The organism is Methyloversatilis sp. (assembly GCF_051861465.1).
In the GTDB taxonomy this organism is placed as follows: domain Bacteria; phylum Pseudomonadota; class Gammaproteobacteria; order Burkholderiales; family Rhodocyclaceae; genus Methyloversatilis.
In genome coordinates this window covers 338,798-394,965 of sequence record NZ_JBHYCQ010000002.1, presented here as the reverse complement: position 1 = coordinate 394,965, position 56,168 = coordinate 338,798, and the positions used below count along the sequence as shown (strand labels likewise).

Annotated in this window: 49 protein-coding genes and 1 tRNA gene (2 of these 50 running past the window's edge); 17 read left to right on the top strand and 33 right to left on the bottom strand. The window is 68.7% G+C overall.

Annotated elements, in window-relative coordinates; all coding sequences use genetic code 11:
- The 4 genes from ACTIFF_RS04145 to ACTIFF_RS04130 form a co-directional block, all read right to left on the bottom strand.
- Window positions 1–890, bottom strand: the 5' portion of a protein-coding gene (locus tag ACTIFF_RS04145) for an FAD-dependent oxidoreductase (RefSeq protein WP_439535689.1). 484 nt of this gene lie to the left of the window's left edge; only the first 890 of its 1,374 coding nucleotides appear in the window; it begins with the start codon at window positions 888–890; the stop codon falls past the left edge of the window.
- 5 nt (window positions 891–895) lie between these two features.
- Window positions 896–1,201, bottom strand: a complete 306-nt coding sequence (locus ACTIFF_RS04140) for a ferredoxin family protein (protein ID WP_257092618.1) — start codon at window positions 1,199–1,201, stop codon at window positions 896–898.
- A 7-nt stretch (window positions 1,202–1,208) separates the two neighbouring features.
- Window positions 1,209–3,341, bottom strand: coding sequence for a molybdopterin-containing oxidoreductase family protein (locus ACTIFF_RS04135; RefSeq protein ID WP_439535688.1), 2,133 nt, complete (start codon window positions 3,339–3,341; stop codon window positions 1,209–1,211).
- 153 nt (window positions 3,342–3,494) lie between these two features.
- Complete coding sequence (locus tag ACTIFF_RS04130; protein WP_439535687.1) at window positions 3,495–4,973, bottom strand: PLP-dependent aminotransferase family protein; 1,479 nt, start codon at window positions 4,971–4,973, stop codon at window positions 3,495–3,497.
- A gap of 331 nt (window positions 4,974–5,304) precedes the next feature.
- Here ACTIFF_RS04130 and ACTIFF_RS04125 point away from each other — a divergent pair, with 331 nt between their 5' ends.
- Window positions 5,305–5,577: a DUF2789 domain-containing protein gene (locus ACTIFF_RS04125; protein WP_439535686.1), complete on the top strand. Its 273-nt coding sequence runs from the start codon at window positions 5,305–5,307 to the stop codon at window positions 5,575–5,577.
- Here the strand turns inward: ACTIFF_RS04125 and alkB are convergent.
- Both alkB and ada read right to left on the bottom strand, forming a co-directional pair.
- Window positions 5,555–6,202 carry a DNA oxidative demethylase AlkB gene (gene alkB / locus ACTIFF_RS04120; RefSeq protein ID WP_439535685.1) on the bottom strand — a complete coding sequence of 216 codons (648 nt, stop codon included), beginning with the start codon at window positions 6,200–6,202 and terminating at the stop codon, window positions 5,555–5,557. The genes ACTIFF_RS04125 and alkB overlap by 23 nt on opposite strands.
- Window positions 6,199–7,290 carry a bifunctional DNA-binding transcriptional regulator/O6-methylguanine-DNA methyltransferase Ada gene (gene ada / locus ACTIFF_RS04115; RefSeq protein WP_439535684.1) on the bottom strand — a complete coding sequence of 364 codons (1,092 nt, stop codon included), beginning with the start codon at window positions 7,288–7,290 and terminating at the stop codon, window positions 6,199–6,201. Before ada ends, alkB begins: the two co-directional genes overlap by 4 nt.
- Window positions 7,291–7,416: 126 nt before the next feature.
- Between ada and ACTIFF_RS04110 the strand changes: the two genes are divergently transcribed.
- The gene (locus tag ACTIFF_RS04110; protein WP_439535683.1) at window positions 7,417–8,037 is read left to right on the top strand and encodes a DNA-3-methyladenine glycosylase family protein; all 621 of its coding nucleotides are present in this window, start codon (window positions 7,417–7,419) and stop codon (window positions 8,035–8,037) included.
- Between the two features lie 9 nt (window positions 8,038–8,046).
- On the opposite strand, the gene ACTIFF_RS04105 is transcribed toward ACTIFF_RS04110, so the two are convergent.
- Window positions 8,047–8,814 (bottom strand): ferredoxin--NADP reductase, encoded by a 768-nt coding sequence (locus tag ACTIFF_RS04105; protein ID WP_439535682.1) that lies wholly within the window; start codon window positions 8,812–8,814, stop codon window positions 8,047–8,049.
- Window positions 8,815–9,016: 202 nt separating this feature from the next.
- Here ACTIFF_RS04105 and ACTIFF_RS04100 point away from each other — a divergent pair, with 202 nt between their 5' ends.
- From ACTIFF_RS04100 to ACTIFF_RS04090, 3 genes are all read left to right on the top strand, one after another.
- A complete protein-coding gene (locus ACTIFF_RS04100) occupies window positions 9,017–10,069 on the top strand; it encodes an alpha/beta fold hydrolase (RefSeq protein ID WP_439535681.1) in 1,053 nt (350 codons plus the stop codon).
- Window positions 10,070–10,151: 82 nt separating this feature from the next.
- Window positions 10,152–11,792 carry a 3-(methylthio)propionyl-CoA ligase gene (locus tag ACTIFF_RS04095; RefSeq protein ID WP_439535680.1) on the top strand — a complete coding sequence of 547 codons (1,641 nt, stop codon included), beginning with the start codon at window positions 10,152–10,154 and terminating at the stop codon, window positions 11,790–11,792.
- A complete protein-coding gene (locus tag ACTIFF_RS04090; RefSeq protein ID WP_439535679.1) occupies window positions 11,789–12,034 on the top strand; it encodes a S4 domain-containing protein in 246 nt (81 codons plus the stop codon). Before ACTIFF_RS04095 ends, ACTIFF_RS04090 begins: the two co-directional genes overlap by 4 nt.
- A 233-nt stretch (window positions 12,035–12,267) precedes the next feature.
- On the opposite strand, the gene ACTIFF_RS04085 is transcribed toward ACTIFF_RS04090, so the two are convergent.
- Genes ACTIFF_RS04085 through ACTIFF_RS04070 form a run of 4 tightly spaced genes read right to left on the bottom strand, consistent with a single transcriptional unit; the run spans window position 12,268 to window position 15,622 of the window.
- On the bottom strand, window positions 12,268–12,690 hold the full coding sequence (locus ACTIFF_RS04085; protein WP_439535678.1) for a DUF2177 family protein: 423 nt from the start codon (window positions 12,688–12,690) through the stop codon (window positions 12,268–12,270).
- Entirely contained in the window at window positions 12,687–14,102 is a 1,416-nt protein-coding gene (gene cls, locus ACTIFF_RS04080) for a cardiolipin synthase (RefSeq protein WP_439535677.1), read from the bottom strand. The genes ACTIFF_RS04085 and cls overlap by 4 nt, the downstream gene beginning before the upstream one ends.
- 24 nt (window positions 14,103–14,126) lie before the next feature.
- The gene (locus tag ACTIFF_RS04075) at window positions 14,127–15,467 is read right to left on the bottom strand and encodes a PQQ-dependent sugar dehydrogenase (protein ID WP_439535676.1); all 1,341 of its coding nucleotides are present in this window, start codon (window positions 15,465–15,467) and stop codon (window positions 14,127–14,129) included.
- Complete coding sequence (locus ACTIFF_RS04070) at window positions 15,464–15,622, bottom strand: DUF3309 family protein (RefSeq protein ID WP_439535675.1); 159 nt, start codon at window positions 15,620–15,622, stop codon at window positions 15,464–15,466. Before ACTIFF_RS04070 ends, ACTIFF_RS04075 begins: the two co-directional genes overlap by 4 nt.
- A gap of 228 nt (window positions 15,623–15,850) precedes the next feature.
- On the opposite strand from ACTIFF_RS04070, the gene ACTIFF_RS04065 reads away from it, so the two are divergent.
- The 3 genes from ACTIFF_RS04065 (at window position 15,851) to ACTIFF_RS04055 (ending at window position 19,454) form a co-directional block, all read left to right on the top strand.
- Window positions 15,851–16,396: a hypothetical protein gene (locus tag ACTIFF_RS04065; protein ID WP_439535674.1), complete on the top strand. Its 546-nt coding sequence runs from the start codon at window positions 15,851–15,853 to the stop codon at window positions 16,394–16,396.
- 81 nt (window positions 16,397–16,477) lie between these two features.
- On the top strand, window positions 16,478–17,299 hold the full coding sequence (locus ACTIFF_RS04060) for an alpha/beta fold hydrolase (protein WP_439535673.1): 822 nt from the start codon (window positions 16,478–16,480) through the stop codon (window positions 17,297–17,299).
- A 61-nt stretch (window positions 17,300–17,360) separates the two neighbouring features.
- Complete coding sequence (locus ACTIFF_RS04055) at window positions 17,361–19,454, top strand: catalase (protein WP_439535672.1); 2,094 nt, start codon at window positions 17,361–17,363, stop codon at window positions 19,452–19,454.
- Between the two features lie 373 nt (window positions 19,455–19,827).
- On the opposite strand, the gene ACTIFF_RS04050 is transcribed toward ACTIFF_RS04055, so the two are convergent.
- The 3 genes from ACTIFF_RS04050 to ACTIFF_RS04040 are packed head-to-tail and all read right to left on the bottom strand — an operon-like array spanning window position 19,828 to window position 21,888.
- Window positions 19,828–20,403, bottom strand: coding sequence for a YceI family protein (locus ACTIFF_RS04050; protein WP_439535671.1), 576 nt, complete (start codon window positions 20,401–20,403; stop codon window positions 19,828–19,830).
- A gap of 52 nt (window positions 20,404–20,455) precedes the next feature.
- Window positions 20,456–21,043, bottom strand: coding sequence for a cytochrome b (locus ACTIFF_RS04045; protein WP_439535670.1), 588 nt, complete (start codon window positions 21,041–21,043; stop codon window positions 20,456–20,458).
- Window positions 21,040–21,888: a DODA-type extradiol aromatic ring-opening family dioxygenase gene (locus ACTIFF_RS04040; protein ID WP_439535669.1), complete on the bottom strand. Its 849-nt coding sequence runs from the start codon at window positions 21,886–21,888 to the stop codon at window positions 21,040–21,042. Before ACTIFF_RS04040 ends, ACTIFF_RS04045 begins: the two co-directional genes overlap by 4 nt.
- Window positions 21,889–21,962: 74 nt before the next feature.
- On the opposite strand from ACTIFF_RS04040, the gene ACTIFF_RS04035 reads away from it, so the two are divergent.
- Both ACTIFF_RS04035 and ACTIFF_RS04030 read left to right on the top strand, forming a co-directional pair.
- Entirely contained in the window at window positions 21,963–22,844 is an 882-nt protein-coding gene (locus ACTIFF_RS04035; protein ID WP_439535668.1) for a LysR family transcriptional regulator, read from the top strand.
- Window positions 22,845–23,163: 319 nt separating this feature from the next.
- On the top strand, window positions 23,164–24,087 hold the full coding sequence (locus tag ACTIFF_RS04030; RefSeq protein ID WP_439535667.1) for a PEPxxWA-CTERM sorting domain-containing protein: 924 nt from the start codon (window positions 23,164–23,166) through the stop codon (window positions 24,085–24,087).
- 108 nt (window positions 24,088–24,195) lie between these two features.
- On the opposite strand, the gene ACTIFF_RS04025 is transcribed toward ACTIFF_RS04030, so the two are convergent.
- Window positions 24,196–25,278, bottom strand: a complete 1,083-nt coding sequence (locus tag ACTIFF_RS04025) for a glycosyltransferase family 8 protein (protein WP_439535666.1) — start codon at window positions 25,276–25,278, stop codon at window positions 24,196–24,198.
- Window positions 25,279–25,581: 303 nt separating this feature from the next.
- Between ACTIFF_RS04025 and ACTIFF_RS04020 the strand changes: the two genes are divergently transcribed.
- Entirely contained in the window at window positions 25,582–26,148 is a 567-nt protein-coding gene (locus ACTIFF_RS04020) for a hypothetical protein (RefSeq protein ID WP_439535665.1), read from the top strand.
- Between the two features lie 330 nt (window positions 26,149–26,478).
- Here ACTIFF_RS04020 and msrA read toward each other — a convergent pair whose 3' ends face one another.
- The 7 genes from msrA to ACTIFF_RS03985 form a co-directional block, all read right to left on the bottom strand.
- On the bottom strand, window positions 26,479–27,096 hold the full coding sequence (gene msrA / locus ACTIFF_RS04015; protein ID WP_439535664.1) for a peptide-methionine (S)-S-oxide reductase MsrA: 618 nt from the start codon (window positions 27,094–27,096) through the stop codon (window positions 26,479–26,481).
- A gap of 5 nt (window positions 27,097–27,101) precedes the next feature.
- Window positions 27,102–27,602 (bottom strand): peptide-methionine (R)-S-oxide reductase MsrB, encoded by a 501-nt coding sequence (gene msrB, locus ACTIFF_RS04010; protein WP_439535773.1) that lies wholly within the window; start codon window positions 27,600–27,602, stop codon window positions 27,102–27,104.
- 353 nt (window positions 27,603–27,955) lie between these two features.
- Window positions 27,956–29,245, bottom strand: a complete 1,290-nt coding sequence (locus tag ACTIFF_RS04005; protein WP_439535663.1) for an RNA polymerase sigma factor — start codon at window positions 29,243–29,245, stop codon at window positions 27,956–27,958.
- 16 nt (window positions 29,246–29,261) lie between these two features.
- On the bottom strand, window positions 29,262–29,675 hold the full coding sequence (locus ACTIFF_RS04000; protein WP_439535662.1) for a YciI family protein: 414 nt from the start codon (window positions 29,673–29,675) through the stop codon (window positions 29,262–29,264).
- 122 nt (window positions 29,676–29,797) lie between these two features.
- Window positions 29,798–30,157, bottom strand: coding sequence for a YciI family protein (locus ACTIFF_RS03995; RefSeq protein ID WP_439535661.1), 360 nt, complete (start codon window positions 30,155–30,157; stop codon window positions 29,798–29,800).
- A 71-nt stretch (window positions 30,158–30,228) separates the two neighbouring features.
- Entirely contained in the window at window positions 30,229–30,717 is a 489-nt protein-coding gene (locus ACTIFF_RS03990; RefSeq protein WP_439535660.1) for a VOC family protein, read from the bottom strand.
- A 136-nt stretch (window positions 30,718–30,853) separates the two neighbouring features.
- The gene (locus ACTIFF_RS03985; RefSeq protein WP_439535659.1) at window positions 30,854–32,902 is read right to left on the bottom strand and encodes a diguanylate cyclase domain-containing protein; all 2,049 of its coding nucleotides are present in this window, start codon (window positions 32,900–32,902) and stop codon (window positions 30,854–30,856) included.
- 642 nt (window positions 32,903–33,544) lie between these two features.
- On the opposite strand from ACTIFF_RS03985, the gene groES reads away from it, so the two are divergent.
- The 6 genes from groES (at window position 33,545) to ACTIFF_RS03955 (ending at window position 38,534) form a co-directional block, all read left to right on the top strand.
- Window positions 33,545–33,835 (top strand): co-chaperone GroES, encoded by a 291-nt coding sequence (groES, locus tag ACTIFF_RS03980; RefSeq protein WP_069038271.1) that lies wholly within the window; start codon window positions 33,545–33,547, stop codon window positions 33,833–33,835.
- 45 nt (window positions 33,836–33,880) lie between these two features.
- On the top strand, window positions 33,881–35,527 hold the full coding sequence (groL, locus tag ACTIFF_RS03975; RefSeq protein ID WP_439535658.1) for a chaperonin GroEL: 1,647 nt from the start codon (window positions 33,881–33,883) through the stop codon (window positions 35,525–35,527).
- Between the two features lie 376 nt (window positions 35,528–35,903).
- Window positions 35,904–36,578, top strand: coding sequence for a response regulator transcription factor (locus ACTIFF_RS03970; RefSeq protein ID WP_257092676.1), 675 nt, complete (start codon window positions 35,904–35,906; stop codon window positions 36,576–36,578).
- Complete coding sequence (locus ACTIFF_RS03965) at window positions 36,565–38,079, top strand: sensor histidine kinase N-terminal domain-containing protein (RefSeq protein WP_439535657.1); 1,515 nt, start codon at window positions 36,565–36,567, stop codon at window positions 38,077–38,079. Before ACTIFF_RS03970 ends, ACTIFF_RS03965 begins: the two co-directional genes overlap by 14 nt.
- Window positions 38,076–38,402 (top strand): hypothetical protein, encoded by a 327-nt coding sequence (locus ACTIFF_RS03960; protein WP_439535656.1) that lies wholly within the window; start codon window positions 38,076–38,078, stop codon window positions 38,400–38,402. The genes ACTIFF_RS03965 and ACTIFF_RS03960 overlap by 4 nt, the downstream gene beginning before the upstream one ends.
- 56 nt (window positions 38,403–38,458) lie before the next feature.
- Window positions 38,459–38,534: transfer RNA gene (locus ACTIFF_RS03955), tRNA-Phe, on the top strand.
- A 223-nt stretch (window positions 38,535–38,757) separates the two neighbouring features.
- On the opposite strand, the gene ACTIFF_RS03950 is transcribed toward ACTIFF_RS03955, so the two are convergent.
- The 11 genes in view from ACTIFF_RS03950 to ACTIFF_RS03900 are tightly spaced (at most 34 nt apart) and all read right to left on the bottom strand, a layout consistent with a single transcriptional unit that may run on beyond the window.
- On the bottom strand, window positions 38,758–42,189 hold the full coding sequence (locus ACTIFF_RS03950) for a response regulator (RefSeq protein ID WP_439535655.1): 3,432 nt from the start codon (window positions 42,187–42,189) through the stop codon (window positions 38,758–38,760).
- Window positions 42,190–42,193: 4 nt separating this feature from the next.
- On the bottom strand, window positions 42,194–43,189 hold the full coding sequence (locus ACTIFF_RS03945) for an ABC transporter substrate-binding protein (protein ID WP_439535654.1): 996 nt from the start codon (window positions 43,187–43,189) through the stop codon (window positions 42,194–42,196).
- Between the two features lie 10 nt (window positions 43,190–43,199).
- Window positions 43,200–44,222 (bottom strand): ABC transporter substrate-binding protein, encoded by a 1,023-nt coding sequence (locus ACTIFF_RS03940; protein WP_439535653.1) that lies wholly within the window; start codon window positions 44,220–44,222, stop codon window positions 43,200–43,202.
- Window positions 44,219–45,232, bottom strand: coding sequence for an ABC transporter substrate-binding protein (locus ACTIFF_RS03935; protein WP_439535652.1), 1,014 nt, complete (start codon window positions 45,230–45,232; stop codon window positions 44,219–44,221). Before ACTIFF_RS03935 ends, ACTIFF_RS03940 begins: the two co-directional genes overlap by 4 nt.
- Window positions 45,229–46,065 (bottom strand): response regulator, encoded by an 837-nt coding sequence (locus tag ACTIFF_RS03930; protein ID WP_439535651.1) that lies wholly within the window; start codon window positions 46,063–46,065, stop codon window positions 45,229–45,231. The genes ACTIFF_RS03935 and ACTIFF_RS03930 overlap by 4 nt, the downstream gene beginning before the upstream one ends.
- A complete protein-coding gene (locus ACTIFF_RS03925; protein ID WP_439535650.1) occupies window positions 46,062–46,379 on the bottom strand; it encodes a circadian clock KaiB family protein in 318 nt (105 codons plus the stop codon). Before ACTIFF_RS03925 ends, ACTIFF_RS03930 begins: the two co-directional genes overlap by 4 nt.
- Window positions 46,376–48,175, bottom strand: coding sequence for a circadian clock protein KaiC (gene kaiC / locus ACTIFF_RS03920; RefSeq protein ID WP_439535649.1), 1,800 nt, complete (start codon window positions 48,173–48,175; stop codon window positions 46,376–46,378). Before kaiC ends, ACTIFF_RS03925 begins: the two co-directional genes overlap by 4 nt.
- Window positions 48,172–52,644, bottom strand: coding sequence for a CHASE domain-containing protein (locus ACTIFF_RS03915; protein WP_439535648.1), 4,473 nt, complete (start codon window positions 52,642–52,644; stop codon window positions 48,172–48,174). The genes kaiC and ACTIFF_RS03915 overlap by 4 nt, the downstream gene beginning before the upstream one ends.
- 12 nt (window positions 52,645–52,656) lie before the next feature.
- Window positions 52,657–53,700 carry a GGDEF domain-containing protein gene (locus tag ACTIFF_RS03910; RefSeq protein ID WP_439535647.1) on the bottom strand — a complete coding sequence of 348 codons (1,044 nt, stop codon included), beginning with the start codon at window positions 53,698–53,700 and terminating at the stop codon, window positions 52,657–52,659.
- Between the two features lie 20 nt (window positions 53,701–53,720).
- A complete protein-coding gene (locus tag ACTIFF_RS03905; RefSeq protein WP_439535646.1) occupies window positions 53,721–54,668 on the bottom strand; it encodes a diguanylate cyclase domain-containing protein in 948 nt (315 codons plus the stop codon).
- Between the two features lie 34 nt (window positions 54,669–54,702).
- A protein-coding gene (locus tag ACTIFF_RS03900) for a response regulator (RefSeq protein WP_439535645.1) crosses the window boundary here: on the bottom strand, window positions 54,703–56,168 show its 3' portion. 463 nt of this gene lie beyond the right edge of the window; only the last 1,466 of its 1,929 coding nucleotides appear in the window; its start codon lies beyond the right edge, outside the window; it ends in the stop codon at window positions 54,703–54,705.

The window sequence follows — 56,168 nt, the reverse complement described above, 5'->3', positions numbered from 1 at the left end:
CCGGACAGTTGCTGCCCGGCCAGCGCGATCCTGCGCACGCGTTCGTCACCGTGCAGGGCGGCCGGCGCGCGCAGGAAGTGCAGGTGGATACGTCGCCCGGCTTCCATCGGCCGGGCGACGAAGCCGCGCAGGATGTCCAGATTCTTCGCTGCATGCACGACGCCGGGCAGCGCCAGTTCGCGCCGGCAGGCCTCGCCGGGTTCGAGCGCCGCCGGATCGACCACCGGCTGCCAGCCGGGCAGGGTGCCCAGTTCGCGCAGCTCCTTCGGTGTGAATTTCGCCTGCACCGGACCGCGCCGCCCCACGAGGTGGATGTCGCGGATGCGCGAGCCTGCCAGTGCGTCGAGCGCGTGCTGCGCAATGTCCGTGCGGCGCAGTTCGTCGACCGGCCGGGCGAGGATGCGGCACACGTCGATCGCCACATTGCCCTGGCCGATGACCACCGCCACCTCCTGCGACAGGTCGAACGACAAATGTGCGTGATCCGGGCTCCCGTTGTACCAGCCGACGAAATCGCCCGCCGCATGCACACCCGGCAGGTCTTCGCCGGGAATGCCCAGCGTGCGGTCCGCCCCGGCGCCGCAGGCCACGATGACCGCGTGGTACATCGCCGCCAGCTCGTCGGCGGTCACGTCGCGGCCGAGCGCCACATTGCCGAAGAAGCGCAGCTTGGGGTCGGCGGCGATCTGTGCGAACACTGCGCTGACCGACTTCAGCTTCGCGTGATCCGGCGCCACGCCGAAGCGCACCAGCCCGTAAGGCACCGGCAGGCGCTCCAGCAGGTCGATCTCGACGTCGAGCCCGCTCGCCAGCAGCGCCTCCGCGGCGTAGAAGCCGCTCGGTCCGCTGCCGACGATGGCGACGCGCAGCGGTTTTCCGTCATCGGACATCGCGATCAGAAGCCGAGCTGGCGGCGCTTTTCGTCGGCCCCGTCCAGCGGCGGCAGTTTGCTGCGGATCACCGGGTAGCGCTCCGCTGCCTTCGCATTGATGTCCATCCAGTGCAACTGGTCTTCCGGCAGGTCGAATTCCTCGACGATGGCGCGCACCGGGCAGGCCGGTATGCACGCGCCGCAGTCGATGCACACCTGCGGGTTGATGTAGACGCGCACCTCATTGACATGGAAGCAGGCCACCGGGCAGGACGTCACGCAGTCGGTGAAACGGCAGCCGCGGCAGCTTTCGGTCACGACATGGGTCATGGCGCCCTCATACCTTCCGCACTTCGACCAGGTTGTCGCAGTAGGTGCCGGCCTGACCCAGATTGCAGTGGCGCGCCGACGTGGTCGAATTGACCGCGGTGCCGCTGCGGTTCAGACCCGGCCAGTGGCCGACATTGGTCATCATCAGGCCGGGCGACACGTCCTCGCTCAGTTCGGCGCGCGCCTCGAAGGCGCCGCGCTCGTTGAACACGCGCACATAGCTGCCGTGCTCGATCGCCCGCTTTCCCGCATCGACCGGGTGGATCACGATGAGCTGTTCGCCCTGCCGGCGCTGCTGTGTCGGCTCGTTGGCGTACTGCGTGTTCAGGAAGGCGTGCGGCTTCGGCGACACGAGGTTCAGCGGATAGCGGCTGGCCGCTTCGGAGGCCGCGTTTTCGTGCGACGGGATGTAATTGGGCACCGCATCGACCGGCGTGCCCGGCTGCATGCCTTCATAGCCCGAGCGCCACACCGGCACGACGAAATTGCCGCCGGCCGCCGCGCTGGCCGCGAATTCGCACTTGCCCGACGGCGTCTTGAAATTGCCCTCGGCATGCGGCGCGCGCTCGCCCGGCAGACCGACGTTGAGCCGCATCCAGCCCTTGTCCTTGAGCTTTTCCAGCGTGATGCCCTGCATCGCCGGCGCGTCCCAGTCGTACGAGCGGCGGATCATTTCCTCGTCGCTCAGCGACCAGTGCTCGTCGGTGAAGCCCATGGCGCCCGCCAGCCGGCGGAACAGTTCGACATTGGGCACGCATTCGCCCGGCGGCTTGATCGCCGGCGTATTGAGCATCACGTACAGATGACCCCAGGTCACCATCAGGTCGAGCTGTTCCGCCTGCATGGTGGCCGGCAGCAGGATGTCGGCGTACTTCGCGGTGTCGGTGATGAACAGTTCGCTGGCCACCGTGAACAGGTCTTCGCGCATCAGCCCGGCCACGATCTGGCCGGCGTTCGGCGCCTGCGATACCGGGTTCGAGTTGTAGACGAACAGCGACTTGATCGGCGGGTCGAGCGGCATGGCACCGGTCAGCGCCGCGCCCAGATCGAGTTCGTTGATGACGCGCGTGCCCGGCTTGATCCAGTCCGGCCGGCACATGAAGTCGAAGCGGAACGGAAACTCCCAGATCGGCATTTCCACCGTGCCGCCACCGACATGGCGCCAGGCGCCGGTCAGCGCCGGCAGACAGGTGATGGCGCGGATCGCGTCGCCGCCGCCCGGGCTGCGCTCCACCGCCACGCCCTGGCGGATCGCCGACGGCTGCGTGGTGGCGTATTCGCGCGCCAGCGTCAGGATGTCCTGCACCGGAATGCCGGTGATCTCGGACACCCGCTCGGGCGGAAACTCGGCCGCGCGCGCCGCCAGCTGGTCGTAGCCCACGGTGTACTTTTCGACGTAATCGGCATCGACCAGGCCTTCGGCGATGATCACGTTCATCATGCCCAGTGCCAGCGCGCCGTCGGTGCCCGGCTTGATGCGGATGTGCCAGTCGGCCTGCTTCGCGGTGCGCGTGCGCACCGGGTCGATCACCACCACCTTGGCGCCCTTGGCCTTCGCCTCGACGATGAAGGGCCAGGCGTGCAGATTGGTGTTGAGCATGTTCATGCCCCACACGATGATGTACTTCGAATGGGCCAGGCTTTCCACGTCGAGCCCGCCGGTCGGGCCCACGGTCATGATCCACGCGGTCGACGAGCCGGATTCGCAATAGGTCTTTTCCGCCACCGACGAACCGAGCCGGTTGAAGAAGGCGTCGCCGGCGGTCAGGCCATTCAGCGTGCCCTGATGGCCGAGGTAGCCGTGCGGCATGATGGCCTGCGAGCCGTACTGGTCGATGATGTCGGTCCAGCGTGTCTTGATTTCCGCCAGCGCCGCGTCCCACGAAATGCGCTCGAACATGCCCGAACCCTTCGGCCCGACGCGCTTCATCGGGTACAGCAGGCGGTCCGGGTTGTAGTGGTGCTCGGCGAAATTCTTCAGCTTCACGCACAGCCCGCCACGCGTCATCGGGTGATCCGGGTCGCCCGTCACCTCGACCAGCTTGTCGTCCTCGACGTGGTACAGGAAGGCACAGGTGTCCGGACAATCCTGCGGACAGGCGCCGCGCACGACGCGCGTTTCACTCAGATGCACTGACATGGAAGTCTCCCGGGGGGCGTTGAAGGCTGGGTCGCCGGTCGCGTCGATGACGCACCGGCGGCGCTACTGCACCGACAGAAGATAGGAGACGAAGCACCTGAGGCGACAGGGCCAGTCAGCGAAAAAAGAGGGGTGCCAGGGGGTGGGGCGGTCTCAGACGGTGTGAAGCGCCTGCCCGAGCCGGGCGATCCCCTGTTCGATCTGCGCCTCGGTCAGATGCGTGTAGCCCAGCAGCAGGCAGCGGTCGGCATTCTCCAGATGCTCAAAGAACCACGCCGGGCTGTCGGCCAGTGGCTGCACACCCACGCCGAGTTCGAGCGCGGCCTGTTGTGCGGCGGCGGCAGTCGGTGCTTCGGGCGGCAGCGTGAGCAGTACGTGCGAGCCGGCGTCGGCGCCGCTGATGCGCCCGCCCGGCAGGTGGCTGCGCAGGGCGCTGACCAGGGCGTCGCGGCGCGCTTCGTTGGCGTGCAGCAGGCGACGCAGATGGGTGTCGAAGCTGCCGTCGCGCACGAACTGGGCGAGCGCGGCCTGTTCCAGCCAGGCGAGGCCGTTGTCCATCAGCGACTTGATGGTGACGGCGGTGCGCATCAGGTCGCGCGGCACGACCATGTAGCCGATGCGCAGGCCGGGGCCGATCGAGCGCGAGAAGGAATTCAGGTAGATGACGCAGCCGTTGCGGTCGAGTGACTGCAGCGACGGCAGCGGCGCGCCGTCGTAGCGGTAGTCGCCGTCGTAGTCCACTTCGAGGATGTACGCGCCGGCCTTGGCCGCCCATTCCAGCAGGGCTAGGCGGCGGTGCAGCGGCATCGTGACGCCGGTCGGAAACTGGTGCGACGGCGTGACGTACACCAGTTTCACCCGGCTTTCCGGCAACCGGCTGACGTCGATCCCGTGCGGGTCGACCGGCACCGGAATGATGTGCGCGCCATAGCTTTCGAACAGGAAGGCCGCGCCGCGATAGCTGGGCGCTTCCATCACCACCGGCGTGTGCGTGCCGACGAAAAGATGCGCCACCAGATCGATGCCCTGCTGGAAGCCGGCCACCAGCAGCACCTGTTCGACCAACGCCACCATGCCGCGCGTCGGGCCGAGCCGGCTGGTGATGAGCTGCCGCAGTTCGGGCAGGCCGGCTGGGTCGCTGTATTCGCTCATGCGCTCGGCCGCGCCGCCCAGGCATTCGACGATGAGCTTGCGCCAGATCTTTTCCGGGAAATTGCGCGCGTCCGAGCGGCCGAACACGAAATCGGCGATCAGGCGCGGCGAGCTGGGCCGGTGCAGCCCGGTCAGGCCGCGTCCGCCGTAGGGCAGCGGCAGGTTCATCGCGCGGTGCAGGCTGCCGCTGCGATGTTCCGGACGCGCCGGCGCCTGGCCGATCAGCGTGTCGGGCAGGGTTTTGCAGACGAAGGTGCCGACCGCCCGCTCGGTGTACAGATAGCCTTCACTGATCAGTTCGTCGTAGGCGGCGGTGACCGTGTTGCGCGATACACGAAGCTGTCGGCCGAGGTCGCGCGTCGCCGGCACCGGCGCACCGGGTGCCAGCCGGCGGTCGAGGATGAGCGCGCGCAGTTGCGCCACGATCTGCGACTGCAGTGTGGTGGCCGACGACGCATCGATGGAAAGGGGCAGTTGCAACGGCGCTCCGTCCGGACAGTGGTGAATGAAAGCCTGACCTTCAACCCGGCTTCGGCCGCACTGCCTGAACGTGGTTCCCGCCATGCTACCGACTCGCCCGGCTCCCCGGCGAACTTGGTGCTCTGGCTAACAGACCCGGCACGGACAGACGCGCATGCTCGGCCCGAAGACCGATTGCGAAGATCAAACGTGTCAGCGTCGGGCCGAACGACTGACGCCATGGCGCGTCAACCCTGTACGCCACGCATGGGTACATCGGCGGCTGAGCGATCCGCCCGCCGATCTGCGCTGCAACGGCATCCTGCTCCACCATCCGACACAGGAGATCCTCATGGACGCACCGGTACACAGCACTGCGCAACTGTTCGCACAGCTCGGTCTGCCCGCAGACCCGGGATCGATCTACCGCTTCATCGACACGCACCGGCCGCTGCACGACTCATTGAAGTTGGCCGACGCGCCTTTCTGGACGCCGGCTCAAGCAAGCTTCCTGCGCGAAGGCCTGCAGGCTGACGCCGATTGGGCACCGATCATCGATGCACTGAACGCGGCCCTGCACGAAACGACCGAGCCGCCTGTGCTCAACGCGCCTTGCGGAACGTGAGATTGATGCGGCACACCCCGGTCGCCGGGTGCGTGCCGCGGGCCAGCGGCAGCACGCCGTGAAAGCGCAGCCGCGCCGGTCCGCCCCACACCACCACATCGCCGTGTACCAGATGCAGTTTGAGCGTCGGGTCGGTGCGCTGGATGCCGCCCAACAGGAAGGTCGCGGGCAGGCCCAGCGACACCGACACGATGGGTGCGCCGAAGTCGCGTTCGTTCCTGTCCTGATGCAGCGTGAGCCGCGCACCGGGGGCGTAGCGGTTGATCAGGCAGGCATCCGGTTCGAAACCGGGGAAGCCGCCCTGCGCGGCCGCATCCCGCGCCAGCATGCCGAATAGTGCTGGCATGGCCGGCCACGGCAGGCCGCTGTGCGGATCGCGCGCGGCGTAGCGGTAACCCTGCGCGTCGGACGTCCAGCCCAGTTCGCCGCAACTGGTGGTGGCGACCGACATCGTGTAGCCGCCGGGCGTCACCATGTGGCGCAGCGGTGCAAGCGTGGCCACCGCATCGATCGCAGCGAGCAGGGCGGCGGCGTCGTCCAGCGCGAAGCCGCGCAGCAGGGCGGCACCCGGTACGAGGGTGACCACGCCGGCGGTGCGCTCCAGCGCATCGAACAGACCGTTCATGTCCCTTCTCGCTCGATCAGCGCGCGCTTGCGCTCGATGCCCCAGCGATAGCCCGACAGCGCGCCGTCGCTGCGCACCACGCGGTGACACGGGATGGCCACCGCCAGCGTGTTGGCCGCACAGGCGCCGGCGACCGCGCGCACCGCTTTCGGCACGCCGAGCCGCGCCGCCAGTTCGCGGTAGCTCAGCGTGTGCCCGGCCGGAATGTCGCGCAGCGCCTGCCACACGCGCTGCTGGAAGGCGCTGCCGCGAAGGTCCAGTGGCAGCGCGAAGCCGATCCGCGGTGCGTCGACGAAACCGACCACCTGTGCCACGCGCTGTTCGAACGCCGCATCGCCGCCGATCAGGCGCGCATGCGGAAAGCGGTCCTGCAGCGCGCGCGCCAGTGTGTCGGGGTCGTCGCCCAGCGAGATCGCGACCACGCCGAGCGGGCTTTCCGCGACCAGGATGGCGCCGAGCGAGCACTGGCCGAGCGCGAAGCGGATGTCGGTGTCGGCGCCGCCCGCGCGATAGCGGCCCGGCGTCATGCCGAGCAGGGCGCCGGACGTTTCATACAGGCGGCTGCTGGAACCGTAGCCGGCGTCGTGCAGCGCGTCGGTCACCGGCGCACCCTGCATCAGATGGTCGCGCAGGCGCTCGGCCCGGCGCGCGGCAGCCCAGGCGCGTGGCGTCAGACCGGTCACCGACTTGAACAGGCGGTGCAGATGAAAGGCGCTGACGCCGGCGTGCTTCGCCAGCGCGTCGAGCGGCGGGGGCGATTCGGAGTGCTCGATCAGCCGGCACAGGTCGGCGACGAGGGCGGCCTGCCGTTCGGTGCGCGGCGGCTGATCCGGTCGGCAGCGTTTGCAGGCGCGGAAACCGGCGCGTTCGGCGTCGGCCGCGCTCGCGTGGAAGGCGACGTTTTCGGGTCGCGCGGTGCGCGCGGCGCACGACGGGCGGCAGTACACGCCGGTCGTTTTCACCGAATAGAAGAAGTTGCCGTCCGCCGCGGCATCGCGCGCGACGACCGCCGCCCAGCGCGGGTCGGCCCGCGTGGCAGCCGCACGCGCGGCGACATCCGGTGCTTCATGGCGGGTCGATGCGTCCATCCGGAATCCTTCGCGCCTGCGTGTCGATGGCCGCACTGTAGTCGCCGTCCGGCGCGTGCGCACTCCGGTCCTTGCTTTCGAATTCGGTCTTGCCGGTGCGCCATCGCGCATCGATACTGCTCCGCCATGACGCACACCCGAGAAGTGCTGGACGCCGCCGAACGCCATCTTGCCGCCCTCGACGACGACTGGGCGCGGCTGATCGCGACCGTCGGCCCGTGCGGGCTGGCACCCGGCCCGGTGCGCGAGCCCTGGCAGGCGCTGGTGCGCGCCGTGGCCTACCAGCAACTGCACGGTCGCGCCGCGGACGCCATCATGGGTCGACTGCTGGCGCGTCACGGCGGCGATTTCCCGACGCCGCAGCAACTGTTCGATACGGATGTCGATGCCTTGCGCGCCTGCGGCTTTTCGGCGCGCAAGGCCGACACGCTGCGCGGCATCGCCGAGGGCGCGCTGAGCGGCCGGGTACCCGGCCGCGACGAAGCCCTGGCGCTGGCCGACGACGCGCTGATCGAGCGCCTGACCGTGTTGCGCGGCATCGGTCGCTGGACGGTGGACATGCTGCTGATGTTCACGCTCGAACGCAGCGACGTCCTGCCGGCCGACGATTTCGGCGTGCGCGACGGCTACCGGCGGCTCAAGTCGCTCGATGCGCTGCCCACCGCGCGGCAGATCGCAACACTCGGCGCGGCGTGGGCGCCGCATCGATCGGCGGCGAGCTGGTACTTGTGGCGGGTGCCGAAGTGACGGCACGGGCTACCAGTACTTCTCGAACAGCATGCTGCCGGCGTTGCCGCGCCGGCACGGCACGAAGTCGCGCCCGTTCAGCAGGGCGCGCATGTCGGTCGTGAAATCCGGATTGCCACACACCATGACGCGGCTGGTCGCGGGGTCGAGCGGTGTCTGCGCGTGCTGCGCCAGCGTGCCGTCGGTGATCAGCGCCGGAATGCGCCCGCTCAGCGCCGATGCGCCAACTTCGCGGGTGACGATGGGCAGGTAGTTCAGCCGCGCGTCGGTCGCCGCCAGCGCTTCCAGTTCGTCGCGGTAGGCCAGTTCGGCCGCCAGCCGCACGCTGTGCACCACGATGAGGCGCCGGTAGCGGTCCAGCGCGCCCGGCGTGCGCAGCAGCGACACATAGGGCCCGAGCCCGGTGCCGGTCGCCAGCATCCACAAGGTGTCGCCGGGCGCCAGTTGCGGTTCGAGGAAGAAGCCGAAGATGGCCGACGCGAGCTGGACCGACTGGCCCACCTCGATGCGCGACAGCGGCTCGCTGAACGCGCCACCCGGAATCAGCACGATGAGGAATTCGAGCTCCGGGTCGTCGGTGGCCGACACGATGGAATAGGGCCGCCACACGGTCTGACCGTCGGAGCCGGTCAGCCCGAGCTTGGCGTAGTGGCCGGGCGCAAAACGAAAGTCTTCCGGACGGTCGATGCGCAGCGACCACAGCATCGGCGTCCAGCGCTGCAGCGCAGTCACGCGCTGCAGCGATGCGCGCGGGGCGGTGGGATCGGCAGTCGTCATCGTTCGAGCCTCCGGCGTGTTGAGTTGCGGGCCTGCACATCGATAGGGCTGCCGACACCGGACTTCGTTCCTTCACCGCCGGCTCGGCTGACGGTTCGCGCGGCAGGCACAGTCCGCTATCATCGCTGCGCCCGCTGCCTGCGCCGATGCTGCTAACGGACAGGCACCCGAGACCGGCGCCACAACAACAGGAGGAGACAGCATGACGGAGCACGCCTATTACAACCAGGCCGTTCACGGCCCGTACGAAACCCACAGCATCGGTGACCACGTGCTGGAAGAGGGCGGCACGATACGCGGCTGCACGCTGGCGTACGCGACCTTCGGCACGCTGAACGCGGCGAAGGACAACGCCATCCTGGTGCCGACCTGGTACTCGGGCACGACCAAGATCATGGAGCAGGTGTACATCGGCGCCGGTCGCGCGCTCGATCCGGCGAAGTATTTCATCATCGCCATCAACCAGATCGGCAACGGCCTGTCGACCTCGCCGCACAACACGCCCTTCCCGGGTGGCGGCCCCAATTTCCCGCGCGTGCGCATCGGCGACGACGTGCGCGCGCAGCACACGCTGATCACCGAAAAGTTCGGCATCGAAAAGCTGGCCCTGGTGGTCGGCGGCTCGATGGGCGCGCAGCAGACCTACGAGTGGGCCGTGCGCTACCCGGACATGGTGCGCCGCGCGGCACCGATCGCCGGCACCGCGAAGAACACGCCGCACGACTACCTGTTCGCCGAAACGCTGATCGAAGCCATCACGTCCGACCCGGCGTTCAAGGGCGGCTGGTACGGCTCGCCGCTCGAAGTGCATCAGGGTCTGCGCCGCCACGCCAAGATGTGGGCGGTCATGGGCTGGAGCACGGAATTCTTCCAGCAGGACCGCATCAAGGCGCTCGGTTTTTCGTCGGTCGATGATTTCATCACCAACTTCATGAACGGCTATTTCGGTGTGATGGAGCCGAACGACCTGCTGTGCATGGCATGGAAATGGCAGCACGGCGACGTGAGCCGCCACACCGGCGGCGACCTGAAGGCGGCACTCGGCCGCATCAAGGCGAAAACCTTCGTCATGCCGATCTCGACCGACATGTTCTTCCCGCCGGCCGACTGCGCTGCCGAGCAGAAGCTGATCCCGAACAGCGAACTGCGCGTGCTCAACACGATAGACGGCCACCTCGGCCTGTTCGGCACCGACGCCGGCTACACCGAACAGGTGGACAAGCACTTGCGCGAACTGCTGGCTTCGGCCGCCTGAGCGCAGTCCGTCGTCACACCCCGGGCGGCTGCGTCGTGGCCGTCAGGGGTGCATCCGTCCGTCGTCGTGTGGAGGGAAGCGCATGAATCCGGTACCCGGCCAGATGATGCAGATGCCGCTGCTCATCTCGAACCTGATCCGCCACGCGGCGCGCCACCACGGCGACACCGAAATCGTGTCGCGCCGGGTCGAGGGCGACATCCACCGTACGACGTATCGCGACGCCGAACTGCGCAGCCGCAAGTTCGCACAGGCGCTGGCGCGACTCGGCACGCAGCCGGGCGAACGCATCGGCACGCTGGCCTGGAACGGCTATCGCCACTTCGAAATCTATTACGGCGTGTCCGGCTCGCAGCGGGTGTGCCACACCATCAATCCGCGCCTGTTTCCGGACCAGATCGCGTGGATCGCCAATGACGCGGCCGACCAGGTGCTGTGCTTCGATCTCACCTTCCTGCCGCTGGTCGAACAGATCGCCCCCGCGCTGAAGCAGGTGCGTCATTTCGTGCTGATGACCGACCGCGCCCGCATGCCGGCGGCGACGACGCTGCCCGGCCTGCTGTGCTACGAGGCATTGATCGACGCCGAGGACGGCGACTACCGCTGGCCGGAATTCGACGAGAACACCGCGTCCAGCCTGTGCTACACCTCGGGCACGACCGGTCACCCGAAAGGCGCGCTGTACAGCCACCGCTCGTCGGTGCTGCATGCCTACGGCGCGGCGCTGCCTGACGCGATGAGTTGTTCGGCCGCAGATGTCATCCTGCCGGTGGTGCCGATGTTCCACGTGAACGCGTGGGGTCTGCCGTACAGCGGGCCGATGGTCGGCGCCAAGCTGGTGTTCCCCGGCCCCTTCCTCGACGGCAAGTCGCTGCACGAGCTGTTCGAACAGGAACAGGTCACGTTCAGCGCCGGTGTGCCGACCGTGTGGCTGGGCGTCATCAACCACCTGAAGTGCGCCGGGCTGAAGATGTCCAGCCTCAAGCGCACCGTCATCGGCGGCGCGGCGTGTCCGCCGGCCATGCGGCAGACGCTCGAAGAGGACTACGGCGTCCAGGTCATCCACGCCTGGGGTATGACCGAACTGTCGCCGCTGGGCACGCTGTCGCGGCTCAAGGCACAGCATGCGACGCTGCCGCCGGATGCGCAGCGGGCGCTGCTGAACAAGCAAGGGCGCGCGATCTGCGGCATCGATCTGGCCATTGTCGGCGACGACGGCCGTGCACTGCCGTGGGACGGCCGCAGCAGCGGCGACCTGCTGGTGCGCGGCGGCTGGGTCATCGAGCGCTATTTCGGCGAAGCCGGCTCGGCGCTGCGCGAACTCGACGGCCAGTGGTGGTTCGCCACCGGCGACGTCGCCACCATCGATGCCGACGGCTACATGCAGATCACCGACCGCAGCAAGGACGTGATCAAGTCCGGCGGCGAATGGATCAGTTCGATCGAACTGGAAAACATCGCCATGGCCCACCCGGCGGTGCTCGAAGCGGCGGTGATCGCCTGCCGGCACCCCAAATGGGACGAGCGGCCGCTGCTGGTCGTGGTGAGAAAGCCGGGCGCCGAACTCGACCGCGATGCGATGCTCGCCTTCTACGACGGCAAGGTCGCGCGCTGGCAGGTGCCCGACGACGTGGTGTTCGTCGACGACATCCCGCACACGGCAACCGGCAAGATGCTGAAGCTCAGGCTGCGGCAGCAGTTCGAGAATCACGTACTGCCGTGAAGTCATTCCATCGCCGCACCGCACGTCCCGCACCGGTGCCCGTACCGAAGGCCGCCGCGCCGGACGACCGCGCAGGGCGCATGCGCGTCGACGCCCTGCTGGTCGAACGCGGGATGGCCCCGTCCCGCGCCGCCGCGCAGCGCCTGATCGCGGCGGGCTGCGTGTTTGCCAACGGTGGGCAGGTGTTCAAACCGTCGGTCGAACTGATGCCTGACTGCGTGCTGGTCATGAAGGACCGCTGATCGACGCACCGGTTCGCGATCAATGGATCGCTCCTGCAAGAGACGTCACGTGATTTTCGGGGGTGGCTTCGTGACAGACCGCGCTGCCGGGGTTTGGGACACCGCTCGACCTGCAGGAGCGGCCGACGGCTGGCCCTGCGGGCGGCGAGGCGTGTTCGCCGAAACCCCCGCGCCGCCCATTGATCGCGAACCGGCGCGTCGATCGGGCGCCTGCCGGCGTTCAATCATCATTTCTACGACATCGCGGGACTCAGCCGGTCGAGCAAGTATTTGCCGGCGGTTGCCGAAACCGCGCTGACCACGGTGCCCCACGCGATGTCGATCAGGGTCAGCTGCAGCGGCCAGTTCTTCAGCGTCGCGAGGTTGGTCAGGTCGTAGGTGGCGTAGGCGAAGAATCCGAACAATGCGGCACTCGTCAGGGTTTTCCCGAGCCCGGCGTGCGCGGCGTGCGGGACCAGTGCGAACACGGTCAGCCCGGTTGCATAGACCACGTAGAAGATGGCCGCGACTGCGATGTCGGGGCGATCGGCCATCAGGTGGCCGATGCCCTGCCGATAGGCGGCTTTCGCCACGACGCCCAGCCAGATCAGGTCGAGCGCGAGCATCACGACGAAGGTCGTTGCGCCGGCGGCGGCGATTTTAAGCCCGTCGTTCATAACCAGTACTCCCAGAGACGTGAAAACATTTCCTTCAGCCGCAATCCGATCGGTCGCCGCTGCCAGTCTTCCAGCGTGATGGCCTCGGATCCGGCCAGATCGCGTTCGAAAATTGCCTTCAACTGACTGCCGAATTCAGCCCCGAGCACCACGGCATTCAGTTCATGGTTGTGCAGGAAGCTGCGCCAGTCCAGGTTGGTCGACCCGACCGTCGCCCAGACATCGTCGATCAGCGCGGTCTTCGAATGCAGGATCACGCCCTGCCGTTCGTAGATTCGCACGCCGGCCTCGAGCAGTCGTGCGTAGTAGCCGCGCCCGGCATGGAAGACGAGCCAGGAATCGGTCTTGCTCGGCAAGATGAGCACCACATCTACACCGCGTGCGGCCGCGGCTTCGAGTGTGTCCAGCAACTGAGGGTCAGGTGCGAAATAGGCATTGGTGATACGCACACTTTTTTCCGCACTGCCGATGGCCGACAGCAAGGTCACGTAGATCTGGCTGTAGGCGTCTTCCGGTGAGCTGCCGATGGCCCGCACGATCTGTCGACCGGCATTTCGCGGCGCCGGAAACCATTTCCGCTCGTCCAGCGGCTCGCCCTTCTGTGCCGCCCATGCCGCCAGGAAAAGTTTCTGCAGTTCGGCCACCACCGGTCCGTCGAGCTGCAGGTCGGTATCGCGCCAGGCGAGCGCTTCGTCCGTGGGCGGGTTCGGGCTGCGTTTGTTGAAGGAGCCGCCCGAATAGACACTGCTGATGTTGATGCCGCCCAGGAAGGCGGTCTGCCCGTCGACGATCAACAGTTTGCGATGATTGCGCTGGTTCCACGCCCAGTCGTTCATCGCCACCAGCGGGTTGACCGGGTTGAATTCGAGTATCCGGACACCTTCGTCGGTCAGTTGCCGGAAGAAGGCGGAAGGCGTGTCGAAGGTGCCGGCGCTGTCGCGGATCAGGTTCACCTGCACGCCGGCGCGCTGCCTTTCGATCAATGCCCGTGCAAAGCGCTGGCCGACCGGGTCGTCGTCGAGGATGTAGGTTTCCATATTGATGTGGTCGCGGGCGGCGGCGATCGCCGTCAGCATGGCCTGATAGGTAGCGGGGCCGTCCTGCAGCAGTCGCACGGCATTGCCGATGGTGAGCGGACTGTCGACCAAGGCTTCTTCCCGCGCGAGATTGCGTTCGAGAAGGTCCGAATCCGGATTGCGCCGGCGCAGCCGGTCCAGGATGGCCGCGCTGTCGGCTGTCGAAAGCGGGCCGTGCATGCCACCGAGCTGCACCGAGCGTTCCGAGTGGCGGTTCAGATCCGGCACCAGCACGGGCAGGCTGCTGCAGGCTGCCAGACCCGTCAGGACTGCGGCAGCCACCCCGCCTGCAACCAGCCAGGCGCGCCATCGTCGGCTCGGGCGAAAGGCATTCATGGCCGTTTCATCCGCGCGGCGTCTTCAGCGCGCGGCCGTGACTCGCCAGATCGTGTTGCCGACATCGTCGGCCACCAGCAGCGCGCCCTTCCGGTCGAGCGCGACGCCCACTGGCCGGCCGTAGGCCTCGCCGTCCGGGCTCAGGAAACCGGTCAGCACATCGACCGGTGCGCCCGCCGGCCTGCCTTCGTCGAACGGCACGAAAATGACCTTGTAGCCACTGTGCGGCCGGCGGTTCCACGAGCCATGCTGGCCGATGAACATGCCGCTGGCGAATGCCGCGGGCAGCGTGGTGCCCGACGACGACGCCAGACCGAGCGAGGCGGTGTGCGGCCCCAGTGCATAGTCGGGCTTGCGGGCGCGTGCGACCAGCGCCGGCTGCTGCGGCTGCACCCGCGCATCGACATGCTGGCCGTAGTAGCTGTAAGGCCAGCCGTAAAAGTCGCCGTCGCGCACCGAGGTGAGGTAATCGGGCACCAGGTCGCTGCCGATTTCGTCGCGTTCATTCACCACCGTCCACAGCGCCTTGCGATGTGGGTCCCACGCCAGGCCATTCGGGTTGCGCAGGCCGGTCGCGAACAGGCGGTGCGTGCGCGTCGCCAGATCCACCTCCCAGATGGCGGCGCGGCCTTCTTCGGCGGCCATGCCGCGCTCGGCGACATTGCTGTTCGAGCCGGTCGTGACGTAGAGCAGGCTGCCTTCCAGATTGGCGATCAGGTTCTTCGTCCAGTGATGATTGATCGGCCCGGCGGGCAGATCGACCAGCTTGACGCCGGGTGCGGTGATTTCGGTGTTGCCGGTGACATATGGAAAGCCGAGCACCGCGTCGGTGTTGGCAACGTACAGCGTGTCGCCGACCAGCGCCATGCCGAAGGGTGAATTCAGTCCGGAAAGCAGCACGCTGCGCAGGTCGGCGACACCATCGCCGTCACTGTCGCGCAGCAGGGTGATGCGGTTGGCGCTGGGTACGCCGGCACCGGCCCGCTTCATGACCAGTCCGCTGATCCAGCCCTTGAGGCCCTTGCCGTCGTCCGGCGTTGCGGGTGCATTGCTTTCGGCCACGAGCACATCGCCGTTGGGCAGTACGTGCAGCCAGCGCGGGTGATCGAGGCCGCGTGCGAAGGCGGCGACCTGTGTACCGGCCGCAGCAAGGGGTGCGCCGCCCTCGGCCCAGCCGATGGCTGGCGCGATATTCACGGTCGGCAACAGGCGGCTGACCGGCGTCGGCAGCATCGGCTCCGGCCCGGTACCTGCGGCGACCTGAAGTTTCGCCGTATCGCCGCAGCCGGCGAGCAGCACGCAGAGCGCGAGCACCGCACCCGTCAGATGGCCCGGGCGCGATGCCGCAACCCTGCGCTGCGTCATATGCGACCCATCAGCAGCAGCACGATGAGCACGATGACGACCAGACCCAGGGCGCCGCTCGGGCCGTAGCCCCAGTTGCGGCTGTGGCCCCAGGTCGGGATGACGCCGATCAGGATCAGGATCAGCACGACCAGCAATATGGTTCCAAGACTCATGAATTGTTCTCCGACATATATTTATACGGGCTCGCATCGTGCTCATGGGCGCAATCCTTGTCTGTGCGCTGACGGACACAGCGCGGGTGGGGTATACACGGGCTGAAGGCGGACATCCGCATCGGGCGCGGCAACGCGTGCGCTGGCGAACAGACCTGATGGCGGCGGGTGAATACAACGGTACGCATGTTCCAGCGGACCGCACCTTCTGCTTCTGATGATCGCACCATGAACCGCCTGTTCCCCATCCTCGTGCCGTGTGCGCTCGTGCTGCTGTCCTTGCCGGCGCTCGCAGCCGGACCGATGACCCGCTTCGAGTCCGAACTTGAAACGGCACGCATCGCGTCGACCTTCACCCACGCGAGGGCGCTGTGCGATGCACTGACCAGCAACACCAAGGACATCTGCGTCGAGGAAGCGCGCGCCGTGCAGTCCATTGCACATGCCGAACTCGCATTCCGTCGCAGCGGCCATCTGTCGGATGCTGCAGCCATACCTGTGGTGCGCGCCGACGCTGCGTATGCGGTTGCGCGCGAACGATGCGATGAGCAGGTGGGCGCAGACAAGGCGCGCTGTCTTGCCGAAGCCAAGGCGGAACAGGCGAGCGCGCTGGCCAAGGCCAAAAGCGGCGCGGGAGGCAGCGTTGCACAGACGCCGGCCGACGCTCGCCGTGATGCCGACTACCAGCGCGCGGTCGCGAAATGCGAAGCCATGGCGAGCGATACGCGCAGCCACTGTCTCACGGCCGCCCGCAAGAAGGCTGGCAAGACCTGAAGCGCGCGCGCTCCAGGAATGACCGTCCGGCCGCGCTCTGCGTGAACCGGCATGCACCGCATTGAATGATCGGAGATCACCATGAACCATGTCACCACGCGCGACGGCGTGAAGCTTTACGTGAAGGACTGGGGGCAGGGCCGCCCGGTCGTGATGACCCACGGCTGGCCGTTGTCGGCCGACAGTTTCGACGACCTGTCGATGGCCATCGCCGACGCCGGCATGCGCGCCATCAGTTACGACCGGCGCGGCTTCGGCCGCTCGGACCAGCCGTGGACCGGCTATGACTACGACACGCTGTCCGACGACCTGGCCGATGTGCTCGAGCAGACCGGCGCGCATGACGCCACATTGCTCGGCTTTTCGATGGGTGGCGGCGAGGTGGCGCGCTACATGTCACGCCATGCCGGCAATCAGGTGAAACAGGCCGTGCTGGTGGCGTCGACCTTGCCGTTCCGGCTGAAGACCGACGACAACCCGGAGGGCGTCGAGCAGGCGAAGTTCGATGAAACCGCCGCTGCCATCGCGGCGGATCGCGCCGCCTTCTGGCCGCCCTTCTTCAAGAACTTCTTCGGCGTGGGCATGGTGTCGCACCCGGTCAGCGACGAGGTGATGGCGTGGGCCTGCTCGGTGTCGATGCAGGCCAGCCTGAAGGCGACGCTCGCCTGCGCGAAGGCGTTTTCGAGTACCGACTTCCGCGGCGACCTGGCGTCGTTCACCGTGCCCACACTGATCATCCACGGCAGCGACGACAAGATCGTACCGATCGAATCGTCATCGCGCCTGACCGCGCGCGCCATCCTGCATGCCCGCTTCATCGAGTACGAAGGCGCCCCGCACGGCCTGTTCGCCAGCCACAAGGAACGCTTCATCGCCGACGTGCTCGAGTTCCTGCGCGGCTGAACCCCACGCCACCGATTGCCTGCGCCTGCGCGCCCCACAGAACATCCGAAGGACACCCCGCATGAAGAAGCATGACAGCAAGGAAAAGACCACCACCCCGCAATCCGCCAACGCTTGCCCCGGCAACGGCGGCGAACTGCATCAAGTGGCCGGCGCCGATCATCCGGTACTGACCACGAATCAGGGGCTGGAGATTGCCGACAACCAGAACTCGCTGCGTGCCCATCCGCGCGGGCCGACGCTGCTGGAAGATTTCATCCTGCGCGAGAAGATCACCCACTTCGACCACGAGCGCATTCCCGAGCGCATCGTGCATGCGCGCGGCAGCGGCGCGCACGGCTACTTCGAACTGACGCACTCGCTGGCCGACTACACGACGGCGCCGGTGCTGACCGAAGTCGGCACGCGCACGCCGGTGTTCAGCCGCATGTCGACGGTGGCCGGCGGCTCGGGGTCGGTGGACACGCCGCGCGACGTGCGCGGCTTCGCGATCAAGTTCTACACGCAGCAGGGCAACTGGGACTTGGTCGGCAACAACATTCCGGTCTTTTTCATCCAGGACGCGATCAAGTTTCCCGATCTGATCCATGCCGTGAAAATGGAGCCGGACCGTGGCTTTCCGCAGGCCGGCTCGGCGCACGACACCTTCTGGGATTTCATTTCGCTGACGCCGGAATCGATGCACATGGTCATGTGGGCCATGTCCGACCGCACGCTGCCGCGCTCGCTGCGCATGATGGAAGGCTTCGGCATCCACAGCTTCAGGCTGATCGATGCGGCCGGCAAATCGACCTTCGTCAAGTTCCACTGGCGCCCGGTGCTCGGCCTGCAATCGACGGTATGGGACGAAGCAGTCAAGATCGCCGGTGCCGACCCCGACTTTCACCGGCGCGACCTGTTCGAGGCCATCGCCGCCGGCAATTTCCCGGAATGGACGTTTTCGGTGCAGTTGTTCACCGAAGAAGAGGCGGCCGCTTTCCCGTTCGACCATCTCGACTCGACCAAGCTGATTCCGGAAGAGCTGGTGCCGCTGCAGGAGATCGGCCGCATGGTGCTCGACCGCTGGCCGGACAACTTCTTCGCCGAAACCGAACAGGTGGCGTTCTGCCCGTCGCATCTGGTGCCCGGCATCGACTTCTCGAACGATCCGCTGCTGCAGGGGCGTCTGCATTCCTATCTCGACACCCAGCTGTCGCGTCTCGGCTCGGCCAATTTCCACCAGATTCCGGTCAATGCGCCGAAGTGCCCGTTCTCGAACCAGCAGCGCGACGGTCACATGCAGATGGGTCAGCCCAAGGGGCGCGTGGCCTATGAACCCAATTCGCTGGCCCCTGATCTGGCGCGCGAATCACCGGCCACGGGCTTCCGCAGCATGGCCATCGACGAGGGCGGGCAGCGCGGCCGCATCCGCGCCGACACGTTCGCCGACCACTACAGCCAGGCGCGCCAGTTCTGGCGCAGCCAGACCGAACATGAACAGGCGCACATCGCGTCGGCACTCGTGTTCGAGCTGTCCAAGGTCGAACACCCGCACGTCCGCGCCGCGATGGTCGGACATCTGCGCCACATCGACGAGGCGCTGGCGCGGCGCGCGGCCGACGGTCTCGGCATGATCGACCTGCCGGCGGCGCCCGCTGCGGCGCGCCCGGCGCAGGATCGCGAGCCGTCACCGGCGCTGCGCACCATCGGCAAGGGGCGCAACACGCTGACCGGACGGGTCGTCGCCATCCTGATGAACGACGGTACCGACGATGCGGCGATCGAAGCACTTCACACGGCGCTGGTCGAGGCCGGTGCGACCGTGAAACTCGTCGCGCCCAAGGTCGGTGGCGCGAAGCTGCGCGACGGTTCGACATTCGCCGCCGACGGCCAGCTCGCCGGCACGCCGTCCGTCATGTTCGACGCGGTGGCCATCGTGCTGTCGTCGTCGGGTGCCGTCGAACTGTCTGCCGACGCCGCGGCCATCGATTTCGTGCGCGACGCCTTCGGCCACCTGAAGGCGCTGATGCTCGACGATGGCGGCCGCACGCTGCTGAAGGCTGCTGGCGTCGTTGCCGATGCTGGGGTGTTCGATGTCGACGATCACGCCGGCTTCATCGCCGCCGCAGGCACCCGCCAGTGGGCGCGCGAAAAGACGGTGCGCAATCTGGCCTGACGCCCGGCTGCTCGCGCCTTGCAGGCGCGGGCGGCGGAGCGGCGTCGTGTAGAAGCGGCCCTCCTGTGAAAGTCGCTCCTCCCGCTGTGGAAGTGGCGCCCCTGTGGGAGCGGCGATCCACTGCCGGCCCTGCATGGCCGGCCGGCTCTGCGGGCGGCGAGCAGTGCTCGCCGAAACCCCCGCTCCGCCCTCGCCGCGATATGTACTTCGCACAGCGAACATCGCGACACTGATCGCGGCGGGGACGCCGCTCCCACAGCCAGTGGCTCACACAGTCAATGGCCCAACAGCCATCACCCCCAAAGCCGCCGCCCCAACCCGCGGCCGGATCGCCGCAGCCGGCAGCCCGCCTGTCCGCTGCGACACGGACGGCCTATTCCCTGATCGCCTCGACGGCGACATCGATCGTCACGTCGTCGCCGACGTGCGGGGCGTACTTGCCCATGTTGAAATCGGTGCGCTTGACGGTGACCGTGGCGTTGGCGCCGAGGGCGTCCTTCTTCAGGATGGGGTGCGGTATGGCCTGGAAGGACGTCACTTTCAGCGTGACCGGCCGGCTCACGCCCTTGAGCGTCAGCACCCCTTCGACGGCGGTCGGCGTGTCGCCGCTGAATACCACCTTGCTTGACCTGAAGGTCGCGGTCGGGTGCTTCGCGGTGTCGAGAAAGTCTTCCGCCTGGATGTGCTCGTCGAACACCGCGAAGCCGGTGTCGACCGAGGTCGTGTCGATGGTGATGTCGACCGCGCCGGTCCGGGCGGCGCGGTCCAGCGTCACTGTGCCGGTCGACCGGTTGAAGCGGCTCAGCTGCGTGGAAAATCCGAAATGGCTGTACGAAAAGCGCGGGAAGGTGTGGCCGGCGTCCAGCGTGTACGTCTCCGGGGCCGCCAGTGCGGGCGCGGTCACGGTGGCGCAGGCGAGTGCGGCGACGAGGGTTTTCAGCGGGGTCATGGCAGTGCTCCAGTGATGTTGCATATATAAAAGGTGTGTTGCGCTTGGCGGCTCAGCCGCCGGTGGTCATCTTCAGCAGCGTGCGATCACGCCTGACGAAGTGGTGGTACAGCGCCGCCGCGGCGTGGCCGGCGATCAGCAGCCAGATCAGCCAGGCACCGAGCACATCCTTGTGGATGAAGTCGATCGGCTTTTCGAAGGTCTTGAAATCCAGTCCCATGCCGTCGGCCACCACGGTCCGGAACAGCGCCGTGCTTTCGAACTTCGGTATGTCGAACAGGAAGAAGAAGTCGGTATCGACGCCGGTACCCAGATAGCCGGTGATCGGCGCGACGATCATCACGGCATACAGCGCCATGTGACCCAGATGCGCGGCGCGATGCGCCAGCGGCGTGCCCGGCTCGTCGGCCGGCTGTGGCGTGCTCAGGCGCCACAGCACGCGCAGCACGACGACGACGGCAATCGTCACGCCGACCGACAGGTGGATCTGCAGCGCGGTCAGGTTTTCCGGCGTCTGCTTCTCGGTGAACCACTGGCGGAAATAGACCGAGCAGTAGGCGGCGAGAAACAGCGCGGCGGTTGACCAGTGCAACCACTTCGCCATGCGGCCGTAGTTGTCGCGGGTGTTGGTGAGGCTCATGGCAGGTCTCCCTGTGTCGCGGGGGTGAAGGTCCAGGCATCCATCGCCAGCACGTGCTCGTCGATGCCTGCATGAAAACGCGTTGCCTGCGCGCCGTCGCCCGCCGCGCCCAGGGCAACGAACAGCGGCAGCAGATGCTCTTCGCTCGGGTGCGCCTGCACGCCGCCGGGCGCGCGGCGCCGGTAGTCGAGCAGCGCCGTCGTGTCGCCGGCGCTCAGCGTATCGGCCACCCACTCGGCGAAGGCGCGCACATAGGCCGGTGTGTCGGCGCCCAGATGCGATACGGCGTGCCAGTCGCGCAGGTTGTGCGTCAGGTTGCCGGAACCGATGACGAGCAGATCGTGCTGCAGCGCGGCCAGCGCGCGGCCGAGCCGCCACGCCTGATCCGGCCCGCCTGCGGTCTGGATCGACAGCGCGATCACCGGCACGTCGGCGTCCGGGAACATCAGGCGCAGCGGCACCCAGGCGCCATGGTCGAGGCCGCGTGTCGTGTCGAACCGCACCGGCAGACCGGCCGCTTCGATCACTGCCGCCACGCTGCGCGCCAGTTCGGGGCAGCCGGTGGCCGGGTAGCGCAGCGCGTGCAGCGCCGGCGGAAAGCCGCTGAAATCGTGGATCGTGTCGAAGCGGGTGGCCGCACCGACGGTCGGCACGACGGTGTCCCAGTGGGCGCTGACGATGAGGACGGCGCGTGGGCGGGGCCGGCGCGCGGCGATCGCCGTCAGCGCCGCGCCGGCGGCACCGGGTTGCAGCGCGAAGGTCGGCGCGCCGTGCGGCACGAACAGCGACGCCAGGCCGGCGGCGGTGCGGGGTGAGGCGGTCATCGGGGCGGTGTTGAAGTCCATGACCGAACCATAGCCGTCATCATTGCGCCGAAATAGGACACAATCAGTAATTGATCGTTGCTGGAACAACAACAATGGATCGACTGGACGCGATGCAGCTGTTCGTACGGGTGGCCGAACTGGGCAGCTTTTCGGCCGTGGCGCAGCAGCTCAATGTGGCGCGCTCGGTGGTGACGCGGCAGATCGCCGCGCTCGAAGCGCATCTCGGCGTGAAGCTGATGGCGCGCAGCACGCGCCGGCTGTCGCTGACCTCGGCGGGCACCGCCTATCTGGAAAAGTGTCGCGTCATCCTGAATCTGGTCGAAGCGGCCGAAACCGGCATCGGTGAGGCACGGCAGACGCCGCGCGGCGCGATCCGCCTCGGCGCGCCTCTCAGTTACGGGCTGAAACGGCTGTCGCCGCTGCTGCTCGATTTTGCACAGCGCTACCCCGAAGTCAGCCTCGACATCGATTACAACGACCGGCGGGTGAATCTGATCGAAGAGGGCATGGACCTCGCCATCCGTGTCACCGCACGGCTCGACCCCGCCACCGTCGCAAGGCGCCTGGCCACCAGCCGTCTCATCGTCGCCGCGTCACCCGATTACCTTGCGCGTCACGGTGCGCCGCAGCGCCCGGACGATCTCACCCACCACGAGTGCCTGGGCTACACCGCCAACGCCACGCCGAGCTGGACCTTCAGCGTCGACGGCCAGACGGTCGCCATCCCGCTGCGCGCCCGACTGACCGCCAGCAATGGCGACGTGCTGACCGAGGCCGCCGCCCGCGGCATGGGCATCACGTGCCAGCCCGACTTCATCCTCGACCCGTGGCTGGCGGACGGCCGACTGGTGGCGGTGCTGAGCGCCTTCGACACGCCAGAACTCGGCGTCTACGCCGTGCTGCCGGGCAATCGCCACGTACCGCACCGGGTACGGCTGCTGATCGAGGATCTGGCAGAGCGGCTGGCGCGATGAAGGAACCGCTCGCCTTCGACGTCGCAGCGTGTACCCGACGATTCAGGGGCGTCGCCCCGAACCGGCTTGTCGGTGTTTTTGACAGTCTGTGAAAGGCTGTCGTCGCTGGCCGCGATTCTTGTGCGGACAATCACAATGAATCAATGGCTTGCGTGGTTTCTCCAGGGCTGGCACGGCGGTTGCGTTGCTTCGTGTGCATCGTGACCTCGAGCATGCCGGTTCTGCGCGCGCGCGGGCACGACGTCTTCTCGCGGCCTCGGCACTCGATTCGCGAGCCCTTCTGGTTGCTTCGTTTCCTGGTCTCGCCAAAGGAGTGAAGATGTACTGCGCATCCATCAAACCCATCCGCAAGCGGGTCACCGCCCCCCTGATCGCACTCGCGCTCGCCGGTCTGTCGCCGGTCGCGCACGCCAATTTCATCGATCTCACGACCAACGTCGATTTCAGCACCTGGACCTTGGTGGGCGATGCCACTGCATTCAACAACGATCTTGGCGATGCAACGGACAGCTATGCGCAGCTCAATCGCGGCATCGGCGGCGGATCGGTCGGTGGGGCGTTCGCGCCGGGGCCGTTCATTGTCGATTTCAATGCGCCGTTCGAGGTTTCGTTCCGGTTCTTTGTCGCGCATTCCGGAGGCGTCGATGGCGAGGGCAACCCGGTGGGTGTGCAAGGCGACGGCCTGACTTTCTTCATGACCGGCAGCACGCCTGCGCTCGGCACGGGCGGTTCCGACCTAGGGTACGGCGGCAGCGGCATGAACGGCTATGCGTTTGCCGTCGATACCTTCAATTTCGACAACGAACCGCACGCGGTCAGCGTGCAGATTCTGGGCGACGGCAGCAGCAGCCCCCTGGCATTCACGGAAACCGGCCTGCCCGACATCCAGCCGGCCGACTACTACCAGTGGTTCGGTACGGTGGGCTTCACGCCGTCGGGTGACGAGGACGAAACAGGCACGTTGTCCTTCGAAATCCTGCAGGCCTTCACCAGTCAGAGCTATCGCGTCGAGTGGTCCTCGGCCGACTGGAGTTCCGTCGCGACCGACCTGTATGACGACGAGTCGAACTTCCTCGGCCGCGGCATCTACATCGGCTTCACTGCCGGCAACGGTCTGGCCGACGACGCGCATTTCGTCGGATCGCTGACCGCCGCCCCGCCGATTCCCGAGCCCTCGACCTGGGCCATGCTGCTGGCCGGCCTTGGTTTGGCGGGATTCGCTGCCCGCGCCCGACGGAACTGAGCCGCCGGTCAGGTACCACCGCTGCCCGCACCGCCGGCCATGACGCCGACCGGCTGATGACCTGTGCGAGTGCGGACGTCGGGGCGGCAGGGCTGGACGTCGGCGGCGTCAGCGGCTTGCGGTTGCGCTGCGCGGCGAACCCGGATGCCGTGCAGCACGTAAGCCGGTGCCTCTGGGCATATTGAAGGTTGCAGCAACCCGGCGGCGCGGCGCGACCGCCGGCTTCCACGTCGCGGGACGGCAGGAAAAGTCGGTGTCGAAGCGGTTCAGGTAGTCGGTCATGGCGCCGATGCTCAGCAGGTGCTTGAGGTAGACACGCGCAAGTTTCGGCGGCCAGCCGCGGCGCGCCGGGTCGATGGCGGCAAGATCCGCTCGCGCAGGGTAATGACGCTGGGCGAACGCCCGGTAGGCGCGCCGAAAGCGCGGCGGCAAGGTGCATGCGGTGTCGCGCCAGGGCTTGTTCGGTCCTATGAAGTGCACCAGTTTCGGCTCCACCAGATCCGAGAAGAAGCGCGACGACCAGGTGTATTGCCAGTTCCACACCGGACTCAGTTCCGTCCAGTCGCCGTCGAGCGCAAGGTTGAGCAGCGACTGGTCGTGCCGCAGCACGGCTTCGGGCGACTTGGCGAGCACCTGCAGACAGCGCCCGAGTATGCGTTCCGACTGGTAGCGTTCGACGTCGATCAGCAGCATGCCCGAGTTGAAGTAAGGCGAGGCCGGCCGGCCGAGCGTGCGGTTCTCCGGGACGCGCCGCCCTGGCGTGCGCCATTGCACGTTGTCGCGCACCGCGCCGATGACCGCGCCGAGCAGGTCGATCTCGAGCAACTGATCGATGCCCGCGCTCATCGGCATGATGTCGCTGTCGAGGTAGAGGATGCGCCGGTAGCAGCCCGTGACCTCGCCGGGAATCAGCAATCGCAGGTAGGCCGCCGCGCCGTGTCGATCGGCCTGGGTGCCCGTGCGGAACGGGTTGCCGGGCGGCAATTTCATCAGCTTGAGTCCGGTGCCGAGCAACCCCGGTGGCAGCACGAGGTCATCCTGCGAGAACAGGCAGATGTCGAAGGTGCGGTCGGGGTGCAGCAACGCAATCTGTTCGGCCATGAAGAACGCGTAGGGCGCGTAGTTCGCGTCGCACGCCATGACCACGGCAGTGTCGTGCGGCACGCCCTGTCGGATGTCATGGTGCGTCATGCGGTGGCGGTCCGGAAAGCTGCCCGTCTGAGCGGGCGGATGGACACATCCTGAACGCGCGACATTAAGTGCCGCTTAACGCAAGGTCCGGCCGCACGGTGGGGCGTATCCGGAAAGGATGCCGACGTGCGCAGGCGCGGCCACGGCACCGGTTCGCCACCGTACAGACCCGGCACATCGCAGCTGCCATGCTGCAGCGGTCAAAGCGCCCGGTGGTCGGGCGCGCGTCCATCGCGGATGTCGTCGGGCGCCCTGTGGCGCAGTGACCCGGCATCCGCATGGCATTCACAGAAAAGGGCCGTCATGACATCCATCATCGCCGGGCGCCTGCAGCGCCAGGACCAGGTTGAACTCGCCATCACCGAACTGCTGGCCGCGGGCTTCCCGCGCGACGGCATCAGTGCCTTCTATGTCAATCCGGCCGGGCAGCACGATCTGTATCCGGTCGGCGGCGACCGCGACGAATCACCCGGTGCAACCGAAGCCGACGAGGGCCTGCTGCGCGGCGCGGCCACCGGTGGTGCCATCGGTGCCGCCGTGGGCGTGGCCGGCATCGCCGTGATGGGACCGGTAAGTTCGGTCCTCGGCGCGGCAGTCGGTGCGCATATCGGCACGCTGGTGGGCAGCCTTTCGCAGATGAAGGAGGGCGGCGAGGACGAGGCCGGTACCGATAACGCGCTGCCGCAGCGTGAATCCGGGATGGTGGTGGCCGTGGCGATGAACGGGCAGGGCACCGAGGCACAGGTGATCGCCATCCTCGAGGCGCTCGGTGCCGACCAGATCGAACGCGCCGACGGCACGATCGCCGCCGGCGACTGGGACGACTTCGACCCGCGCGACACGCCGAACCTCATCCGGCACCCGGAGTGAATTCGTGCGGATGGACGCGCAACGCCCGCCGTGGACCGGCGCCCGCGAAGACCGGGTGCGCTCCGCGTAGGAGCGGACCCTGTCCGCGATCCGCACGTTGATCGTGCGCCGTCGCGTGCTTTGAGACCGGATCGCCTGCAGGGGCGGAGCGGGGGGGTCGGCGAGCACGGCTCGCCGCCCGTGGAGCCGGTCGGCCATGCAGGGCCGACCGTGGGACGGCTCCTACGAAAACCGCGACTGTGCTGCCCTTCGCAAGAGCCAATCCGTCCGCGCTGGCGACACCGCGCGCCTGAACTCGTGCATCGTCCCGGCTTCCGGCAACATGGCACTTCACTTCCCGCCCCACACTTCCTTCAGCCGCGCATCGCGGCCGCAGCTCCAGCGGTAATACTGGTAGCGCGCCGGGTTCTTCTTGTAATAGTCCTGGTGATAGTCCTCGGCCGGGTAGAAGGTGCTCGCCGTGTTGATTTCGGTGACGATGGGCGCCTTGAAGGGCTTGGTCTTTTCCAGTTCGGCCAGCGAGCGCCGCGCGGCGTCGAGCTGCGCGGCGTCATGCGCGAAGATGGCACTGCGATAGGAGTGGCCCGCGTCACAGAACTGGCGGTCTTTCGTGGTCGGATCGATGCTGCGCCAGAAATGGGCCAGCAGCTGTTCGTAGCTCACCTTCGCCGGGTCGTATTCGATCAGCACCGCTTCGGCGTGGCCGGTGGTGTCGGACGACACCGTCTTGTAGGTCGGGTTGGGGGTCTTGCCGCCGGTGTAGCCCGAGGTGGTCGACAGCACGCCCGGCACCTTGTCGAAATCGACCTCGACGCACCAGAAGCAGCCGCCCGCAAAAGTGGCTTTCGCAACCGCCGGCTGAGCGGCCGGTGCAGCGGCAGGCGCCTGCGCGAACACGACCGCGCACAGCGCGGCGCCGGCCAGTGCGCCGATCAGCTGTTTCGTCATGGCGCTCACGTCTCGGCCGGCGCGAAACGCAGCGCGATGCCGTTGTTGCAGTAGCGCTTGCCGGTCGGCGCCGGGCCGTCGTCGAACACATGACCTTGATGGCCGCCGCAGCGCGCGCAGTGGTATTCGGTGCGCGGCAGGATGGCCTTGAAGTCGGTCTTGGTGCCGAGCGCACCGGGCAGCGCCGTGTGGAAGCTGGGCCAGCCGGTGCCGCTTTCGTATTTCGTGTCGGACGAAAACAGCGGCAGATCGCAGCCGGCGCAGTGATAGGTGCCGCGGCGCTTTTCCTCGTTCAGCGGGCTGCTGCGCGGACGCTCGGTGCCTTCATTGCGCAGCACCGCGTACTGGCCGGGCGACAGGCGCTTGCGCCATTCGGCGTCACTGAGCTTGAGCGGGGTGGGTGCGCCGCCGGTGGCGACAGCAGGTGCGTCGGCCGCGATCACGCGGGCGGCGAAGGCGCCGAGCGCGCCGGCTGCGATCACGCCCAGCCATTCGCGTCGGTTGATGTGTCGGTTCATGCAGAATCTCCTCGTAGGTATGCAGTGCGGCGCAGGGCGCCTCAGCGGACATGCCCGGGTCGGGCAGCCTCATGCAGGATCAGACCGGCAGGGCAGGGTCAGGCTTACAACGGCCGGCGGCATGGGTACGCATTGCGACACGCAGCCCATGCGATGTTCGGGCGGAAATGCGCCCTGCTGTGTCGGACAGTGCGGAGGGCCGCGAAATCCCGCGGTGTGAAAGAGGGTGCGAACCGGCGGCGGTGCGCGGGCGGCGGGACCAGGGCGTTGCCGCCGGTTGCGGCGCTCGCACAGGTCCCGGCATCCGCTGCCGGATCGGCTGCGACTTCAGTTGCGTCCGCTCAGCCGCCCCCTGCATTGCGTGCGCAGTGTGCGGCGCGTTCGAGCAGCAGTGTGCGCTCGCGCCCGTTCTGCGTCAGTGCCGCCGCGCGCCTGAACTCCGCTGCCGCCTCGTCCAGCCGGCCGAGCTTGTCCAGCAGATCGCCGCGCACGCCGGGCAGCAGGTGATAGTGACGCAGCGCCGGGTCATCGAGCAGCCGGTCGATGATGTCGAGCCCGGCTTGCGGCCCGAAGGCCATGGCCAGGGCGACGGCACGGTTCAGCTCGACCACCGGTGACGGCGCCCGCTCGGCCAGCGCGTCGTACAGCGCAGCGATGCGGCCCCAGTCGGTATCGGCGGCGGTGGCGGCGCGCGCGTGGCAGGCGGCGATGGCGGCCTGCAGCGCATACGGGCCGTAACCGTCGGGTGAAGCGGCGCGTTCGAGTGCCGCCAGGCCGCGCCGGATCAGGAGCCGGTCCCAGCGGTTGCGGTCCTGCGCCAGCAGCAGGATGGGCGCGCCGGCTGCATCGACGCGCGCATGCAGCCGCGACGACTGTATTTCCATCAGCGCCACCAGTCCGTGCACTTCAGGTTCGGCCGGCGCCAGCACGGCCAGGATGCGGCCCAGCCGCAGTGCCTCTTCGCACAGCGTCGGTCGCATCCAGTCGTCACCGGCAGTGGCCGAATAGCCTTCGTTGAAAATCAGGTAGATCACCTTCAGCACCGACGACAGCCGTTGCGCCAGTTCGGCCGGCGGCGGCAGTTCGAACGGTACGCGCGCCTCGGCCAGCGTGCGCTTGGCGCGCACGATGCGCTGGGCGATCGTCGCTTCCGGCATCAGGAAGGCGCGCGCGATGTCGGGCGTGCCCAGGCCGCCGATCAGGCGGAGTGTCAGCGCCACGCGCGCTTCGAGCGACAGCACCGGGTGGCAGGCGATGAACACCAGACGCAGCACGTCGTCGCCGAGCGGGTTGTCGACGGCCGCTTCGAGCGCGGCGTCGGGTGCCGGCGGTGCGCCATCCTGCAACTGCCCTTCGAGTTCGAACGCAATCTCGTCCGCCTTGCGTGCGTGCAGGGTGCGCTGGCGCAACAGGTCGATCGCGCGGTTCCTTGCCGCGGTCATCAGCCAGGCGGCCGGATTGTCGGGGATGCCTTTCGCCGGCCACTGTTCGAGCGCCGTCAGCAGCGCGTCCTGCGCCAGCTCTTCGGCCAGGCCGACGTCGCGCACCCGGCGCGCCAGCGCACCGACGATGCGCGCCGATTCGATGCGCCACACCGCATCGAGCGTGCGGTGGATGTCGGGCGCGCTCATCGGCCGCGCCTGTGCGTCATGAAGCGCCGGCGTCCATCGCGCGGAAGCGGTCGATCGCCTCGCCCGGCGCGAAGTCGTCCAGCTCGAACAGCTGCCTCACTTCTATTTCGGCGTCGACGCCTTCGCCGGCCGGGTTCGGAAAGCGGCGCGTCCATTCCAGCGCTTCTTCGCGGCTGTTCACCTGGATGAGCGTGTAGCCGGCGATCATGTCCGCGCGCTCGGTGAACGGTCCGTCGGTCACGCTGCGCGCGCTGCCGCGGTAGCGGATGCGCCAGCCGTCGGCGCTCGGCTTCAGGCCGGAGGCGTCGAGCAGCACACCCGCCCGCATGAGCGCTTCGTGATAGCCGGCCATCGCGGCCAGCAGCGGTTCTTCGGGCATCACGCCGGCTTCGGTGTCGCGCGTGGCCTTGACGATGATCATGTAGCGCATGGCGGGCTTCCCCTGCGGTTGCGTGCGAATGCGACGGACGGACAGCGCACGGGCGGCCCTGCGCCGTCGCGTGCGTCACTCATCCTTTGTAACTCATCCCTTTTTCACTCAGCCTTCTTCACTCAGCCTTTTTCGAAGCACGGCCCGACGCCGCGCACTTCCACCGTCGACCAGGTGGCGGCCGGGCAGGCGCGCGCGATGTCGATCGCTTCCTGCCGGTTGTCGGTGGCCAGCAGGAAGAAGCCGCCGACCATTTCCTTGGCTTCGGCGAACGGCCCGTCGACCACGCTGGTGCGGCCTTCGCGCGTCTCCACGCGCGCGCCGGACGCGGTGGAGTGCAGCGATTCGCTGGCGATCAGCAGGCCGCGTGCCTGCAGGTCGGCGCCGAAACGCATCATGCTGTCGTACAGCGCGCGGCCTTCTTCTTCGGTGCGTTCGGCGCGCTGGCCGACCGGTTCGACGATCAACAACATGTGCGGCATGGTGTGCTCCTTCTTCGGGACCGGCGGTGCCGGTCGGTTGGATGAACGGGATACCGCTCCCCAGTGCGATCTCACTGGCCGCCCGGGTTGCCCGCATCGGTGCTGCACATCGCCCGCACCGCGGCCTGCAGTTCGTCCGGGCTGACGTCGCGCAGGTGGGTGGCGACCGACCACTCGTGTCCGAACGGGTCTTTCAGCTTGCCGTAGCGGTCGCCCCAGAACGCATCGTCGACCGGCATCGTGACGGTTGCACCGGCCGCCACTGCGCGGGCGACGACGGCGTCCACGTCGGCGACCTGCAGGTGCAGCGTGACCGGCGAGCCGCCCAGGTGAGTCGGGTCGAACAGGCCGCAGCCGGCAAAGGCATCGACCAGCATGACCGTCGAATCGCCGATGCGGATGGCGGCATGGATGATGTTGCCCTGCGGCGCGGCGAGGCGCATCTGTTCCTCTGCGCCGAAAGCGGACCGGTAGAAGGCGATGGCCGCGGCGGCGTCGGCGCAGACCAGATGCGGGGTGACGGTGTGCATGCCGTCGGGGATGGGCTTGATGTGGGACATGGTCGGGTTCTCCTGGGCAGGTGTCGGGCGCCCCGAAAGCGGGCGCTGCACCCTGACGACGAAACAGGCCGCGCCGGATCGACACGATACGCCCGCTTTTTCCGGCGAACGTCGGCCTGCCCGGCGCGGACCCGGTTCAGCCCCGGCGGTCAGGCGTCGGGAACAGCGCCTGGCCCATCGGCTGATAGCGCTGGGTGCAGTTGCGACCGCGGGCCTTGGCCTGATACATCGCCTCGTCGGCCCGCTGCAGCAGCGGTTCGGCCTCGTCCGCATCGTCCGGGAACGCCGCGATGCCGATGCTGGCGGTGACGATCGCGTGCTGGTCCGCGCCGAGCGAGAACGGCCGGGCCAGCTCTGCCGACACCCGTGCGATCACCGCTTCGTGTTCGTCGGCCTCTTCCATGTCGGTCAGCATCAGCACGAATTCGTCGCCGCCGAGCCGGCACACCGTGTCGTTCGTGCGCACGCAGCCGAGCAGCCGCGCGGCGACCTGCTGCAGCAGCAGGTCGCCCGCGGCATGACCCCAGCGGTCATTGACCGGTTTGAAGCCGTCCAGATCGAGGTAGCACAGCATCAACGGCCGCCGCGAGCGTCGAGCCTGACTGACGGCCTGGATCAGGCGGTCGTTCAGCAGACGGCGATTCGGCAGGCCGGTCAGGTCGTCGTGCAGCGAAAGGTATTCGGAGCTTTCCTGCGATTTCCGCAGCTGCGTGATGTCGGCGAAGATCCACAGCCATTCCTTGTGGTTGGCCGACATGCGGGTGCCGCTGGCGTCGATCCAGATGCGCCCGCCGTCCTTGCGCACCATCTCGAACTGCAGGCGGAACACGTCGCCCGCGCCGGCATGGGAATACACCTGATGCCCGAATACATCGAATGCCTTGTCATCGGCATACAGCTGTCGTGTGTTCCGGCCGGTCAGTTCGCCGGTCCCGTAGCCGAAGATGCGGTGCGTCGCCCGGTTGGCCCAGATGATCCGCCGGTCGCGCAGCTTCACGATGCCGACCAGATCGTTGTCGAGCATCGCATCCTGCTCGCGCGCCAGCTGGCGCAGCGCCTGTCGCGCCTCGCTCAGTTCGGTGATGTCGAACATGACCGACCGGCTCATCAGGAATTGTCCGTCGGCCCCGGTCACGGCGGTGGCGCTGGCATTGACACGGCGCAGGTCGCCGTCGAGGCTGACGAGGTCGAAGTCCAGATTGCTGACGGCGCCGCTGGCCTTGAACTTCTGGAAGGTTTCGGCGAAAAGCACCTGGCCTTCCGGGGTCAGCACATCGGGCAGCTTCAGTTTGCCGATGACGTCGCCGCGGGTGCGTCCGAGCCAGTTCAGCCCGGTTTCGTTCATGCGCAGGATGGTGCCGTCGGCCGACAGGGAGTAATAGGCACACGGCGCGTACTCGTACAGGTCGCGCAATTCGTTCAATGACTCAGCGAGCCGGGCCTCGAGGCGTTTGCGCTCGGTGATGTCGCGCCCCACGCTCTGCACCTCCAGCAGCGCGCCGCGGTCGTCGAAAAAAGCGTGGTTGGCGAACTGCGCCCAATGCACGCTGCCGTCGGCGACGAATACCCGGTTTTCGATGACGACCACCGGGGTGTCCGGCGACAGCCGGGCCAGTTCGCGTTCGATGTGCGGCAGGTCTTCGGGCACCACACGCGGGTGCCATTTGCCGCGCAAGATGTCGTCCGATGACGCGCCGAAGTAGCGGCAGTAGGCATCGTTGACATAGAGCACCTGACCGTCCGTCCTGAAGCGGCAGATGAAGTCGGTCTGGCCTTCGACGATGGCCTGATAACGGCCTTCGTTCAGTGCAAGCGCGTCCAGCGTCTTGCGGGTGGCGGCACTCGCCGACTGCAGCTTGACCACGACCAGTCCGATCAGCGCACTGGTCGCCGAAAACACCAGCAGCGACACGATGCCGTTCTGGCTGATGCCGAAACTCGAGTACGGCTGCGAAAAGAAGTAGACGCCGGCGATTCCGCCGAGCACCACATTCAGCACGCCCGGCCCCGGGCCGCACAGGTAGAAGGCGACGACGACGCCCCAGTAGAACGTCAGATAGACCAGCCCCGCGTCGACCGGCAGCAGCACGAGACGCAGCAGCGTGGCGAGCGCGACGAAGACCATCGACAGCAAGATGCGCGCCGTGAGCGGCAGGCGCGTGTGCAGGCTGTCAAGGGCAGGCATCGGTTTCGGTAAGACTGAAGATGAGGGGACCAATTGACATGATGCCAAGCTGTGCGGGCTTGTGCACACCGTTCAAGGCTTGAAGACATCAAATTGTGATTCCTGCGCAACGCCCTTCACGGGTTCGGCGCCGGTGTCGGCACAGGTGTCGATGGGCGGCGGCCGGACCGGGTGGATGGCGCCGCCGCATATATATAAGTGCGCGACAGAGCGTCGGCCTGTGGGAGCGGCGATCCACTGCCGGCCCTGCATGGCCGGCCGGCTCTGCGGGCGGCGAGCAGTGCTCGCCGAAACCCCCGCTCCGCCCTCGCCGCGACTGGCACCGACCCTGTGGGAGGGGCGGCCTCGCCGCGATCAGTGTCGCGATGGTCGTTGTGCAGCGTGCGTATCGCGGCGAGGCCGCCTCTCTCAAAGGCAAGTGCTCCCACAGGCAAGTGCCCAAACAAGCAGTGCCCGAAAAAGCAGTGCCCCCACAAGCCTTCAGGGGCGCCGTTCGCGATCAGTACTTGAAATTGCAACATCGAGCCCCTATTATTAGCACTCGTTGGCAGTGAGTGCTAACAAAGCGGTGTGCAAGGCGCGCCGCCCAGATATCGACCATCTCGCGACTTTGTCGCGATTTATTTTTCAAGGAGTCATTGCATGAAAATCCGTCCGTTGCACGACCGTGTGCTGGTCAAGCGTCTGGAAGAAGAGCGCAAGACCGCCTCGGGCATCGTGATTCCCGATGCCGCTGCAGAGAAGCCGGATCAGGGCGAAATCATCGCCGTCGGCGCAGGCAAGATTCTCGAAGACGGCAAGATCCGCCCGCTGGCAGTCAAGGCAGGCGACCGCGTGTTGTTCGGCAAGTACTCGGGCCAGACCGTCAAGGTCGATGGCGAAGAACTGCTGGTCATGCGCGAAGAAGACATCATGGGCGTGGTCGAGGCCTGATCGCCTCCTGCAACCTGAATCTTTCAAACTTTCAAGGAGTTGAACATGGCTGCAAAAGAAGTACGTTTTGGTGATTCCGCCCGTGAGCGGATGGTGACCGGTGTCAATATTCTGGCCAATGCCGTCAAGGTGACGCTGGGCCCGAAGGGTCGCAATGTGGTGCTCGAGCGTTCGTTCGGCGCCCCGACCGTGACCAAGGACGGTGTGTCGGTCGCCAAGGAAATCGAACTGAAGGACAAGTTCGAGAACATGGGCGCGCAGATGGTCAAGGAAGTCGCTTCCAAGACCTCGGACGTCGCCGGTGACGGCACCACGACCGCCACCGTGCTGGCCCAAGCCATCGTTCGCGAAGGCATGAAGTACGTGGCTGCCGGTATGAACCCGATGGACCTGAAGCGCGGCATCGACAAGGCCGTCACGGGCATTATCGAAGAGCTGAAGAAGATTTCGAAGCCCTGCTCGACCACCAAGGAAATCGCCCAGGTCGGCTCGATCTCGGCCAATTCCGACACGTCGGTCGGCGAGCGCATCGCCGAGGCGATGGACAAGGTCGGCAAGGAAGGCGTCATCACCGTCGAAGACGGCAAGAGCCTGAACGACGAGCTGGAAGTGGTCGAAGGCATGCAGTTCGACCGCGGCTACCTGTCGCCGTACTTCATCAACAACCCGGATCGCCAGATCGCCGTGCTGGAAAGCCCGCTGGTCCTGCTGCACGACAAGAAGATCAGCAACATCCGCGATCTGCTGCCGATCCTGGAACAGGTCGCCAAGGCCGGTCGTCCGCTGCTGATCATTGCCGAAGACATCGAAGGCGAAGCGCTGGCAACCCTGGTGGTGAACAACATCCGCGGCATCCTGAAGACCGTCGCCGTCAAGGCACCGGGCTTCGGCGACCGTCGCAAGGCCATGCTGGAAGACATCGCCATCCTGACCGGCGGCACCGTGATTGCCGAAGAAGTCGGGCTCACGCTCGAAAAGGCCACGCTGCAGGATCTGGGTCAGGCCAAGCGCATCGAAGTGGGCAAGGAAGAAACGACCATCATCGACGGCGCCGGCACGGAAGACGCGATCAAGGCCCGTGTTGCCAACATCAACACGCAAGTCGAAGCCGCCACGTCCGACTACGACCGTGAAAAGCTGCAGGAACGCAAGGCCAAGCTGGCCGGCGGTGTTGCGCTGATCAAGGTCGGTGCTGCGACCGAGTTCGAAATGAAGGAAAAGAAGGCCCGCGTCGAAGATGCGCTGCACGCCACGCGTGCTGCCGTCGAAGAAGGCATCGTGGCCGGCGGCGGTGTTGCGCTGGTGCGCGCACTGCAGAACCTGGGCAACCTGAAGGGCGCCAACGCCGATCAGGACGCAGGTATCAAGCTGATCATGCGTGCCGTCGAAGAGCCGCTGCGCCAGATCGTCGCCAACGCCGGTGAAGAGCCGAGCGTCGTGGTGAACAACGTGAAGGAAGGCAAGGGCAACTACGGCTACAACGCGGCCACCGGCGAGTACGGCGATATGGTCGAGATGGGCGTGCTGGACCCGACCAAGGTCACGCGCACCGCGCTGCAGAACGCCGCATCGGTTGCTTCGCTGATGCTCACCACAGACTGCATGGTGGCCGAGCTGGCCGAAGAAAAGCCGGCTGGCGGCGGCATGCCGGGCGGTATGGGCGGCATGGGCGGCATGGGCATGGACATGTAATGTCCGACGCGGCCACCGTAAGGTGGCTGCACCCGGTCACCCGACTCCGAAAAAACCCGCGCGAGCGGGTTTTTTCGTTAACAATCGGTCTGGGCCAGGCGTGTGGACGGCACTATCGTTCCGGACGAAGGGCCGGGCCTGGAACGGATTCGGGAGAAATACGGGAAACGACGAAGGAAAGAAAAGGTGGCGGAGGATGCCCCGTGCAGGGAAATGGGGCACCCTCCGGAGCGGGTGCCGGCGTGCCGGTTGCGCCCCCGAAGACCAAAAGACGGAGAACTGCAGAATATTCAGGTGGGCTTACATCTGCCTTACACTTGAATGACCAATGCAGTCACGCGCTCATCGAGGAGGCGGCCGCGAGGCCGTAGGCGACATGCACATACTGCTAGCAGAAGACGATCCGGTCATATCCGACGCCGTGGTACGTGCGCTCAAGCGCGCCGGCTACGCGGTGGACAGCGTGGCCAATGGCAGCGAAGCCGACGCCGTGCTGCACGGTCAGGGCTTCGATCTCGCCATCATCGACCTCGGCCTGCCGCGCCTGTCCGGCATCGAGGTGATCAAGCGCATGCGGGCGCGCAAGTGCACCGTGCCCATCCTGATCCTCACGGCGCAGGACGGCATCGATGACCGCGTGCGCGGACTCGACGCCGGCGCCGACGACTACATGTGCAAGCCGTTCGCGCTGCCCGAACTCGAAGCGCGCGTGCGCGCGCTGACCCGGCGCGGCACCGGCATGCCGACGCGCATCGAGGTCGGCCCGCTGGCCTACGATCAGGCCGACCACGTCGCCAGCGTCAACGGGCAGGCCATCGAGCTGTCGGCGCGCGAAACGGCGCTGCTCGAAGTGCTGCTGCTGCGCGCCGGCCGGCTGGTGAACAAGGAACAGCTGGTCGACCACCTGTGCGGCTGGGGCGAAGAGGTCAGCAACAACGCGATCGAGGTGTACGTCCATCGGCTGCGCAAGAAGATCGAGCACAGCGGCCTGCGCATCGTGACGCTGCGCGGCCTCGGCTACTGCCTGGAACGACCGGATGCCGTCGCGTGAAAAGCTGAGGCAGCGCCGCAACAAGGCCGACGAGAGGGCGGCCGGCGAACACAACTCGCTGTTCGGCGAAATCCTCGACTGGATGCTCGCGCCACTGATGTTCGTGTGGCCGATCAGCATCGCCATCATCCACAACGTGGCCGACGACATCGCTCACGCGCCGTACGACAAGGTGCTCGGCGACAGCGTCTATGAACTGAGCCGCCAGGTACGCTCGACGCCGGTCGGCGCCGCGCTGGTCAAGCCGCCGCAGATGCGCGACCTGTTCCACATCGACGGCGAAGACATCATCTACTACCAGGTGCTCGACGGCAGCGGCCGCCTGCTGGCGGGCGACGCCGAAATTCCCGACGTGCCGCAGCACCTGCCGTGGAAAGCCGGCGAACTGTATTTCCGAGAAGGCCGCGTGAACAACGAAGACGTGCGCATCGCCTACATGTTCCAGCCGGTCACCACCCTTCCGGATTCCTACGTGACCGTGCAGGTCGCCGAAACGCTGAACAAGCGCGAGGCGCTGACCTCGCGCATCCTGTCCGGCGTGCTGCTGCCGCAGTTCGTCATCATTCCGATCGCCGTGGTGCTGGTGTATTTCGGTCTGGCGCGCGGCTTGCGCCCGCTCAACCGGCTGCAGCGCATGATCGAAAAGCGCCGCCCGACCGACCTGTCGCCGATCGAAGTCCGGCGTGCGCCCGAAGAACTGCGGCCGCTCATCAGTGCGCTCAACGACATGATGCTGCGGCTCGAACTGAATCTGGCGGCGCAGCGACGCTTCATCGCCGACGCTGCGCACCAGATGCGCACCCCGCTGACCGGGCTCAAGAGCCAGGCCGAACTGGCGCTGCTGGAGAACGACCCGGCGCAGATCCGCGCCTGCATGGAGCAGATCTTCGTCAGCGCCACCAGCTCGGCCCACCTGATCAACCAGCTGCTCGCGCTGGCGCGCGCCGAATCCAGTACCGAAAAGGTGCATGTGGTCGAGCGGCTGGAACTGAACGGCCTGGTCGAACGGCTGGTGGCCGACTGGGTGCCGGCCGCCCGTCTGCGCCGCATCGACATCGGCTTCGAGCGCGCCCACGTGCCGTTGCATGTCGACGGCAATCCGGTGCTGCTGAACGAAATGTTCAAGAACCTGATCGACAACGCCATCAAGTACACACCGATCGGTGGCATGGTCACCGTGCGTCTGCGCGCCGACATCCGTGCGCTGTTCGAAGTCGAGGATTCCGGCCCCGGCGTGCCGCCCGAAGATCGTCAGCGCGTGTTCGAGCGCTTCTACCGCGTGCTCGGCACACAGGTCGAAGGCTCCGGCCTGGGGCTGCCCATCGTGCGCGAAATCGCCGAACTGCACCGCGCCGACGTCGAACTGCTCGACGCGCGCAGCGAGTCCGGCCTGCTGGTGCGCGTGTCCTTCCCGCGCGTCATGCCTGAAGCCGAAGCGCCGCGCGACGACGACGCACCGAGCTGGCACGCCGCCCCCGCAGGTGCCGGACGCCCGGCATGAGCGCCGGCGCCGATACGCTCGAATTCGCCCTGCGCGTCGTCGTCGTCCTGAAGGGGCTCAACGAGCTGCTGCTGCTCACCTTCATCGCCCAGGGCGCGCTGTGGCTGCTCGCCGGCAGCCAGCGCCAGCACAACCTGATCTACAACGCCTTCAACCTGGTCGGCGCGCGCATCCTCGCCCTCACCCGCCGCATCACCCCCCGCTTCGTGCCCGACCGCCACCTGCCGGCGGTCGCACTGTTCTGGCTGCTGTTCGCCGAACTGCTGCTCATCATCGCCAAGATCAGCCTCGTGCTCGAACTGCAGGCCCGCCCCGCCGCCTGAATACGCCAAACTCTTTGACACTGCCTGCCCGACGCATTACCATCGCGGCCTCGCGTGGCCTGGTAGCTCAGTTGGTAGAGCAGCGGATTGAAAATCCGCGTGTCGGTGGTTCGATTCCGCCCCAGGCCACCACGCACACAAGCCGGTTCCCGCTAACACGCGCGAACCGGCTTTTCTATAAAAGAGCTCGGATTTCTACAAAAGCTTGGGTAGCGTCAAGTAGCAGTATGAGGATGCGTGGCATTCAAGAACTGTGCCTGGCTTGCCTCGACCGTATCGCGCGGTCCGTACAACGCCCGCCGTGTCCTTGCGCCGCGCTACATTTAGTCAACTCCGACTTCAACAACGCGCATCGTCAACCCGCTGGACGCGGCCCCTCCTGCTCAGGCACGGCGCCGTCTTCGCCCAGCAGCAGCAGCACCTGATCGAACGCCAGCCGGCCCAGCGCCGCCTCTACGACATCGAATCGGTCACGGCCCAGCGTGGCCCGAAGCGCCGGCGCCAGATGCTCGAACTGGGCCAGTGCATTCAGGTCGTTCGCCTGCAACTGCGCCCGCCACAGCACGAAGGCAGCGTCGTCACACGGCAGCGCCACGGCCGGCACTGCGGCCTGGGTCTGTACTTCGCGCTGCTGGCGGGCCGCGGTGCGCCAGTTCGCGCTGGCGTCGAACAGCTGCTGCAGCGCCAGGGCGACATCCGCCACCGCCTGTGCCAGCGCATCCGGCGCGGCGGCGTGGCGCGCGGCGTCGTCGGCCACCATCGCCGCCTGCCGCAGGCGGTGGGCGCCGAGCAGGCCCGCGCTGCCCGCCAGCTTGTGCAGCCGTGCCGCCAAGGCGGCCTGCGCCATAGGTTCGCGCAGCGGGGGCGTGGGCTGCGCCAGATCGGAGAACTCGTCGTGCAGGCGATCGAGCAGGCGCGTGAAGAGGCGCAGGTCCCCCTCGAGCCGGCGGCAGACCTCGGCGCTGTCGATGCCCTCGATCGTGGGCCAGTCGGCCCGCGCGGCAGGCTCTGCAGCCTGGCCGGCCGCCGCCGCACGGGGCGCCAGCGGCAGCGGCCCGCCGCGGGCCTGCTCGACGAGCCGGTGCAGCAGGCCGACCAGCGCCTGCGGCTCGAAGGGCTTGCTGACGAAGCCGTCCATGCCGGCGTCCAGCGCGCGCTGGCGTTCGCTGAGCAGCGCGCCGGCGGTCAGCGCCACCAGCGGCAGCTGCTTGAGACCGAGCTCCCCGCGGATCTGCCGCGCTGCGGCCAGCCCATCGAGCACCGGCATCTGCACGTCCATCAGCACGATGTCCACCATGCCGGCGCTGTCCTGCCTGGCACGCAGCATCGCCACGGCCTCGGCGCCGTCGTGCGCCAACAGCACCTCGGCGCCTTCGCGAACCAGGATGCGCTGCGCCACTTCGCGGTTGATGTCGCTGTCGTCCACCACCAGCACGCGCACGCCCGGCAGCCGGGCCACGCCGGCCGCCTCGAGCGCACTGGCCAGCAGCACGCGCGTGCCGTCGCCGCTGCGCCGGGCCACCGCGGCGTACACCGCGTTGAACAGCGCCGAGGCCTCGATGGGCTTGCCCAGCAGTTCGTCGGCAAGGCCCACGTGCGGCGCCCGCGCCAGCGCGTCGCGCCCCTCCGCGCTGACCATCACCACGGCGGGTTCCTTGCCGGCTACCGCGTCTTCGTGCAGCGCCGCCAGGGCCTGCAGCCCGTCCAGGCCGGGCAGCCGCCAGTCGACGACCAGCGCTTCCGGCGGCAAGCCCTGGCGACGCCGCTCGCGCACGCGCTCGATCAGCGCCGGGCCGTCGCCCACCGCCTCCGTGCGCCAGCCCAGCCGCCGGCACAGGGCCAGCAGCGCCTCGCGCTGCTTGGCGTCGTCCTCCGCCACCAGCACCTCCACCGGTCGCGGGCCGGGCAGGTCCTCGGCATCGGCGCCAGCCGTTTCGAAGGGCAGCGTCACTTCGAAGCGGCTGCCCTCGCCCGGCGCGCTTTGCACCGTGATCTCGCCGCCCTGCATCGTCACCAGCCGCTTGACGATCGACAGCCCCAGCCCGGTGCCGCCAAAGCGCCGCGTGGTCGAGGCGTCGGCCTGCACGAAAGGCGTGAACAGGCGCTCCTGCACCTGCGGGCTCATGCCCATACCCGTGTCCTGCACGGTGAAGCGCAGTCGAAGCGGGTCGGTGTCGGCGTCGGCGGCGTCCACGGTCACCGTCAGGCGCACTTCGCCCTGGGGCGTGAATTTCAAGGCGTTGGACAGCAGGTTGGTCAGGATCTGGCGCAGCCGCGTGGCGTCGCCGCGCAGCCGCTGCGGCAGCGCCGCGGCCAGCACCGTGTGCACCCCGATGCCGCGCTGCGCGGCCTGCGGCCCGAACACGCCGGTGAGCTCATCGATCAAGCTTCGCGGGTCGAACACGACCTGCTCGATCTCCATCTCGCCGGCCTCGATCTTCGACAGGTCGAGCACGTCGTTGATGACCTCCATCAGCGCGCGGCCGGCGCTGTTGATCTTCCCCAGCAGGGCCTGCTGCTCGGCATCGAGCGAGGTCTGCTGCATCAGGTAGGACAGACCGATTACCGCGTTCATCGGCGTGCGGATCTCGTGGCTCATGTTCGCCAGGAAGCTCGTCTTGGCCTCGTTCGCGGCCTGGGCCTGCTGCGTGGCCACGCGCAGCGCCTCGTCGGCGGCGCGGCGCGCGGTCGCATCCTGGAACGCGCCGACCAGGCGCACCGCGCGGCCTTCGCTGAACTCGGCCGTGCCGGTGGCCCGCACCCAGCGTGCGTTGCCGAGCGCGGTGGTGAACGGCAGTTCCAGGTCCCAGGGCGTGCCGTCGGCCACGGCGCGGGCGATGGCCTGCTGCAGCACCGGCCGCACAGCAGGGTCGTAGAAGCTGATGGCGTTGTCCAGATTGGGCTGGAAGTCGGGCGCCACCTCGTGGATGGTTCGCGTCTGCGCCGACCAGGTCAGCTTGCCTGCCGCAATCTCGAGTTCCCAGCCGCCGACGCCAGCGATGCGGCCGGCGCGCTCCTGGAAGGCCTCGCTGCGCGCCAGGCGCTCGTTGCTGGCCTGCAGTGCGGCGGCGCGTTCCTGCAACGCTGTGGTCATCGCGTCGAAGGCCTGTGACAGCCGGCCCAGCTCGTCGCGGCCGCGGTAGTCGATGCGGCGGCCCAGATCGCCGCCCTGCACTGCCTGTGCGCCCCGCTGCAGCAGCGCCAGCGGGCGCAGCACGCGGCGTAACAGCACCCAGGCCAGCGCCAGCGTCAGCGCCAGCATCGCGCCTTGGGCGGCCAGGGCCTGGTTGCGCTGGCGCTGGCGGGCCGCGCCGCGGCGCTCGGTGACCTTGTGCAAGACCTCGAAGGCGCCGTCGCTGATGCGCCGCGTCTCGTTGAGCAGCTGGTCGGACAGGGTTTCGCGCCGCGCATCGGTGGCCGCCCCGGGCTGCGCGGTCTGCAGCTGCTGCAGGCCGTCGAACAGAGGCGGCAGGTTGGCGGCGACTTCGATCAGAGTCTCGACCTCGTCCTTCTGCAGCGCGCCGACCGCGGCGTAGTCCTTCATCGCTTCGTCGAGTTCACGCTGCACCGCGTTCCACTGCCGCACCGCGCGCGGGCTGGCGTGCAGCAGGTAGTCCTGCGTCAGCACCAGCAGGCCCGCAGCGTCGCGCGCAATCACCTCCATCGCCGCGCCCTGGCGATTCAGCGATGCGCCCTCGCGGGCATCGTCGGCCAGCGACAACGCGCGCAGGCCGACGATGCCCAGCGCCGCCACCACGCAACCCGTCAGCAAAACACGCAGCCGCATCGCGCTATTTCACCAGTGTCACCGCGCGGCGGTCCAGCGCGCGCAGCGGACCGGGGCGGATCCGGTCCAGGTAGTCGGGCATAGCCTTGTTTGCCACCACGCCTTCGCGTGCCGCCCAGCGCGACTCGGACTCCAGCGTCGTGACCAGGGTCTGCTCCAGCGTGATGCGGAAATCGTAGTCGGGCCACAGCGCGTCCACCACCGACGCGTCCAGCTTCAGTTGGCGCGCCAGCTGTGCGCGCGCCCGCGCCGGCTGCTCCTGGATCAGCGCGCAGGCCCGGCGCAACGCGCGCAACAGCCGGGTGGCGTCGTCGTCGCTGAGGCCCGGGGCCAGGCGGCCGACCAGGTTCATCGTCGCGGCATAGTAACGCGCGTCGGCCACCACCGCGCCCCGGGCCCCCAGCCGGCGGATGGCCTCCTGGGCCAGCGGCTGGTAGAGGCCGGCAGCGTCGATGTCGCCGGCCTCCAGCCGATCGACGATCTCGCCCGGCGCCAACGGCACCCGCGTCACCGTGGCCGGGTCTAGCGTGCCCAGTGCCAGCACCGAGTCCGCGAAGTAATGGCCGCTGGTACCCGTGAGGATGCCCAGGCGCCGGCCCTTCAGATCGGCCAGGCTGCGCACGCCGCGGTCGGCGCGGGCCAGCAGACGGTGTTCGCGTGAGGAGGTCATCGTGCCCAGGATTTCGAAGCGCGCGCCGGCATGCGCGGCGAAGACGATCGGCGTGTCGGCCACGGTCGCGGCATCGGCCTCGCCATCCGTCAGGTGCTGCAGGCAGCGGCGGCCGTTGATGCAATGGATGACCTTGAGGTCCAGGCCCTCGGCCGCGAAGTAGCCCTCGGCCTCGGCCAGCAGCGCCGGCGCGAACGCCGGCAGGTCGGCGATGGCCAGCGTCAGCGGCGCCGCCGGTGCGGCGATGGCCGCCAGGCACAATGCAGCGGCCGTCACCGCATGGCGCAGCGCAGCGAGCAGGCGGCAGGGCATCGGCATGGGCAGATTCATCGGATCACCTTCAACGCGCCAGGTTGACCGCGCGCGGCGCCACGGACTGCAGCGGCCCGGCCCGCACCCGCGCAAGATAGTCGGGCAAGGGGCCGGCCGGCACCAGTCCCTCGCGCTGCGCCCAGCGCGACTGGCTCTCCAGCGTCGCCAACAGCGATTGGTCGAGGTCGATGCGGAAGTTCATGTCATCGAAGGCCGCGCGGGCGACCGCCGGCTCGAGCTTCAGGCGCTGCGCCAACCAGGCGCGGCTGGCCGACGGCTGCTGCTCCAGCAGCTGCTGGCCGCGCAGCACGGCACGCAACAGCCGCTGCAGCGTGTCGTCGCTGACGCCCTGGTCGGCCGGCAGGCTGATCAGGTGGGCCGCCAGCGTATACACCCGCGCCATGGGCAGCACCACCGCCTGCGGCCCCAGCGCTGCCAGCGCGCGCGCGGCGTTGGGCTGGTTCAGGCTGACCGCGTCGATCTCGCCGCGCACCAGCGCGCCGACCACGTCGGTGTATTCGAGGGGCACCCGTTGCACCAGCGCTGCGTCGACGCCACTGAGCAGCAAAAAGGTGTCGAGGTAGTAGTGCGACACCGTGCCGCGCAAGAAACCGACGCGGCGGCCCTTCAGGTCGGCCGCGCTGCGCACACCGCGATCGGCGCGCCCGATCAGCTTGCTCTCGGCGCTGGAGCGTTCCAGCGTCGCAATGATGTCGAAACGCAGCCCGGCGTGCGCGGCGAAGACGATCGGCGTGTCGGCCACGGTGGCCGCCTGCACGCTGCCGGCGCGCAGCAGCTGCATGCATTGGAAGCCGTTGATGCACGTCACCGTCTTCACGTCCAGACCTTCGGCGGCGTAGTAGCCCTCGCGCTCCGCGAGCAACAGCGCGGCGTACTGCGGCGTCTGGGCCACCGCCAGCGTCAGCGGGGCAGCGGTCGCCGCACCCGTGGCCCCCGCCCCCGCCAGACCCAGCGCGACGCAGGCCCCCAGCCAAGCCCAAGCCCAAGCCCGACGGCAGGCGGCAAACCGGCTGATCACGGGCGGCCTCATCGGACGATGGTGACCGCGCGGCGGTCGATCGCGGCCAGCGGCGCGGGGCGCAGCGCGCTGAGATAGTCGGGCATCGCCGGATTGGACACCAGTCCGGCGCGCGCTGCCCAGCGCGACTCGGCCTCTAGCGTGCCGATCAGCGTCTGGTTGAGCTGCAGCCGGAAGTCGAAGCCTTCGACGACGGCGTCGACGAGTTTGGGGTCCAGCTGCAGCCGCGTGGCCAGCAGCGCCCGCGCGCGCGCCGGTTCGGCCTGCAAAAACACGCTGGCGCGCTGCAGCGCCTCCAGCAGCCGGCGCAGGCGGTCATCGTCCAGCCCTTGCGCGGCGGTCTGGCTGACCAAGTTCACCGTGGCAGTGTACAGCAGCCGCGGCGCCGGCAACAGCAGCGCCTGCGCGCCCAGCGTGCGCAGCGCCTGACGCGCGTGCGGCTGGTACAGCGCGGCGGCGTCAACCTCGCCGCGTGCCAGCTGCGCCGGCGCCTGTGCGGCGTCCAGCGGCACCAACGTGACGGTGGCCGGGTCGATGCCCTGGAAGCGCAGAAAGGCATCGGCGTAGAAATGCGCCGTGGTGCCGCGCACGAAGCCGATGCGGCGCCCGGCCAGGTCGGCCGCGCTGTGGATGCCGCGGTCGCGGCGGGCGATGAACTGGCTTTCCTGGGTCGAGGTCGCCAGCGTGGCGACGATGTCGAAGCGCCGCCCCGCGTGTGAGGCCATCACGATCGGCACGTCGGCGACGCCGGCCACCTGCGCCTCGCCGTCCAGCAGGTGCTGCAGGCAGCGCTTGCCGTTGACGCAGCGGATGACCTTGACGTTCAGCCCTGCGTCGGCGAAGTAGCCCAGACGCTCGGCGAGCAACAGCGTCGAGTAGTGTGGCAGCTCGCCGATGGCCAGCGTCAGCGGCGCCGCCGCCGCCCGGGCCGGCAAGGCGCCCAGCGACACCACCGCCAGCAGCCAAACGGCCAGCGGCCACCACAGGGCTTGCCGCAGAGCGAAGGCGGTGCGGCGCATCATGCGTGCCCCGCCGCGCCCAGCCGCAGCGCCGTGAGGCGGTTGCGGCCTTCGCCCTGTGACCGGGTCGGCGCGGTGCCGGGCCAGGCGTCCCAGGCCTGCAGTTCAGACAGGGCGCGGCCGAGCAGCCGCGCCGGCTCGACGCCGAGCCGCCAGCCCGCTGCGGTGTTGGCCAGTACGATCTGGGTGTCGGCGTCGACGGCCAGCCAGGCGTCGGGCGCCGCGGCCACCAGGTCAGCCACCCGGGCTTCGCCCAGCCGCTGCCAGGCGCTGCGCCGCGCCCGCTCGCCGGCCTCGGCCTCGTGCCGCTGGCGCAGCAGGTTGCGCACGCGCGCCTGCAGCACCGCCGGCGGAAAGGGACGCCCCATGAAGTCGCTGGCGCCCAGGCCGAAGGCCTGCGCATCGTCGCGCCAGTCGGCGTGCGGTCCCAGCAGCAGCGAGACGTGGCACAGCGCCGGGTCGGCGCGCAGGCGGCGGGCGAGCGCGAAGCCGTCCATGTCCCGCAGCTGCAGCGTCGCGACCAGCACGTCCACCGGTTCGCGCGGCATCAGCGCCAGCGCCTCGACCTCGTAGTCCGGCTCGCGGTGGCTGGTGACCAAGATCACCGCCACGCTGGCCAGCGCCAGGTCGGGCCGCTGCTCGCGGGTCAGGCGCAGCGCTTCAGCGTCGCTGCAGACGAAGTGCAATTCGCCGACACGGTCCAGCATGCGGCCCAGAGCCTGCACGGTGCTCGGATCGTCGTCGACGATGAGGATACGCGGCGCAGCAGCCGTCAGGGCCTGGGTTTCGAATGCCCGGGCGTCATGCGCCGTCACCGGCAGATCGTGGGGTTTCATGCGGGCTCTCCTTGCCTGCCTGGAGTGTCGGGCGCCGAGGGCGCCAACGGGGCCAACGCCATGGCCACGGCCTCGGTCTGGCTGAAGTCGCCGACCAGCATCTCGCGCTGGCCGGCCACGTGCAGCAGCAGCGCCGGCGTGACGTAGATGCGTTCGGCCAGCGCCTCTTCGGGCTCGGCCAGCACGTCCACTGTGCGCACCGGCAGCGTGATGTGCAGCGCGGCCAGGGCCGCCGTGAGGTTGGTGCGGGCGCGACGCGAGGCCGGGCTGTCACCCGCCAGATACAGCGTCAGGCGCGGGACGGGGGCGGTCATGCAGCCCTCCGGCGGCGTCCGGCCGCGGCGGTGGTTGGGGTGCGGGGCGGCGGCTCCGTGCCACGGCGCGCACCCAGGCCCACGCGGCGGGCCTGGTCCTGCGTGCTTTCGGCCAGCCGCCGTTCGCGCACCTCGCGCAGGCTGGTTTCGCGGCTTTCGTACTCGCGCTGCAGGGCGGCGATACGGATCGCCAGTTCACCCTGCGCGTCCGCCAGCGCGCGCTCGCTGGCCTGCGCCGCGGCGGCCTGCTCGGCGCGCGCGCGCGCGGCCTGCTGCTCTTTCTGCCAGCGCAGCGTGCCGGTCAGCACCTCGCCGTCTTCGACATAGGGCGTCGCGAGATGCGCGCCGCTGGCGTCGAGCACCAGCTCGCGCACCTGGTTCGAGTGCGCGGTGCCGCGCGCCTTCACCACGGTCAGCAGGCGGTTGCGCTCGCCGGCGCGCACCAGGTAGGACAGGTGGACCCAGACGTCGGCCATGGTCGAGGCGTGGATATCGGACGACTCGGTGTCGAAGTCCGAGCGGCTGACGATGCAGGGCATCAGCAGCGTGATGCCCTGCAGCTTGCAGAGCTGGAAGATGCGCAGCAGCGCGCCCAGCGCCACCGATTCGCCGCCGCCCTTGAGCAGCGCAGTGATCGGGTCGATGACCAGGCAGTCGGGCCGTCGCTGCGCGATCATCTCGTGGAGCTCGGCAAACACCAGCTCGGCGCTCTGCGAACGTGCCGCCATGCCGCGCATGGCCAGCCGGCCACTGTCCAGGTGCGGCTGCAGGTGCACGCCGATGGAGCCGAGGTTGCGCACCATCTCGCCGGGGCTTTCGTCGAAGCAGACCATCAGCGCCGTCTCGCCGCGCGCGCAGGCGGCGGCGACGAAGCTGCTGCTGATCGAGGTCTTGGCGGTGCCCGGCGCGCCGGTCAACAGCAGCGCGCTGCCGCGCAGGATGCCGCCGCCGAGCATCGCGTCCAGACCGTCGATGCCGGTGGCCAGGCGGTCGCTGAAGACCCGGTAATCGGTCGAGGCCGGCAGCACCGGAACGAGATCGAAGCCGCGCGCGCCGATCAGGCAGGGCACGCGGTTGCCGTAGTGCGCCGAGCCGCGGTACTTCAGGATGCGCAGCGTGCGCATCGACAGCGTGTCGACCATCTGCGATTCGAGGTCGATGACGCAGTCGACCAGGTAGCTCAGGCGCGATTCCTCGGTCAGCTCGGTGCCCCAGTCGGCGCCGCGCTTGGTGGTGACCAGGCAGGTCAGGCCGTGGGTTTCGATCCACTGGTGCAGGCGCATCACCTCGCGCCGGCGCGCGGCGTCATCGACCATCAGCGACAGCATCGCGTCCAGCGAATCGAACGCCACCCAGCGCGCGCCCGTGCGCTGGGTCAACGCGGCCAGGCCGGCGAGCAGGCCGCTGAGGTCGGCGTCGCCGGTGTGGCGCACGTCCAGCGGCATGCGACCGTCGAGCAGGTGCACCTGATGGCCGACCAGCGCGTCCAGGCCCCAATCGAAGCTGGCGACGTTGCGCACGATGTCTTCGGGACGCTCTTCGAAACTGACGAATATCGACGCCTCGCCGCGTGCCAGTGCCGCGTGGCGCAGCACCTGCAAGCTGAAGATCGTCTTGCCGGTGCCGGCGGCGCCGACGACGATGGACGCCCGCGCCTTCGGCAGGCCGCCGCCGGTGATCTCGTCGAAGGCAGCGATGCCGGTGGCGAGTTTCTCGACCCCGATCGTCGGCGTCGGCCTCCCCGGGGTCGGCGTGCGCATCGTGCGGCGGCGCGTGGCGGTTCGGGGTGTCTTCATGCGGTCTCCTCTTCTTCCAACAGCGCCAGGGCCTGGGCGAAGTGCAGGTTTTCGATGGCTTCGCGAGCCGCATCGAAGCGGGCGTTGCCCAGCACGGCGCGCAGGCCGTCGGCCAGCGCCTCGAAACAGTCCAGCGCCGACAGATCCTGCACCCGCAGCCGCTGCAGCAGGTCGTCGCGCGCGGCGGGCGTCAGCGGCTCAGCCCGCGGCGCAAGGGCCACCGGCAGCGGCTGCGCCAGCACTGGCGCGCTGGCCTCCTGCAGCTGGCGCAGCGCACGGGTCAGCGCCGCCATGCCGTCGAGCAGCGGCGCCGTACCGGATATCGCGGCTGCCGCGGCTGGCCGGCGCAGCCACGCCTCCAGTTCTCCGGCCAGCCGCTGCACGGCACGCGCGCCCAGCATGCCGGCGCTGCCGCGCAGCTTGTGGGCGCGCGCCGCCAGTGCCGCGCACTCGGATTCCTTGCCCGGCACCACCGGTGGCTCGACCATCAGATCGGCGAACTCGCGAAACAGGCGCTGCAGCAGGCTGCGGAACAAGGCCAGGTCCTGGCCCAGACGCAGCGCGGCGTCGGCGCCGTCGATGCCCTCGATCTCGGGCCAGGGCAGCTGGCCGGCGTCGGGCAAGGGCAGTTCGCGCAGGCGAACCGGCAGCGGCTTGCCACGCGCACGTTCGACATGCCGCCGCACGCCGCGGATCAGGCCGTCGGGGTCCAGCGGCTTGCTGATGAAGTCGTCCATACCGGCGTCCAGCGCGCGCTGGCGCTCGGCCAGCAGCGCGCCGGCCGTCAGCGCCACCACCGGCAGCTGCGCCAGTCCCAACTCGCCGCGGATGCAGCGCGTCGCCTCGTGGCCGTCCATGCCCGGCATCTGCACGTCCATCAGCACCAGGTCGAAGGACTGCGGCGTCTGGCGCAGGCGCTCCAGCGCGTCGGCGCCCGATTCGCAGGCGGTGACCAGCGCGCCCTCGCGACCGAGGATGCGCGCGGCCACCTCGCGGTTGATGTCGCTGTCGTCGACCACCAGCACGCGCACGCCGGGCAGCCACAGCGCGCCGGCACCTTCCAGCCGCGTCGCGCGCAGGGCTTTCTCGGGGTCGCCGCTGCGGCGGGCCACCGCGCGGTTGACGGCGTTGAAAAGCGACGAGGCATCCACCGGCAGCGCCAGCCGGCTGTCGACCTGCGGGTCGTCGGGTAGCGCGCGCAAGGTGGCGGCGTCGGCGCTGCTGACCAGCACCGCCGGCGGCAGCCGCTCGCGGCCGATGGCAGCGGCCAGTGCGGCCAGTGCCTGCAGGCCATTGCCGCCCGGCAGCTGCCAGTCGATGAGCAGCGCGTCGGGCAGTGTGTTGTGCTCGGCCTGGCGGCGCAGCGTCTGCACCGCTGCGTCGGAACTGGCCACGGCTTCGGCGCGCCAGCCCAGGGCATGCGCCTGCGCCAGCAGCGTGGCCGCCTGCAGCGGGTCGTCATCGACGACGAGCAGGCGCAGCGCAACGCGGGAGGGCGTGGACGCCGCGGTGTCGTCGGCCACCGCACCCAGCCGCAGCGTGACGCGAAAGATGCTGCCCTGGCCCGGCGTGCTGTCGAGCTGGACCTCGCCGCCCATCAGCGCGCTCAGCTCGCGCACGATGGACAGTCCCAGGCCGGTGCCGCCGAAGCGCCGCGTGGTCGAGCTGTCGGCCTGGGCGAACGGCTGGAAGATGCTCTCTTGCGCCTCGGGCGCGATGCCGAGGCCGGTGTCGTGGACCTCGAAGCGCAGCGTCAGGCCGGCCTGGTCGCGCGCGACCAGGCGCAGCACCAGGGCCACGCTGCCGCGCTCGGTGAACTTGACGGCGTTGGCCAGCAGGTTGCTCAGCACCTGGCGCAGCCGGCCGGCATCGCCCAGCACGCGCTGCGGCAGGTCCTCGGGCTGGCTCAGGCGGAAGGCCAGGCCCTTGGCCTGGGTCTGGTCGCCGTACAGCGTGGCCATGCCGTCCAGCAGTTCGTGCAGGTCGAAAGGCGCCAGCTCGATCTGGGCCTCGCCGGCCTCGATCTTGGCCAGGTCGAGCACGTCGTTGACGACGCCCAGCAGCGAGCGGCTGGCGAGCTGGATCTTGCCGACGAAGCTGCGCTGCTCGGGATCGAGCCAGCCGTGCTCGAGCAGGTAGGTCAGGCCGATCATGGCATTCAAGGGCGTGCGGATCTCGTGGCTCATGTTGGCCAGGAAGCTGCTCTTGGCGGCGCTGGCCGCCTCGGCGGCCTGCATCGCGCGGCGCATTACCTGCTCGGCCTGCTTGCTGGCGGTGATGTCGTGACGGATGGAGAGGTACTGCTGCGGCTTGCCGTCGCTGTCCCTGAGCGGCGCGATGATGCTGTCCACCCAGTACAGGCTGCCGTCCTTGGCGCGGTTGCAGACCTCGCCGCGCCAGACCTGGCCGGCGACAATGGTGCGCCACATGTCGACCCAGAAGGCGCGGTCGTGGCAGCCCGAACTCAGGACGCGGTAGTTCTGGCCGACCAGCTCTTCGCGCGCATAGCCGCTGATGCGGCAGAAGCCCTCGTTGACGTCGGTGATGTTGCCCTGAATGTCGCCCACCGAGTACAGCGAGTGCGCCTTGATCGTCGCCAGCAGCGCCTCGTTCTCGCGCAGCGCGTCGGCCAGCCGTCGCTCGCCCTCCTTCACCGCCGAGATGTCGTGCACCAGCACGTAGAAGCCCTGCACGACACCGTCGACGACGTCGGGCAGGTAGTGCGCCAGCGAATGGCGCAATCCGCTGCCGCCGGGCAGCGGGATCGCCCGCTCGAAGGTCTGCGGATCGCCGCGCAGCGCCGCCTCCAGGAAGGGCCGGTTCTTCTCGAACAGCGTTTCGCCCAGCAACTCGCGGATGTGGCGGCCCGCCATCGCGCCGGGGTCGACGCCGAACCAGGTTTGGTAAGCGTGGTTGGCAAAGCGGTTGCACAGGTCGCGGTCCCAGTAGCCGATCAGCGACGGCACGGCGTCCAGCACGGCCTGCAGATCGCGCTGCGCGGTGCTGAGCGCGGCGGTGCGCTCGGCCACCTGCTGCGCCAGCCCCGCGGCCAACAGTTCGCGCTGGCGCTCGGCGGCGCTACGCGTGCTGATGTCGCGCAGCGTGCGGCCCACGCTGGCCAGCCGGCCATCGGGGCCGGCGATGGGCGAGAGGGCGATCGACATCACCACGCGCTGGCCGTCCTGGCGCATCAGCACTTGGTCGAAGGGCTCGACCGGCTCGCAGCGCTGCAGCCGCTGGCGCACCGCCTCGGCCATCGGCGGGCTGTCTGGCGGCAGCAGCAGCCGCGCCACGTCCTGGCCGATGGCCTGCTCGGCGCTGTGGCCGAGCAGCCGCTCGGCGGCGCGGTTCCAGCCGGTGATCACGCCCTCGGGCGAGGTGGTGATCATCGCGTCGCTGGAAAACTCCACCAGCGACTGCAGATGCCGACGCGCCTGCTGCGCCGCCAGCCGGCTACGCCGGATGGCCTGCGCCAGCGCCAGCAGCGCCGTGGCCAGCACGGTCAGCACGGCCCCGGTCACGAACACGCGCGCAGGCACCGGCAGGTGCAGCGCGGCGACGAAGGCCGGCTGCGCCTGCAGGCGCAGGCGCCACGGGCGGTCGAAGCGGCGGCGCTCGATCGTCAGCTCGGCCGTGTCGGCCGCCACCCCGGCCGCCGGCCTGGGGCTGGTGTACAGCGTTTGTGCCGCCGTGCCCGCCTCGCCGGCATCCGTCAGTGTCAGCGTCAGCCCGTCGCCAGGCGTGTCGACGTCCTGCATCACCTCGTCCATGAACAGCGGCGCATAGACCCAGCCGGCGCAGGCGGCCCAGCGCTGCTCAGCGCTGTCCAGCGCCTGGCCGGGCCGGTACACGGGCAGCACGAGCAGGTAGCCCGCCCGGTGGCCAGAGGCGAGCAGCAGGCCGATCGGCGCGGACAGCGTGGCCTGACCGCTGCGCGCCGCCGCCTCGACGGCCGCGCGGCGCACGGGGTCGGAAGCGACGTCCAGGCCCAGCGCCAGGCGATTAGGCGCCAGCGGCTCGATGAACCGCACCACGTACCGCTCGCCGTCGTGCGGCACGAGTTGGCGCACGGCGAACCCTGGCGGCCCGTCGCGGGCGGCCGCGGCGGCGAAGGCGGCCTCGCGGTCGGCCGGCACGCGGCGGATGAAGCCGAAACCGCGCGCGCCCGGAAATTCGCGCGGCAGATCGCGTGCGTTGGTGTAGGCGGCGAAGCCGGCGTTCGTCACGCTGTCGACACCGATGGCCAGCACCACGCCACGCGCCGCGCTCAGACCGGATTCGTAGCGCTCCACCCGTTCGGCCACGCGCCCAGCCATCTGATCGCCGGCGGCGCGCAGCGCGTCGCCGACGCGGCGAACGTTGTCGGCCGCCTGCCAGCGTGCCGCGGTGGCCGACAGCAGCAGGCCGGCAGCCAGCAGCAGGCACGGCCACAGCCTGGCACGGCGGGCGACTTGGGGACTTTGCAGCACCACGCCGGCTCCTCAGCGCCGCTGCAGCGCGGCGGCGGTGTTGGCCGCCGCGGGTGACAGGGCGGGATGCGTGGCCTGGCCGAGGGCACAGCAGCGCCCGCGCCCGGCATACTTGGCGGCGTAGAGCGCGCGGTCGGCCGCGTCCACCAGCGCATCGGCCGCCATTTGGGTGTGCGCGCCATCGGCGGTGCGACGGGCCGCCGCGGCACCCACCGACACCGTCACCACCCGCCCGAGCGGCGAGCCGGCATGTTCGATGTGCAGCGCGGCGACCGCGTCGACGGCGCGCTGGGCCAGCGCCAGCGCGCCGTCGATCTCGGTCTGCGGCAGCAGCAGTGCGAACTCCTCGCCGCCGTAGCGTGCCAGGCCGTCGGCGGGCCGCCGCGTCACCGACTGCAGCGCCGCGGCCACCTGGCGCAGGCAGGCGTCGCCTGCGACATGGCCATAGCGGTCGTTGTAGCGCTTGAAGTGATCTACATCGACTATCAGCAGCGACAGCGGCTCGCCGGTACGCCGGGCGCGCTCGCACTTGGCCTGGATGTCCTCGTCGAAGCGGCGGCGATTGGCCACGCCGGTCAGGCCGTCGGTCAGCGCGTTGCGGCGCAGCTTATCGCCCAGCGCCTTCAGCCGTAACTGCATGCCCACGCGTGCCTGCACCACCTCGGCCACCGGCGGCTTGCGGATGAAGTCGGCAGCGCCGGCGGCAAAGCCGGCGACCTCGGTTTCGACGTCGCTGTGGCTGGTGACGAAGATCACCGGCACCTCGGCCAACCCCGGCTCGGTCTTCAGGCGGGCACAGAACTCGAAGCCATTCATGACCGGCATCTCGGCATCCACCAGCACGACATCGGGCGCGCTGGCCCGCGCCAGCGCCAGCGCGTCAGCACCCGACAGCGCAAAGCGCAGGTGACCGAGCCCGGCGAGCATGCGGCTGAGCACCTGCACACTGCCCGGGTCGTCGTCGATCAGCAGCAGCGAGGGCGCTGCGGATGCTGGTTGCGGATCTGCCGCACGGCGCTGCGGTGTCGCGGGGTTCTGAGGGTCGAGGGGGTTCATCAACAAGCCTCCGGCGGCCGTCAGGCCGAATCGGGTGGTGAAACAGGGGGCCGGACGCGGCGGTCGGCCTTTCGGCGAACCTCCTGCAAGGCCTCGAGCGCCAAATCGTGCAGCCCGCCCGCGTGCATCGGCGCGCCGGGGCCGGGCGCCAGCGTGCCCACCCCCACGCTGGCCGTCACCCGCGGCGCCAGCGGCGAGGCCGGGTGCGCAAGGTCCAGCGCATCCAGGCCGCGGGACAGGTCCGCGGCCAGCGCGGCCGCACCCGCGGCGTCGGTGTCGGGCAGCAGCAGGGCGAACGCGTCGGCACCGTGGCGAGCGGCCAGGTCGCCGGGCCGCTTTGCCAGAACGTCGACGACACGGGCCAGCGCCCGCAGGCATTCGTCCCCCGCGGCGGCGCCCTGCGCCTCGTTGTAGGCGCGGAAGTGGTCGATGTCGGCCAGCAGCAGCGACAGCGTACTGCCGCTGCGCTGGGCGCGCGCTGTTTCGTCGGCCAGCCGCTCGTCGAGCACCGGACGGCTGGCCAGCCCCGTCAGGCCGTCCTGCTGCGGCCGCGCCGCCAGCGCGCGGGCCATGCGCGACAGGCGCAGGTGCATCGCGACGCGGGCGCGCAGCGCCGGGCCGATCACGGGCTTGGTCACGAAGTCGGCCGCACCGAGTTCGAAGACCGCGGTCTCGATCTGGGGCTCATGGTGCTGGGTGACGAAGATCACCGGCACCGCCGCCAGCCGCGGATCGGTCTGCAGTGCCTTGAAGACGTCGAAGCCGCTCAGGCCGGGCATCTCGGCGTCCAGCAGGATCAGCTCGGGCACCCAGTCGGCGGCCACGCGCAGCGCCTGGGCGCCGCTGGTGGCGAAGCGCAGCTCGCTGTAGCCCGACAGCAGGCGGGCGGTGGCCTGGATGGTGGCGGGGTCGTCGTCGACGAGCAGGATGCGCGCGTCGAGCAGCGGAGGCATGGGGTTGTTGGGCATGGCAGGTGGGGGAGTGGTCATCGCAGGGGTGGGTTCAAGGCTGGGGTTGGATGCGGGCAAAGCGCAGCGTGAAGCAGCTGCCCGCGCCGAGGACGCTGTCGACCTCGAGTCGCCCGCCCATGGCGGTGGCCAGTTCGCGCGTCAGTACCAGGCCGAGGCCTGATCCCGGCGCCTTGCCGCCCTCGCGGCCCAGGCGGTTGAAGGGCTCGAACAGGTGCAGCAGTTGCTCGTCGGTGAGGCCGGGCCCGTCGTCGCGGACCTCGATCAGCACCTCGTCGCCCTGGGCGTGCAGCGCGATGTCAATGCGCCCATCCGGCCGGCCGTACTTGACGGCGTTCGACACCAGATTGTGCAGGCACTGCTGCAGCCGGCGCGCGTCGGCGCGCACGTGCAGCGTCTCGGCCGGCACGTCGTGGCGCAGCTGCGCACCGGCCTGCTCGGCCTGCAGGGCCAGCTCGCTGCACGCCGCGCGCACCAGCTCGGCTGGATCGAAAGTGGTGGTTTCGACGCGGAACTTGCCGGCCTCGAGCCGGTTCAGGTCGATGACGTCGCGCATCAGGGCCTGCAACAGCCCCGCCGCCTGCGCGATGCGCTCGATCCGTTGCAACTGTGCAGGCGGCAGCGGCGACGTCAGGTCGCTAAGCGCCAGGTGCGAGAAGCCGAGCACCGCATTCAGCGAATTGCCCATCTCATGGGCGATGAAGGACAGCATGCCTGCGGTGGCCTTGCTCGCGGACTCGACCTCGGCATGCCGACGCTGGACCGCCTCTTCGCGGTCGCGCGCGCTGGTGTCGCGCAACACGCAGGTGTGCAGGCGGTCGCGACCGGTTCCCAGGGCGGATTGCACCAGCTCGACCGTCAGCTCGCCGCCGTCGGCCTGCCGCACCTGCTGGCGGCCCGCTGCGGGTCCGGCGTCGGCGAACGCCGGCAGGAACTGCGGCAGGCACTGGCCGACGGCGCTGCCGGCCGCCACCCCGAACATCGTGCAGGCCGCGCGGTTGGCCAGCACGATGCACCCCTGGTCGTCGGCGACGACGATGGCGTCGCTGGCCGCGGCGACAACCTCGGCCACGCGCGCGTCGCCCAGGCCCTGCCAGTGCGCCCGCACCGCCGCCAGGTCGGCGTCGACGCGGCGCTTGCGGTCGATCAGCCGGCACACGCGGGCCAGCAGCACGCCGGTGTCGAAGGGCTTGCCGATGAAATCGTCGGCGCCGCTCTCGAAGGCCAGGGCCTCGTTCTCGGCATGGGCATGCTGGGTGACGAAGGCCACCGACGGACTCTGGCCGGGCGGGTCGATCTTGGCGCGGCGGCAGACCTCGAAACCGTCGAGGCCGGGCATGTCGATGTCCAGCACCAGCAGGTCCGGCTGCAGCGCGGCAGCCATCTCCAGCGCCCGCGTACCGTCGAGAGCAAAGTAGCAGTCGCTGACCTCGGCCAGCAGGCCCTGCAGCAGCTGGATCGTCGCCGGGTCGTCGTCGACGATAAGTACGCGCGGCGTGT

Coding starts and splice junctions, on each gene's coding strand:
- groES (WP_069038271.1), top strand. CDS start 33,545: ATGAAAATCCGTCCGTTGCACGACCGTGTGCTGGTCAAGCGTCTGGAA.
- ACTIFF_RS03910 (WP_439535647.1), bottom strand. CDS start 53,700: ATGAACCCCCTCGACCCTCAGAACCCCGCGACACCGCAGCGCCGTGCG.
- ACTIFF_RS03995 (WP_439535661.1), bottom strand. CDS start 30,157: ATGCCGCACATGTTGTTGATCGTCGAACCGGTCGGCCAGCGCGCCGAA.
- ACTIFF_RS03935 (WP_439535652.1), bottom strand. CDS start 45,232: ATGATGCGCCGCACCGCCTTCGCTCTGCGGCAAGCCCTGTGGTGGCCG.
- ACTIFF_RS03950 (WP_439535655.1), bottom strand. CDS start 42,189: ATGCGGCTGCGTGTTTTGCTGACGGGTTGCGTGGTGGCGGCGCTGGGC.
- ACTIFF_RS04105 (WP_439535682.1), bottom strand. CDS start 8,814: ATGACGACTGCCGATCCCACCGCCCCGCGCGCATCGCTGCAGCGCGTG.
- ACTIFF_RS03970 (WP_257092676.1), top strand. CDS start 35,904: ATGCACATACTGCTAGCAGAAGACGATCCGGTCATATCCGACGCCGTG.
- ACTIFF_RS03985 (WP_439535659.1), bottom strand. CDS start 32,902: ATGCCTGCCCTTGACAGCCTGCACACGCGCCTGCCGCTCACGGCGCGC.
- ACTIFF_RS04065 (WP_439535674.1), top strand. CDS start 15,851: ATGAACCGCCTGTTCCCCATCCTCGTGCCGTGTGCGCTCGTGCTGCTG.
- alkB (WP_439535685.1), bottom strand. CDS start 6,202: ATGAACGGTCTGTTCGATGCGCTGGAGCGCACCGCCGGCGTGGTCACC.
- ACTIFF_RS04040 (WP_439535669.1), bottom strand. CDS start 21,888: ATGGACTTCAACACCGCCCCGATGACCGCCTCACCCCGCACCGCCGCC.
- ACTIFF_RS03905 (WP_439535646.1), bottom strand. CDS start 54,668: ATGCCCAACAACCCCATGCCTCCGCTGCTCGACGCGCGCATCCTGCTC.
- ACTIFF_RS04020 (WP_439535665.1), top strand. CDS start 25,582: ATGACATCCATCATCGCCGGGCGCCTGCAGCGCCAGGACCAGGTTGAA.
- ACTIFF_RS03965 (WP_439535657.1), top strand. CDS start 36,565: ATGCCGTCGCGTGAAAAGCTGAGGCAGCGCCGCAACAAGGCCGACGAG.
- cls (WP_439535677.1), bottom strand. CDS start 14,102: ATGAATGCCTTTCGCCCGAGCCGACGATGGCGCGCCTGGCTGGTTGCA.
- ACTIFF_RS04085 (WP_439535678.1), bottom strand. CDS start 12,690: ATGAACGACGGGCTTAAAATCGCCGCCGCCGGCGCAACGACCTTCGTC.
- ACTIFF_RS04135 (WP_439535688.1), bottom strand. CDS start 3,341: ATGTCAGTGCATCTGAGTGAAACGCGCGTCGTGCGCGGCGCCTGTCCG.
- ACTIFF_RS03925 (WP_439535650.1), bottom strand. CDS start 46,379: ATGACCGCCCCCGTCCCGCGCCTGACGCTGTATCTGGCGGGTGACAGC.
- ACTIFF_RS04075 (WP_439535676.1), bottom strand. CDS start 15,467: ATGACGCAGCGCAGGGTTGCGGCATCGCGCCCGGGCCATCTGACGGGT.
- ACTIFF_RS04050 (WP_439535671.1), bottom strand. CDS start 20,403: ATGACCCCGCTGAAAACCCTCGTCGCCGCACTCGCCTGCGCCACCGTG.
- ACTIFF_RS04095 (WP_439535680.1), top strand. CDS start 10,152: ATGAATCCGGTACCCGGCCAGATGATGCAGATGCCGCTGCTCATCTCG.
- ACTIFF_RS04070 (WP_439535675.1), bottom strand. CDS start 15,622: ATGAGTCTTGGAACCATATTGCTGGTCGTGCTGATCCTGATCCTGATC.
- kaiC (WP_439535649.1), bottom strand. CDS start 48,175: ATGAAGACACCCCGAACCGCCACGCGCCGCCGCACGATGCGCACGCCG.
- ada (WP_439535684.1), bottom strand. CDS start 7,290: ATGGACGCATCGACCCGCCATGAAGCACCGGATGTCGCCGCGCGTGCG.
- msrA (WP_439535664.1), bottom strand. CDS start 27,096: ATGACGAAACAGCTGATCGGCGCACTGGCCGGCGCCGCGCTGTGCGCG.
- ACTIFF_RS04060 (WP_439535673.1), top strand. CDS start 16,478: ATGAACCATGTCACCACGCGCGACGGCGTGAAGCTTTACGTGAAGGAC.
- ACTIFF_RS04140 (WP_257092618.1), bottom strand. CDS start 1,201: ATGACCCATGTCGTGACCGAAAGCTGCCGCGGCTGCCGTTTCACCGAC.
- ACTIFF_RS04110 (WP_439535683.1), top strand. CDS start 7,417: ATGACGCACACCCGAGAAGTGCTGGACGCCGCCGAACGCCATCTTGCC.
- ACTIFF_RS03945 (WP_439535654.1), bottom strand. CDS start 43,189: ATGAATCTGCCCATGCCGATGCCCTGCCGCCTGCTCGCTGCGCTGCGC.
- ACTIFF_RS04005 (WP_439535663.1), bottom strand. CDS start 29,245: ATGAGCGCGCCCGACATCCACCGCACGCTCGATGCGGTGTGGCGCATC.
- ACTIFF_RS03930 (WP_439535651.1), bottom strand. CDS start 46,065: ATGAAACCCCACGATCTGCCGGTGACGGCGCATGACGCCCGGGCATTC.
- ACTIFF_RS04100 (WP_439535681.1), top strand. CDS start 9,017: ATGACGGAGCACGCCTATTACAACCAGGCCGTTCACGGCCCGTACGAA.
- ACTIFF_RS04045 (WP_439535670.1), bottom strand. CDS start 21,043: ATGAGCCTCACCAACACCCGCGACAACTACGGCCGCATGGCGAAGTGG.
- ACTIFF_RS04035 (WP_439535668.1), top strand. CDS start 21,963: ATGGATCGACTGGACGCGATGCAGCTGTTCGTACGGGTGGCCGAACTG.
- ACTIFF_RS03990 (WP_439535660.1), bottom strand. CDS start 30,717: ATGTCCCACATCAAGCCCATCCCCGACGGCATGCACACCGTCACCCCG.
- groL (WP_439535658.1), top strand. CDS start 33,881: ATGGCTGCAAAAGAAGTACGTTTTGGTGATTCCGCCCGTGAGCGGATG.
- ACTIFF_RS04030 (WP_439535667.1), top strand. CDS start 23,164: ATGTACTGCGCATCCATCAAACCCATCCGCAAGCGGGTCACCGCCCCC.
- ACTIFF_RS04025 (WP_439535666.1), bottom strand. CDS start 25,278: ATGACGCACCATGACATCCGACAGGGCGTGCCGCACGACACTGCCGTG.
- ACTIFF_RS04125 (WP_439535686.1), top strand. CDS start 5,305: ATGGACGCACCGGTACACAGCACTGCGCAACTGTTCGCACAGCTCGGT.
- ACTIFF_RS03960 (WP_439535656.1), top strand. CDS start 38,076: ATGAGCGCCGGCGCCGATACGCTCGAATTCGCCCTGCGCGTCGTCGTC.
- ACTIFF_RS04000 (WP_439535662.1), bottom strand. CDS start 29,675: ATGCGCTACATGATCATCGTCAAGGCCACGCGCGACACCGAAGCCGGC.
- ACTIFF_RS03940 (WP_439535653.1), bottom strand. CDS start 44,222: ATGAGGCCGCCCGTGATCAGCCGGTTTGCCGCCTGCCGTCGGGCTTGG.
- ACTIFF_RS04055 (WP_439535672.1), top strand. CDS start 17,361: ATGAAGAAGCATGACAGCAAGGAAAAGACCACCACCCCGCAATCCGCC.